The following is a 54,975-nucleotide window of genomic DNA, read 5'->3' on the forward strand; positions in this document are numbered from 1 at the left end:
GACAAGGCGGGCATCCGCCCCGGCGACGTGATCGTCAAGGTCGAGGGCACCGCCACCCCCACCGCCAGCGACCTGTCGCAGATCCTGGCCACGCTCAAACCGGGCGACAGGGTGCGGGTGGAGCTGATGCGTCCGGACGGCACCAGGAGGACGGTCGTCGTGGTGCTCAGCGAGCTGCCGGCCGGAAGATGAGCCCGATCCTGACAAAGTGATGTGAGATACCGCGAAATCGCTTGGAGGCGGCCCACAGGCGGTTGTTACCGTCGCCACGTGATCTCTCCGGAACTCACCCGGTTCATCTCCGGGCTGCCCAAGGCGGAACTGCACGTGCACCACGTCGGCGCGGCGTCGCCGCGCGTCGTCGCCGAACTGGCCGCGCGATACGAAGGGTCGACGCCCGTACCCGCCGACCCCGCGCTGGTCGAGGCGTTCTACGACTTCCGCGACTTCCCCCATTTCCTCCAGGTCTACCTGCAGGTCGTGGACCTCGTCAGGGAGCCCGGCGACCTGTGGACGCTGATCCACGGCATCGGCGGCGACATGGCGGCCCAGCGGGTGCGGTACGCCGAGCTCACCATCACGCCGTACCTGCACTTGGCCCAGGGCATGACCCCGGAGGAGCTGTGCGAGGCGATCGAGGACGCCCGCCACCGGGTCGAGGCGGACTACGGCACGGTGCTGCGCTGGTGCTTCGACATCCCCGGCGACTTCGGGATCCCGGCCGCCGACCGGACGCTGTCCCTGGCGCTCGATCACCGGCCGGAGGGACTGATCAGCCTGGGGCTCGGCGGCGGCGAGGCCGGGGTGCCCCGGTCGATGTTCGCCCCGCACTTCGCCCGAGCCCGCGCCGCCGGCCTGCACTCCGTGCCGCACGCCGGTGAGGTGACGGGCGCCGAGTGCGTCTGGGACGCCGTACGCGCACTCGGCGCCGAGCGGATCGCCCACGGAATCCACAGCGTGCAGGACCCCGCGCTGCTGGAGCACCTGGCCGAGCACGAGATCACGCTGGAGGTCTGCCCCACCTCCAACGTGTGCACCCGGGCCGTGCCCAGCCTGGCCGAGCATCCGCTGCCCGCACTGGTCGCGGCCGGAGTGCCGGTCACAGTGAACACCGACGACCCGCCCATGTTCGGCACCGACCTCAACCAGGAGTACGCCGTGGCGGCCGAGCTGCTCTCCCTCGACGAGAAGGGCGTCGCCGACCTGGCCCGCGCCGCGGTGGAGGCGTCCTTCCTCGACGCCGGGGGCAAGTCGGCCCTGCTCGCGGAGATCGACGCCTACGCCGCTCAGAACTCGTCGGCGCCGCTCACCTAGGCCGTCGCGTCCGGAGGCCTCGATACGGCCACGACCTCCACGATGCCGTCGAGACCGGCGAAGTCCTTCGGATTGGCGGTGTAGAGAGGAAGCCCGTTGCCGGCCGCGATCGCGGCGATCATCAGATCTGCCACCCTGCCGCGTGGCTGGCGGCCAGAGATACGAACCGCAGCGCATATCTGGCCGTACATCCGGGCAGCCTCGGCGTCGTAGGGCAGCGCGTCAAAGGTCGCCTCGACATGCTGCAGGACCGCTATCCTCCGGGCCCGCTTGATCGGGTCGGTGGTGGCATGCGGGGCGTCCGACAACTCCCCGAGCGTCACAGCGGTGATCAGGGATGCTTCCGGGAGTTCGGCGGCGTCGAACAGGGGCAGGACGGCCACGACGTTGGTGTCGAGCACACCCTCCGCATGCCTCACAGACCGGTCCCCTCAAGCGGATCGGCGGGCAGCTCCTGATCGATCACGGCGTCCAGATCCGCACGGAGTTCGTTGGCGTCGAGAACAGGCGCGGTGGCGAAAACGGCAAGCACCTCCGCGGTCGGCACGGCCCGGCGACGCTTGATCGGGATGACCTCGGCAAGCGGCTCACCATTGATCGTCAACACATACTGCTGCCCTTGCCGTAGCCCCCGGGTGATGCTGCCGGAGTCACTGACGAACTGCCGCACACTGACATCGACAGGTCTGGGTCTGGCGCTCATCGTTCCATCGTAGCGACCCGTACTACGCCGTACCACAGCTTCTTCGCGAGGCGCCTACGCCGCTCAGAACTCGTCGGCGCCGCTCACCTGAACGATGTCGAAGACGTGGCGAGAGGCCGCGCAGACCGTCTCCAGCACGTGGATCGGCAGGTCGTCGGCCGAGTAGGCGGCCCGCACGATCTGCACCACCCACTCTCCGGGGTCGAGGTGCAGCGTGGCCGCCTCGTCGTCCCGGGGCGGCCGGGCCACCAGCTGCTCCTCCGCCCGTCCGAACCGGTGGCCCAGCTCCTCGATCCGCGACTGCAGGCTCGGCGACAGGAAGCCCGGCTCACACAACGGGGTGTCCGCGAAGAGATCGAGCCGCAGGAAGCTCGTGGCGACCCGCACCGGCACGTCGCCGGCGAGCAGCAGCTTGCGCCGGGCGAGCACCGGCGTGCCCGGCTCGATCCGGAGCCCGGCGGCCACGTGCTCCGACGCGGGCTCCGGGCCGACGTACAGCATCCTGCGCCCGGCCCGCACCCCCTGCCGCTCCGCCTCCGTCAGGAACAGCGAGGCCGATCCCCGTACGGCCGGCTCCGACGGCAGCGACCGCCGCACCACCACGTCCCGTTCCCCCACCACAGGCCCCCTCCCACGTACGCCCCGACTCTAGGTACTCGTCATACCTGAGAGCCACTCCGCGGGTGGGTCCCAGGGCGCCATGGGCAAGAGTATTGCAACGTTCGGTTCAAAACTATGTTAGGCTGCCCGCATGGCCCGGCCGAGGACGTTCGACGAGGAGTGGGCCCTGGACGCGGCGATGCGCACGTTCTGGAAGAAGGGCTACGAGGCCGCTTCCACACAGGACCTGTGCGAGGCCACCGGACTGGGCCGCAGCAGCATCTACAACACCTTCAAGAGCAAGCAGGATCTGTTCGAGCGCGCGCTGGATCGCTACCTCGACAGCATGACCACCGCCCACCTGTCCATCCTGGAGGACTCGACGAGGAGCGGCGCCGATCGCATCCGCTCCCTGCTCGCCCTGGTCGTCGAGGATGAGACCGCGAACCGGACCGGCGGTCGCGGCCCGGGTTGCCTGGGCGTGAACACCACGGTGGAAGCGGCCGCCCACGAGACCCGGGCGGCCGAAATACTGCAGCGTGACTCGACCCGGCGACTGTCGGCCCTCCGCACAACCATCGAGGAGGGCCGCCGCGACGGAAGCGTCGCCTCGGCGCGCCAGCCGGTGGCGCTGGCCCGATTCGTCAACGCGGCCATCGCCGGCATGCGCGTCTCCAGCCAGGGAGGCGCGGACCGCGCGGCCCTGGAGTCCATCGCCGAGATCACCCTGGACGCCCTGACCCGCTGAGCCGCCGGCCCCGGCACCACCGCGCCCGAACGGCGTCCTTACATGCCCTAATTTTGAACCGATCTATCCAAAACTCTGTGAGAGGAGGCCTTCGTGCCTCATGCCGTGTATGTGCTGGCGCTCGGCATCTTCGCCATGGTGACCAGCGAGTTCGCGGTCGCCGGGCTGATGCCGCAGATGGCCGCGGGGCTGGACGCCACCGTTCCCCAGATCGGCTACCTCATCACCGCGTTCGCGGTGGCCATGGCGGCCGGGGGACCATTCCTGACCGTGGCGGTAAGGAAGCTGCCGCCGCGCACGGCGCTGACGGCGCTGCTCGCGGTGTTCCTGGCGGGCAACGCATTGGCCGCCACGGCCACCGGCTACGCCACCATGATGGGTGCCCGGATCATCACCGGCATCGCCTCTCAAGCCTTCTTCGGCGTCGGCATCTCGCTGTGTGCCCGTCTCACCCGGCCCGAGGCCCGCGGCCGGGCGATCGCGGTGGCCATGAACGGCCTGATGCTGGGCACCCTCCTGGGGCTGCCGCTGTCAACGGTGATCGGCGAGCGGTTCGGCTGGCGGGCGGCGTTCTGGGCCATCTCTCTGCTCGCCCTGATCGCCGCGGTGGCCACCCTGATCGGTGTGCCGCGCCTGGACCACACCGAAAGCGGCGGTCTCCGCGAGGAGGCCGGCGTCTTCGTCAGGCCCAGGCTGTGGCTGGCGCTGTCGACCAGCACGCTCATCATCGGCGCCACCTTCTCGGCCTTTAGCTACTTCAACCCCATCCTCACCGAGGTCACCGGGTTCTCCCCCGCAACGGTCCCCCTGCTGCTGGTCGCCTACGGAGCCGCCACGGTCGTCGGGAACACGATTATCGGCCGCCTCGCCGACCGCCACACTGTTCCCGTCCTCGCGATCGGCCTCGTCCTGAACATGGTCTTCCTCACCGGCTTCGCCGCCTTCGCCGACCTGCCGGGCCCGACGGTCGCCTGCATGATGGGCGTCGGCCTGGTCGGCGTGACCATGAACCCGGCGATGGCCACCCGCGTTCAGCGAGCCGGAAACGCCGGCCCGCTGGTCAACACCGTCCACTCCTCGTTCATCACCCTCGGCATCATCCTCGGCTCCTCCATCGGGGCCGTCGTCATCGACGCCTGGGGGCTGCGGGCCCCGCTGTGGCTCGGCGCCGCGCTGGCGCTGGCCGGTCTGGCCACCCTCCTGCCCGACCTCGTCCACCGCGCCTCCGCCCCGCTCACCCCTGACGGGCAGCCGCAACGGGTCTAAGACGCGAAAAGGGCGGGGAAGAAGCGTCGGCTTCCTCCCCGCCCTTCCGCGGAGATGTGGAGGTGGCGGGAATCGAACCCGCGTCCTTCAACACCAAGACAGGGCTTCTCCGGGTGCAGCCTGTTGCGATTTTCTCGGCCCCGGCAATCTCACAGGCGAGTCGCCGACGGGCCCAGTCACTGTTTGATTTCCCGTACGGCCCCGTGACCGGGCCGGACGGTTGAGCCTTCTAGCGATGTCAGTTCCGGGCCGAAGGCACTCCCGGGCTGACAGAGGTTTCTCGCTGCTTAGGCGGCGAGAGCCAGGGAAGCCTGGCTGACCTCAGTGCTCTTGTTATTGGCACTTATTGGTTCGCGGTCACAGTGTTGACGGGGTTATGTCCGCAGTCCCCGACCCGCTTCCCCTGACTTGCAATGTCGAAGTCGAAACCGGTCACCCCCTGTGCAGTTGTCAACCCGGCCCCGGAGGGCCGGCGTCACAAGCTTACTCATGACAACACCGGTGGCGCGACTCCAATTCCGCCCGGCCGGTGGGACGCCGAAGCCCCCGGGACGCGGCCTCTGGCGCACGCCCCGGGGGCCGACCGGCAGGGTCGAGCCGGTCCGGATGGCAGGGCTCCCCCCGAGATGGAGCCCTGTCCTCATCACGGCGACTGGGCCCGCAACCCCCCAAGCGGGTCCCAGTCACCTAGAAAGACGCCGGTCGCCGTCCCGATGGTTGCTCGCCCTCACGCATTTTTCAGGTTTGGGGCTGAGCCGTGCGGAAGAAGCTCCCGGCGATCGCCGGGGCCGACGACAGGTCGCCGCTCTTCGCCAGCACGGCGACCGCGACGTCCCCCTGCCAGCCCACGAACCACGAGAGCTTCGTGCGCTCCTTCTTCTCCGTCTGGGTGACCTCGGCGGCCACGCCGTACACGGGATCACCGGGGGCGGAGGCGGCGGAGGCCGCGCCGGACGACACACCGGCCCGCATGAGCGTGCGCAGCTTCGCGGTGACCGCGGGGTCGAGCGTCACGGGCTGCGCGGCGGCCGCGGTGGTGCCGCCCTCGGCGCTCGGATCGGGCGCGACGGGCGAGACCACCAGCGTCGGCGGCCGCCACGTGCCGGACCTGACGGCCGCGGCGACGAGTGCCATCGCCAGCGGGCTGACCCGCGCGCCCTGCCCGGCGATGATCTTCGCGATGGCCGCGTCGCCGTCGGGCTCGGCGATCGACCCGCTGAAGGTCTTCAGCGGCAGCTTCCAGTCGCTGCCGATGCCGAACTGGCTCGCGCTGGCGGCGAGCCGCTGGCCGCTGATCCGCCGGGCCAGCGACGCCAGAGCGGTCACGCAGCCCTGCGCGAAGTCGGTCTGGAAGGTGGGCGTCGTCACACCGTCTACGCCGGGCTGCTGGAAGCGCGCCCCGCCCACGGTCCGGTCGGCGCTGCACGGCACCTTCTGCTTCGGGTCGAGGCCCGACTGGAGCAGCCCCTCCGCGGCGATGATCGAGAAGGCGCTGCCCGCCACGTATTTGCCGGCCAGCGCGTCGTCCTCCTGGTGCAGCTGGTTGGTGGAGACGGCGAGCACCTCGCCGGTGGAGGCCTGCACCGCGACGAGCGCGGCCGGGCGGGACCCCGCGACCGCGGCGTCCCCGGCGCTCTGCAGCCGGCTGTCGATCGTGGTCTGGACCGAGGAGTTCTCCCGCCCCGGCCACGCCTTGAGCTCCTTGACCTGTTGCCCGGTGGCGTTGTCCAGGATGACGACCCGGGTCTCGGTCGAGCCGGTGAGCTGGTCCTGGTAGGCCTCCTGCAGGCCGTCCCGGCCGAGCGTGTCGCCGGCCCGCTGCGGCCCGCCGAGCCGCTGCTCCGCCTCCGGGGTGATGGCCGAGACCACACCGACGATCTGGGTGGGCGACTTGGGCGCGACCGGCGGGTTGTCGGTCTGGAACTCCAGCCCTCTGATGGCCTCCAGCTTGGACCTGATCTGGGCGAACTTCGTCCGTCCGAACGTCGCGAGGGGGACGAAGTCCTGCGGGGGCGACGACAGGATGCGGCTCAGCAGGCGGTCCTGCGCGAAGCCGGTGATCTTCGACAACTGGTCGCAGAGCCGACCGGGGTCCTTGACCTTGGCGGGGGTGACCCCGGCGACGTGCAGCACGGTCTCGTCCTGCAGCGCGTTGCCGTTGCGGTCGAGGATGGGCTTGCGGCCCTTGGGGACGGTGGCGACCGCGAGCCGCTGCCCGGGGTGCAGGTCGGGGTGGATGACGCTCGGCGACCACCGCACCTTCCACTGGCCGCCGACAAGGTGCAGGGGCAGGTCGCCGTCGTACTGCCAGAGGGGGTTGTTCTCCCCGAGGTCCACCTCGGCGTGGTAGCCGGCCTGCGCGGCGTCGCCGTCCTGGTTGATCGCCCGCAGGGAGAAGCGGACCGAGGCGGCGTCCAGCTGCAGGCGGGCGTCCTCCAGCGCCTTACGCACCGCCGCCTGGTCGCCGTCGGCCCGCCGCGCGGCGGCCGCGTAGTCCCCCGTCTGCCAGCCGACGAGGAAGTCGCGCACCGCCTCGTGCGGCGACGGCTCCTCGAAGCAGGCGGTCAGCAGGGGCGCGGTCAGGCCCAGCGCGAGCGCGGCCCGTACGGCTCTCGCCCGGACGACCCCGAATCTTCGGAAGGACACGGACTAACGGCCCCCCCGGCGGCGGACCGCGTTCGACATGGCCCGCGCCATCTCCCGGTTCGCCTGCTTCTCCATCAGCGTCTGCCGCTTGTCGTAGTCCTTCTTACCTCTGGCGATGCCGATCTCGATCTTCGCCCGGCCGTCCTTGAAGTACATCGACAGCGGGATCAGCGTGAGGCCCTTCTCCTTCAGCGACGCTTCGAGCTTGCCGATCTCCTTGCGGTGCAGCAGCAGCTTGCGCGTGCGCCGCGCGGCGTGGTTGGTCCAGGTGCCCTGGCTGTACTCCGGGATGTACACGTTGATCAGCCAGAGCTCGCCGCCCTCGACCGAGGCGTAGCCGTCGGTCAGGTTGGCCTTTCCCGCCCGCAGGGACTTGACCTCGGTGCCGGTCAGGACGAGCCCGGCCTCGTAGGTGTCCTCGATGAAGAAGTCGTGCCTGGCACGCTTGTTCTGGGCGATCAGCTTGCGCCCGGTCTCACGTGGCATAAGGGGAGCCTACCGTTGCCGCGAGGGGCGGAAACGAGCTGCGCGACCGGTGCGGGATCACACCCGAAGGTAGCGGCGCAGGGTGACGAACGAGGCGAGCACACAGATCAGCACGCCGATGGCCATGGTGCCCGTGATCACACCGGCGACCGTGTCCCAGCCGAGGGGCGCGGCCATGTACGTCTGGATCGACTCGAAGATGAAGACCTTGACGATGATCAGGATCACACCGGACAGCACGCCGCCGATGAGGCCGGCGATCAGGCCCTCCATGACGAACGGCAGCTGGATGTAGATGTTGGACGCGCCGACCAGCCGCATGATGCCGGTCTCCCTGCGGCGGTTGTACGCCGACAGCCGGACCGTGTTGCCGATCAGCAGGATGGCCGCGAACAACATGAGGGCGGCGATGCCCAGCGCCATGTAACGCAGCTTGTCCATGAAGCCGAAGACCGATTCGAGCAGGTCGCGTTCGTTGATCACATTCGCGACTCCCGGCTGGCCCTTGAGACTCGCCGCGACGGCCGCCGCCTTGTCCGGGTCCTTCAGCTTCACTCGGAACGACTCCGGCATGCTGTCGACCTTGGTCACCGCGAGCAGGGTCTGGTTGTTCTCCTGCTGCTGCCACTTCTTGTACGCCTCTGCCTGGTTCTCGAACTCCACCCGCTCGACCTCGGGCAGCCCCTTGATCGTCTGCTCCAGGTTGGCCTTCTCCTCCGGTGTGACACCGCCCTTGTTCTTGCAGGTGGGGAAGGAGGAGTTCTTGACGCACAGGAAGACCGACACCTCGACCTTGTCGGTCCAGAAGCCGGTGAGCTTCGAGACCTGGGAGTTGATCATCATTCCGACGCCGAGCAGCGCCATGCCGACCGCCACGGTCACGATCACCGCGATGGTCATCGTGAGGTTGCGCCGAAGGCCGATCCAGACCTCGGAGAAGATGAAGTTGGCCCGCATGGTCCCTGTTACTCCTAATACGCCTGGCCGTACACGCCGCGCGACTGGTCGCGGACGATCTTGCCGTCCTCGAGCTCGACCACGCGCTTGCGCATGGAGTCGACGATCGCGGCGTCGTGCGTCGCCATGAGGACGGTCGTGCCGGTCCTGTTGATTCGGTCGAGCACCTTCATGATGCCGATGCTCGTGGCGGGGTCGATGTTTCCGGTGGGCTCGTCCGCCAGCAGGATCATCGGCCGGTTGACGAACGCGCGGGCCATGGCGACCCGCTGCTGCTCGCCGCCGGACAGCTCCTCCGGCATGCGGTGCGCCTTGCCCTCCAGGCCGACGAGCTCGATGACCTCGGGCACGACCTTGCGGATGAACCGGCGCGGCTTGCCGATGACCTCCAGGGCGAACGCCACGTTCTCGTACACGTTCTTGTTCGGCAGCAGCCGGAAGTCCTGGAACACGCAGCCGATGCGGCGGCGCAGGTGCGGCACCTTGAAGTTGGACAGCTTCGACAGGTCCTTGCCGGCCACGTGGATGGAGCCGCTGTTGGGCCGCTCCTCCTTCAGCACCAGCCGGAGGAAGGTTGACTTCCCCGACCCTGAAGGACCGACCAGGAAGACGAACTCGCCCTTGTCGACGTCCACGCTCACGTGGTCGAGGGCAGGCCGGTTTTGGTTCGCGTAGACCTTGGTGACATTATCGAAATGGATCACGGGCGCATCACGGCTAGCCAGTCTAGGGGGTGGGACGGCCGGTCCGGGGGTCGCCGGTCACTTTGCTCTGGATCGACGTTCCGTTTGGCCGTAGGCCAGTCTAGGGGTAACACTGGCATGGAACGTCCATAACGGAAACAAAACGATTAGCCCTTGGGCGATGGGGCGGTAAAGCTGCTATGAGCTGCGAACATCTGATCTGCGCCGCGTGCGCGGGCCCCGTGGTGGAGGGGCGCTGCCCCGTCTGCCGGGAGGGCCGCGCCAAGGTTCACCACCACGGGTTCATGGGGCTGTCGCCCCTGGTCATCGCGCTGATCGTGCTGCTCGTCGTGGTGCTGGTGGCGCTCGGCCACATCAGCGGTTACTGATACCTCTACTGGGCGGCGTCGCCGGACTCCTGGCGGCGCATCCAGCGGATCTCGCCCTCGATGAACTCGTCGAGGTCGCCGTCCAGCACGGCGGTGGGGTTGCCCGCCTCCACGCCCGTGCGCAGGTCCTTCACGATCTGGTACGGGTGCAGCACGTAGTTGCGGATCTGCGTGCCCCACGACGTGGTCGCCTCGCCGCGCAGCTCGTTCATCGCCGCGGCCTCCTCCTGCCGCTTGCGCTCCAGCAGCTTGGCCTGGAGGACGGCCATCGCCGTCGCGCGGTTCTGCAGCTGGGACCGCTCGTTCTGGCAGGAGACCACGATCCCGGTCGGCAGGTGGGTGATCCGCACGGCCGAGTCGGTCGTGTTCACGCCCTGGCCGCCCGGGCCTGACGACCGGTAGACGTCGATGCGCAGGTCGTCCTCGTTGATGTCGATGTGGTCGGTCTGCTCGACCACGGGCACCACGTCCACGCCCGCGAACGAGGTCTGCCGGCGGCCCTGGTTGTCGAACGGGCTGATCCGCACCAGCCGGTGGGTGCCGTGCTCGCCTCTGAGCGTGCCGTACGCGTAGGGGGCCTTGACCGCGAAGGTGGCCGACTTGATGCCCGCCTCCTCGGCGTAGGAGGTCTCGTAGACCTCGGCCGGGTAGCCCTTGCGCTCGGCCCACCGCAGGTACATGCGCAGCAGCATCTGTGCCCAGTCGGCCGCGTCGACGCCGCCCGCCTGCGCGTTGATGGTCACCAGGGCCTCGCGGGCGTCGTACTCGCCCGACAGAAGCGTGCGGACCTCCAGCGCGCCGACCTCGGACCTGAGCGCGGCGAGTTCTTTTTCGGCCTCGGCCAGCGCGTCCTCGTCGCCCTCCTCGGCGGCCAGCTCGAACAGGACCGGCAGGTCCTCCAGGCGGCGGCCCAGGCCGTCCACCCGGTTGACCTCGGCCTGCAGGTGCGAGAGCCGGCTGGTGACCCGCTGCGCCTGCTCGGGGTCGTTCCACAGGTCGGGCGCGGCAGCCTGCTCCTCCAACTCGGCGATCTGCTTGCGCAGGGCGTCGAGGTCGAGCACGTCCTGAATGCTCTTCAGCGTGCCGCCAAGCTCGTTGATCTCTTCGGCTGGATCGATGACTGCCACGTCTGTAAAGGGTACGCGAATCGGAGACCCTGTCAGGCAGCGCACCTCGGTAGCATGTGGATCGATTGCATGGGGAGGCTGGCGTGAACGGGGTCGTTCGGAGCGCGCTGGCCCTTGCCCTCCTCAGCTGTACGGCTGTCGCCTGCTCGGGCGCCGAGCCCGCCCGGTCGCCGGCCAGCCCGGCGGCGGCCACCTCCGCCCTGCCGAGTCCCGCCGACACCCCGTCGCCGTCCCCCAGCCCCCCGGCGGTGACGCTGGAGGAGGCCTCCCGGGCGCTCGACGCGTTCCTGGACACCGACGACGTGCTCAGGCAGGCCGGGGCCGGCCGGTGGGCGCTCCTGCTCACCCAGGACGGCCAGCGGCCCATCACGATCGCCGAGATCCACTCCCGCGAGGGCAAGCCCGCCCGCTACACCTGGGACGAGCGAGAGGTGCTCGTGCCCCGGCAGAGCGGCCGCCCGGCCGTCTGGTTCGCGGCCACAGCGGAGCGGCGCGACGCGTCCGGCGACGTCCGCACGGCCGTGTTCACGTTCGTACGGCAGAGCAAGGACGGGCCGTGGCGCAACAGCTTCGCGTCCCTGCTCTACCCCGGCGAGAAGCCGCCCTCGGTCGCCCTCGACGCGGAGGGGTACGCCACGGCGCTGGAGTCGCGCGACGCCACGGTGGCCATCAGTCCCAACCTGATGGGCCCGCTGCACGCCACGGTCGCCGAGGAGGGCCCCAAGGGCTATGCCTCCGGGCTGATCGCCCCGGGCCCGCAGACCACCGGCTTCTTCGACGAGATCAGCGAGACCAAGCAGTCGGCGAAGGCCGACGACTGCATGAACTACGAGTCGATCTTCGCCTCGGCGCCCAACTATCCGATCTTCGCGCTGCGTACGCGCGACGGCGGCGCGATGATGCTGTACACCCTGATCCGCACGTCCTCCTGGACGCCCGTCCCGCAGGGGCTCAAGTGCGGCGAGGGGCGTCCGGTGACGGTCCCCGCCGCGGCCCGCTGGCTGCTGAGCCCCACCAAGGACCTGTTCATCCGGCAGAAGCGGCAGATCGTCGAGACCCAGCAGTACGTGAGCGCGGTGCCGCCCAAGGCGTCCACCGCGCCCGCGCACGTCGTCGGCTACGAGGGCATCGTCACCGGCGGCTCCAACCGCTGACGACCTAGTGCCGCAGCATCCGACGTTTGCCCCATGGCGCAGGCGTCGGCCCCACTGCTTGGATCATGCTGCTCACGATATGAGTTGCTCAGTACGATCCTTGGATCTCAGGAGCTTTCCACGAAGCGCGCGCCCGGCCCGGGCGTGCGGCAGACGTCTTCCGGGGCGAGGTGGCTGTGCCCCGCAGCGCACTGTAGGACGACCTTGACCGGCTCGTCGCAGGAGCTCGCATCGTCGACGGGCCGGTGCCGGACGATGACCGACGGGCCCTGCGGGTCGGCGAGGTACGTGTCGCCCCATTCCAGGAGCGCCACGAGCGTGGGCCGCAACGCCCGGCCCTGCTCGGTGAGCTCGTAGGCGAAGCGCTGCCGATCCCCGGGCTCCTGATAGGGCACGCGGCGCATCACTCCCGCGGTCACCAAGGTCTCGAGCCGAGTCGCCAGGAGATTTCTGGCGATCCCGAGGCGGGAGTGGAACTCTCCGAACCGGCGCGCGCCGTCCAGCGCTTCACGAACGATCAGCAGCGACCAGCGCTCCCCCACCACCGAGAGGGCGCGCGCCACCGAGCAGTTCACTGGGTCGATTCGCCGCGTCTCCATGGGACTAGTGTACGCATCTGGGTTTACAAGTTGTACTTAGCCTTCGTAGACTCCGGCCTGAGTTGAAGAACTAAACTCATCAAGGAGATCGACCATGCCCATGCTCGACGTGTACATTCCCGACGGCGCGCTCCAGCCGGACGCCGAGGCGGCCCTGTTGAACCGCATCACCGAGATCCTCGTCCGCAACGAGGGATTCGACCCTGCCGACCCGGTGAGCCGTTCCGTCTCCTGGCTCTGGCTGCACCGACCGGCCGGCATCTACGTCGGCGGAGAACCCGCGGACGCACCTCGCTACAAGGTCGTCCCGTCCGTCCCCGAGGGCCAGCTCGACGAGCAGAAGCGTGCGAGCGTCATCGCCGAGGTCACCGAGGCAATCCTCGACGCGGAGAAGGGCGCCTGGCCGCGTGACGCCAGCCGGATCTGGGTATTCCCCACCGAGATCCCCGAGGGTCACTGGGGCGGCTGGGGCCAGATCAGGCCGCTCGCAACGATCCTCGCCCGACTCACCGGCGACGACACCAAGCGGGCCCGTACGCTCGCGCGTGAGCGGATCGCTGCCACCCGAGCCGAACACGCCCGCCTGCCCTGATGAGAGGCGAACGAAGTGGGGATCGACGCGGCCGGTGACACAGCCGTTTAGGATCAGCCCGATTCAGGCGACAGAGTTCGACGTTGTTCGCCGCGGCCCAGTCGCCGACGCGGCTGTCCTTTCTGCCACCCGGGCAGCCTGGCGAGACCGCGCCGCACGGACCAGCATCCGAACGGCGCGTCACGTCACTGCGGGGCAGCGGTTCTCTGATGCGGCACTAGCACGGTCACGCCTCCGCGTGCGGGAGGTTGCTGGTGGAGACCAGCGTCCGCACCGCGCGCAGCGCGACCGACAGCGTCGCCAGGTCGAAGGTGTCGCTCTCCCAGATCTCCGACAGCGTCTGTCGCGACCGCGTCACCGCGGCCTGGTTGGCCTCCGTCCAGCTCGCCAGCCGCTCCTCCGGCGACAGGCCCGGCCGGCTGTGGATCAGCACGTCCCTGGTCAGCGTCGCGTGGGCGGCGTACAGGTCGTCGCGCAGCGCGGACCTGGCCATGGAGTTCCACCGGCTGTCGCGCGGCAGCGCGATCACCCGTTCGCGCAGCCGGGCGAGCTGGAGCCGGTCGGCCAGGTCGAAATAGACCTCGGCCACCTCGCTCACCGGCCTGCCGGTGTACGCCGCGATCTCCACGAGATCGAACGTGGAGTAGGCGGGCACCATCGCCGCGACCCGCTCGGCCAGCTCCCCGGGCACGCCCCTGGCCGCGAAGGAGTCCCTGCGCTCCTCGTACGCCACCAGGTCGGGGCCGGTCAGCAGCTTGGGCAGGTGCGGCAGCAGGCCGCCCGCGCCCTCGACGAAGTAGCGGACGGTGGAGGACAGGTCGAGCGGCGGGCGGCGGTTGCCGAGCAGCCAGCGGGTGCCGCGCTCGGACAGCTTGCGGCCCTCCAGCAGCATGGCCAGCTGGGTCGCGGTGTCGACCTCGTTGTCCAGCTCCTCGATCTGCCGCACGAACGACGGGAGGTCGAAGACCTCCCGGGTCACCAGGTAGGCCCGCACGATGTCGGGCGCCGACGCGCCGGTCTCCTCGCCGAAGCGGTAGACGAGGCTGGTCCCGCCGAAGTTGACCACGTCGTTCACGATCCGGGTCGTGATGATCTCCCGGCGCAGCGGGTGGGAGTCCATGTACCCGCGGAAGCGGTCGCGCAGGGCCGAGGGGAAGTACGACACCAGCCACGACGCCAGCGACGGGTCGTCGGGGATGTCCGACTGCAGCAGCTCCGCGTCCACCACGAGCTTGGTGTAGGCGAGCAGCACCGCGAACTCGGGGTTCGCCAGCCCCAGCCCGGCCTGGCGGCGCTCGGCGAGCACCTTGTCCGACGGCAGGAACTCCAGCTCCCGGTTGACCAGTCCCTCGCGTTCCAGCTTCCGCAGATAGCGGGAGTGGATGTGCAGCATCTCCGGCGCCTGGGCGCGGGCCGCCGCGAGCACGACGTTCTGGGCGTAGTTGTCCTCCAGCACGAGCCTGCCCACCTCGTCGGTCATGTCGAGGAAGAGCTGGTTGCGCTGCTTGTCGGTCATGTCGCCGTCGCGGACGACCTGGTCGAGCAGGATCTTGATGTTCACCTCGTGGTCGGAGGTGTCCACACCGGCCGAGTTGTCGATGAAGTCGGTGTTGATCAGGCCGCCGTTCAGCGCGAACTCGATTCGCGCCCGCTGGGTGAAGCCGAGGTTGCCGCCCTCGCCGACGACCTTGCAGCGCAGGTCGGCCGCGTTGATCCGCAGCGCGTCGTTGGCCTTGTCCCCCGCGTCGGCGTGGGTCTCCGACGACGCCTTGACGTACGTGCCGATGCCCCCGTTCCACAGCAGGTCGACGGGGGCCCGCAGGATCGCGCTGATCAGGTCGTTCGGCGCGAGCGCGGTGACGCCGTGCGGCAGGCCGAGGGCGGCGCGCGTCTGCGGCGAGACGGGGATCGACTTCGCCGTGCGCGGCCACACGCCGCCGCCCGCCGAGATGAGCGACCTGTCGTAGTCGCCCCACGAACTCCTGGGCAGCTCGAACAGCCGCCGCCGCTCCGCGAAGCTCCGCGCGGCGTCCGGGTCGGGGTCGACGAACACGTGCCGGTGGTCGAAGGCCGCCACGAGACGGATGTGCTCCGACAGGAGCATGCCGTTGCCGAACACGTCGCCGGACATGTCGCCGATGCCGACCACGGTGAAGTCGGTGGTCTGCACGTTCACGCCGAGCGTGCGGAAGTGGTACTTCACCGACTCCCAGGCGCCCCTGGCGGTGATGCCCATGGCCTTGTGGTCGTAGCCCACCGAACCGCCGGAGGCGAAGGCGTCGCCGAGCCAGTAGCCGTACTCCTTGGCCACCGCGTTGGCGATGTCGGAGAACGTCGCGGTGCCCTTGTCGGCGGCGACCACGAGGTAGGTGTCGTCGCCGTCGTGCCGCACGACGTCGGCCGGCGGCACGACCTGCCCGGCGACCAGGTTGTCGGTCAGGTCGAGCAGGCCGGAGATGAACTGGCGGTAGCAGGCCACGCCCTCGGCCATGAACTCGTCGCGCCCGCCGCCGCCGTCCTTGAGCACAGGGGGCTGCTTGACGACGAAGCCGCCCTTCGATCCGGTCGGCACGATGACCGTGTTCTTCACCATCTGCGCCTTGACCAGGCCGAGGATCTCCGTGCGGAAGTCCTCCATGCGGTCCGACCAGCGCAGGCCGCCGCGGGCGACCTTGCCGAAGCGCAGGTGCACGCCCTCGACGCGCGGCGAGTACACGAAGATCTCGTACTTCGGCCGGGGCAGCGGCAGCACGCTGATCGCCTGCGGGTCGACCTTCAGCGAGATGTACGCCTTGCGCCTGCCGGTGACGAACTGGCTGCCGGCGGCTCCCGCCTCGCGGCCGTCCTCACGCGCGGCCTGGAAGACGTTGGTGCGCAGCGTCGCCTGGATCATCTCCAGGTAGGCGCGCAGGATGCGGTCCTCGTCGAGCGACGCCACCTCGTCCAGCGAGGCGAGGATCTCCTCGGTCAGCGCGTCGCAGACCTCCGCCCTGGCGTCGTCCGGCCGGCGCGGGTCGAGCCTGGCCTCGAACAGCCGCACCAGCAGCCGGGCCAGCCGCACGTTGCCCTGCAGCACCCTTTCTATGTACGACTGGCTGAACGTGGTCCCGGCCTGCCGCAGATACTTGGCGTACGCCCGGAGGATCTCGGCCTGCTCCCAGGTGAGCCCGCCGGCCAGCACGAGCGCGTTGAAGCCGTCGTTCTCCACCTCGCCGCGCCACAGCACGGCGAACGCGTCCTGGAACAACCGCTTGAACTCGTCGCGGTGCACCTCCTCGGAGGGGGTGTACCGCAGGCCGAAGTCGTAGATCCACGCGTCCTTGGTCTGCGGGTCGTGGTCGCGGTCGATCTCGTACGGCCGCTCGTCCACCACCTCGACGCCCATCCGCGTGAGCAGCGGAAGCACCCGCGACAGCGAGATCGGCGCGCCCAGCCGGTAGAGCTTGAAGCGCCGCTCCCCCTCCGCCGCGCCGTACGGCTCGTAGAGGTTCATGCCGATGGCGTTCGGGTCCTCGCCGAGCGCCTCCAGCCGCTTGAGGTCGGCCACGGCCGTACGGGCCGGGAAGTCGGCCTTGTACCCCTCAGGGAAGGCGGAGGCGTAGCGGCGCAGCAGCCGCGGCGCCTCCTCCTCCGGGCACAGCTCGCCGATCGCGGCGGCGAGGTCGTCCTCCCACGTGCGGGTGGTGGCGGCCAGCCGCGCCTCCAGCTCCTCGACGTCGACCGGCGTCTCGCCGAGCGGCTTGCCGCGCTCGCCGCGGATCACGATGTGCAGCCGGGCCAGCGCCGACTCGCCGATCATCGTGCTGTAGTCGAGCGTGGTGCCGCCGAGCGCCTTCATCAGGATCCGCTGCATGTGCAGGCGGACCTTCGTGGTGTAGCGGTCGCGCGGCAGGAAGATCATGCAGGAGATGTAGCGGCCGTAGTCGTCGCGGCGCAGGAACAGCTTGACCTGCTTGCGCTCGCGTAGCCGCAGCACGCCGAGCGCGATGGGCAGCAGCTCGTCCACGGAGATCTGGAAGAGCTCGGTGCGCGGGTAGGTCTCCAGGATCTCCATCAGATCCTTGCCGTCGTGGCTGTCGGGCGACAGCCCCGCGCGCTCCAGCACCTCGGCGAGCTTGCGCCGCAGGACCGGGATCCGGGAGATCGACTCGTTGTACGCCACGTGGGTGAACAGCCCGAGGAACCGCCGCTCGCCGATCACCTCGCCCTCGGGCGAGAAGACCTTGATCCCGACGTAGTCGAGGTAGTGGGGCTTGTAGACGGTGGCCCGGCTGTTGGCCTTGGTGACGATCAGCAACTGCTTCTCCCGGGCCTTCGCCCGCACCTTCGGCGGCAGGGCCGCGAAGCTGGCCGATCCCGCCTTGTCGGCCCGCAGGATGCCGAGCCCGGTGCCGGGCAGGCCGCGCAGCGCGGCGCCGCCGTCGGTGTCCTCCAGCCGGTATTCCCGGTAGCCGAGGAAGGTGAAGTGGCCGTCGGCCAGCCACCGCAGCAGCTCCATGCCGTCCTCGACCTGCGCGGGGTCGAGCGGCGGCGGGTTGACCGCCAGGTCCTCGGCGGTCTGCACGGCGAGCGCCCGCATCTTGGCGAAGTCCTCGACCGCGCAGCGCACGTCGAGCAGCACCCGCTGCAGGTCGTTCTCCAGCTCCTTGAGCACGCCGTGATCGCCCTGCCGGTCGATCTCGATGTGCATCCACGACTCGCGGACGACCTGCCCGGTCACGTCCTCCTGGCCCGCGACGAGCAGTTCGCCGGTCATGTCCCGGCGCACCCGCATCTGCGGGTGGACGATCAGGTGGGTGCCGATCTCGTGCCGGTCCAGCTCGGTCGTCACCGAGTCGACCAGGAACGGCATGTCGTCGGTGACGATCTGGACCACGGTGCGGCCCGGGTCCCAGCCGCACTCCTCGAGGGTCGGGGTGTAGACGCGGACCAGCGCGCGTCCCTGCGGCCGGTGCTGGGCCAGGTGGCGGTGGGCCATCGCCGGGCCGTACACGTCCACCGGGTCGCGGTCGATCAGGTCCTCGACGGGGACGTTGCGGTAGTACCGTCTCAGGAAGGCCAGGGGGTCCTCGCCCTCCACCTGCAGCGCTCCCGGCGCGTGCGCGCACCTCTCGGCGGCGAGACGGAGAAGCTCATCCAATGCTTCATCCGATTCCTGCCGATCTAGCGCCATTTCGAGCGGCATGTCGCTACTCACTCCCTTGTGAGGATTTCAAAGCCAGGCCCGGAGTTCCCACAACAGGGGAAAGAAGTGCAAACGCGTCCGTCCCCTCAAGTACGGTGCCCCGGACGAGCCTCCCGTACCGGATTTCGTGCCGATCTGGCGCTCCACCATCTGCACGTGCCTCATCCGCCAGAGGGCGGTGGTCTCGTCGTGCGTGAGGAGATCTTCGGCCAGGTCCCACAGGTCGTCGTACGATCCCCGGTCACGGGCCACGGCCAGCAGGGAGTCCATGATCTCTTCGTCGGAGACCGGCAGGCCCCGCTGGGAGAGGGCGATGAGGTAGGCGTCCCACAGGGTCGGTTCGGCGAGCCGCCGCCGCAACCTGGCGATCTCCGCGTCGTCGGCGTCCCGGAGCCGGCCCAGGTACGACGGGTCCTTGGCGCCGGAGAGGAACTCCAGCTCACGGAACTGGACCGACTGGAAACCGCTCGCGGGGGCGAGGACCGACCGGAACTCCAGGAAGTCCTGCGGCGTCATCGTCTCCAGCACCTGGACCTGGTCGACCATGACCTTCTCCACCGCGTGGACGCGGCGGAACAGGTGCCTGGCGCGCCACAGCGCGCCCTCGATCATCGCGTCCCTGATCCGCTCCAGCTCGTGCAGCAGGAGCTTGAACCACAGCTCGTAGACCTGGTGGACGGTGATGAACAGCAGCTCGTCGCTGGCCCCGGACCGCTGCTCCTGCTGGGCGAGCAGCTCGGGCAGGCGCAGGTAGCCGCCGTAGGACAGGCGCCCGCCCTCCTCGCCGAAGCTGCGGGGCGGGGGCAGCACGTCCCCCGATCCAGCTCGGCCGTACGGCGTCGCAGGCATGCGCCACTCCTCCACGATGGGCGCGTCCCTTCCGATCCCCATTGATCGAAAGCCCGGCACCACCGCACCCGATACCACCCCATAACAGCACAAACGTCAACTTCGTCCATGCGTTCACAGCAGGGGCCGGTGCTGCGCCCATTTAACCAGTCCCACCCCCGCCGGGAGCCTCAACCGAACGCATCCTCGGGTCCTCCGCACGGGCCATCGGGAAAGCCGGAACCCTCGGATCACGAAATGGTTCGAACTTCTCGAAGCTGCTTTCGACTCGCGTACGATCATGATCCGTGGAAGATCATCACCCGGCGCGTACGGCCGTCTTCGTGGACCAGAGCGGACGCCGGGCCAAGATCTTGACGGCCGCCGCGGTGGGCGGGGCGATCGTCGTCCTCGCGCTGACGCTCACCCTGGTGAGCGGAGCGCTGACAGGCCCTGAGCTTCCCCCGATGGGCTGGGTCGGCACGCAGGGGCGGCAGGCGGTGGAACGCTCCTCCCTGAGCTCCCCCACCCCGTCTCCCGGGCCGGAGCACAGGTCGGAGCACAGGTCCGAGAACAGGCGTGTCCCCCGGGCGGGCGGCACACCGCACGCGACGACGGCCCCGGCGCGGCGGGCGACCTCCGGCCGCGGCCTGCCCAGCAGGGTCCCCTCCGCCTCGCCTTCCCCGCGGAGCCCGAAACCGAGCACGACACCTCCGGCGGGCCGTGAGCCGGACGTGAAGATCTCCTCGTCGGGGCGGTCGGCGCCGCCGTCGCCCGCACCGGAGGCCCCGCGGACCACGGCGCCGTCCGGAGAGGTCACGCGGACCCCGGCGCCGGAGCCCAGCGTGGTCCAGACACCTCCCGGACAGCCCGGGCAGACGCCCGGCACGGCCCAGTGAGACGTCAGCGCGGAACGGCCCAGCGCGGAACGGGCCAGCGAAGACCGGCTCAGCGCAGGCCGGCCCAGCGAAGACCGGCTCAGCGCAGGCCTCCCGAGCCGCGCGGTCACTGGTTCCTCATCGCGATCGCCGCGCTGCTCATGGCCGGAGGGCTGCTGCTCAACGCGTACGCGCACAACGTCGTCGGGGAGACCGGGCCGCCCGCGGCCGACTACGGCGACTCCGCCGAGCTCGAACGGATCCGCTCCGGCGGCCCGCTGGTCAACGTCTCGGGATCGCGGCCGCTCAGCGCGCGGCCCAAGCCGCGCACGGTGGCGCTCACCTTCGACGACGGTCCCGATCCGCGCTGGACTCCCCGGCTGCTCGACCTGCTCCGCGAGCACCACGCGAAGGCGACCTTCTTCGTGCTGGGGGCGCACGTCGCCGAGCACCCCGCGCTCGCCCGCCGGCTGGTCGCCGAGGGGCACGAGATCGGCAACCACACCTACACCCACGCCGACCTCGGCGCCGTGCCGGCCTGGCGGGCCCGCGTCGAGATGTCCCTGACGCAGAAGACGCTGGCCGCGGCGGCCGGGATCCACACCCGCCTCGCCCGCATGCCGTACTCCTCGGGCCCCGGCGCGGCCGGGTACGGGCAGCTCTCGGCGATGCGGCTGCTCGGCGACGAGGGATATCTGGTGACGTTCACCGACGTGGACACGGGCGACTGGAGCCGCCCGCCCGTGGACGAGATGGTCCTCGCGTCCCTCGCGCGCACGGCCGAGGGCGAGGGCGCGGTGATCATGTTCCACGACTCGGGCGGCGACCGCACCCGGACGCTGGCCGCCGTCGACCGGCTGCTCACCCGGCTGGAGAAGAAGGGATACACCGCGACCACGCTCACGGACGCCGTCGGGCTCCCCACGGCGCACACCGCCGCCTCCCCCGGCGAGCGCGTCCTGGGCACGGTCCTGACATTCGCCCAGCGCGCATCCTTCGCCCTCGTCGAGGCGCTCGGCTGGTTCCTCGCCGCGGCCGGCGCGCTCACCCTGCTGAGGTCGGCCCTGTTCGCCGCGCTGGCGTGGGCGCACGCCCGCAGGACGCGCGGCCGGCCCGCGACCACCGGCGTCCCCCGATGGGCGGCCGCGCCGCCGGTCTCGGTGATCGTCCCCGCGTACAACGAGGCGGCGGGGATCGAGGCGACGGTGCGGTCCCTGGTCAGGACCGACTATCCCGGCCAGGTCGAGGTCGTCGTCGTGGACGACGGCTCCACCGACGAAACGGGAGCGATCGCCGCCTCACTCGGACTGCCCGGGGTCCGGGTGATCCGGCAGCCGAACGCCGGGAAGCCCGCGGCGCTCACCACCGGGATCTCCCACGCCGCCCACGACGTCCTGGTCATGGTCGACGGCGACACCGTCTTCGAGCCTGCGACCATCGGGCACCTCGTACGGCCGCTCGCGGACCGGACGGTGGGCGCGGTCAGCGGCAACACGAAGGTCGGCAACCGGCGCGGGCTGATCGGGCGCTGGCAGCACATCGAGTACGTCGTCGGGTTCAACCTGGACCGCCGCGCGTTCGACCTGCTCGGCTGCATGGCGACGGTGCCGGGGGCGATCGGCGCGTTCCGCCGCGAGGCGGTGGCCTCGGCCGGGGGCGTCAGCGTGGACACGCTCGCCGAGGACACCGATCTGACCATGGCGATCTGCCGCGAAGGCTGGCGGGTGGTCTACGAGGAGCGGGCCCGCGCGTGGACCGAGGCGCCCACCTCGCTCGGCCAGCTGTGGCGGCAGCGGTACCGGTGGTGCTACGGCACGCTGCAGGCGATCTGGAAGCATCGCGGGGCGATCCTGGAGCGCCGGCCCTTCGGCCGCCGATGCCTCGGATATCTCGCGCTGTTCCAGCTGATCCTGCCGCTGCTGGCCCCCGTCGTCGACGTCATGGCGCTGTACGGCCTGCTCGTCGGCGACCCTCTTCCGGTGGTCGCGGTGTGGGCCGGCTTCGTCGCGCTGCAGGCCCTCACCGGCTGGTACGCGTTGCGCCTGGACGGTGAGCGCGCCTCGGTGCTGTGGGCGCTGCCGCTGCAGCAGTTCGTCTACCGGCAGCTGATGTATCTGGTCGTCATCCAGTCCGTGGCCACCGCGGTCCTGGGCGCGCGGCTGCGCTGGCACACGGTCCGCAGGGAGGGCACGTTCGCCCTGGCGGGCGCGGGCCCGGCCGTCACGGAACCGGCCGCCGCGAAACCATCCGTCACGGAACCGGCCGCCCAGAGACCCGCGGCCCGCCGGCGCCGGACGGTCAGGGGTGCGAGCGCTCCGAGGAGACGGAGCCGTCCTTGACGGCGTCGAGCATGCCGGGCAGCTCCTGCGTCTCCAGCAGTTCCGCCCGGCATGGCGCGCATTCGTCGAGGTGCCGTTCGAACGCCTCGGCCTCGTCGTCGTCCAGCACTCCCAGGGCGTACGCTGCCACGTCGAAGTGCGGCGACGACGCGGACATCAGCTGGCCACCCCCCTCTCCTTCAGGGCCGTGCGAAGAGCGCGCAGGGCGTAAAAGAGCCTGGATTTCACGGTACCCGGTGGGATGCCCAGAACTTCGGCCGCTTGGCTTACCGTCCGGTCGCGTAAGTATGTCTCTTCGATAACTTCCCGGTGCTGGCTCGACAGGTGCCGCAGCGCGTCCGCGACCACGATGGCCGCCAGCGTGCGGTCCGAGCCGTCCGGCACGGCGATGCTGTCCTCTTCGGGAGCCTCCACCTCCCTCGGCCGTACGCCGCGCCTGCGGCGCCCGTCGATCACGATGCGGCGGGCGACGGTGAGGAGCCAGGCCCACAGCAAGGGCGGCTCCCACGTCAGCTTCGCCGCGTTACGCCAGGCACGCACCAGCGTCTCCTGGACGACGTCCTCAGCCCATTGCAGGTCGTTGCCGGTCGTCTTGCGCACGTGCCGCAGCAGCGGACCGCCGAACTCGCGGTACAGCTCCCGGATCAGGCGTTCGTCCCGATCGGGGTCGTCGTTGTCTGCGTCGTAGTCGGGGGTGGGGTCCAGACGCGCGAACCGGCTGTCGAGTTGTCGACGCACGGCCACATATTTGCACCAGGGTTACTGGTTCGTACACCACATCCGTAACTCCAGTCATTTCTGACTATTTCCTGAACCGACCCCGCAGGGACCGCGTACCTCCGACCGAAGGTCACGAAAGGAGGCACGATGCGGTTGCGGTTCGGGGAACTCCTGGTGCTCGGCGTCTTCCTCTTCGCGGCGGCCGTCACGGTGATCGTGGTCGTCCCCCGGAGCGCGTCGTCCCAGTCGGACGGGACGGGCCCGGGCTGGACGCAGACCCCCTACGGCCCGCTCGGCCCGGCCGACCGCGACCTGCTGGTCAGGGTGCGCTGGGCCGGGCTCTGGGAGATCCCCGCCGGCCGCTGGGCCCAGGACCGGGCCGGCGGCGACGCGGTCAAGGACGTCGGCAGGCACCTGGTGGAGGACCACACCAAGCTCGACGCGGCGGTCAGGGAACTGGCCGCCAAGCTCGCCGTCCCGCTGCCGGACCAGCCGAATCCCGACCAGCGCGGCTGGCTGGACGAGATGGCCGCCGCGCGCGGCGCCGGCTTCGACCGCGTCTTCACCGCCCGCCTGCGCGACGCCCACGGCAAGGTGTTCACCTTCGTCTCCGCCGTACGCGCCGGCACCCGCAACAGCCTGATCCGCGACTTCGCCGGGCAGGCGGTCGGCGTCGTGATGAAGCACATGACCCTGCTCGAAGGCACGGGCCTCGTCGACTACGCCACGCTGCCCACCCCCAACGTCTGAAGGAGCATCCATGCGAAAACGGCTCGTGCTCGCGATCGCCGGCGTACTGATCGCGGGCTCGCTGACCGGGGTGGGCCGGCCCGCGCTCGCCGACCACTGCGACCCCTCCGTGCAGGGCGCGGAGTGCGAGGACGTCGGCCCGGCCCTGGAGGACTTCGTCGACATCCGGCAGGTCCCGCCGGGCGGCATCGGCGTACGCGCCGGGCGCGGCTCGTTCACCTCACGCTGCGGACGCAACGAGAACGGCCACCGCAACTCCGACAACCACATCGTCACGCCCGGGGTGTCGAACGGCGCGCACCACGTGCACGACTACGTCGGCAACCTCACCACCAACGGCTTCTCGACCGACGAGAGCCTCGCCGCGGGCGGCACGACCTGCCGCTTCGGCGACAGGTCGGCGTACTTCTGGCCCGTGCTGCGGGGCCGGACCGGCGTCGCCGCCCGGACCGCCGCCTCCCCCTCGTCCTCCGCGAGCGTGGCACAGGGCGTACGCGGCGGCCGGGGCACGGGCGCGGGGGCGGGCGCGGGGGCGGACGCGGGGGCGGACGAGCCGGGCGGCGCGTCCGAGGGCAACGTCGGCAGGATCCTCCTGGCCCGGTCGGTCACGCTGCAGTTCCGCGGCAACCCGGTCAGCAGGGTCGTGGCGATGCCCCGGTTCCTCCGGCTGATCACCGGCGACGCGAAGGCCGCCACCAACGGCGGCGCCAACGCCCGGGCGCAGTGGACCTGCACCGGCTTCACCAACCGCCTGACCGGTAAGTATCCGCTCTGCCCGAGGGGCAGCCTGGTGCTGCGGATCCTCAACTTCCCGAGTTGCTGGGACGGGCGGAACACCGACAGCGCCGACCACAGGACGCACGTCGTGTTCCCCGGCGCGGACGGCGCCTGCCCCGCGGGCACCCGGGCCATCCCGCAGTTGCGCATGACCCTGGCCTACGCGGTGCCCGGCGGGCCGTCGTTCGCGGTGGACAGCTTCCCCGAGCAGGCGCACGACCCGATCACCGATCACGCCGACTTCGAGAACGTCATGCCCGACCGGCTGATGAGCACGGTCGTCTCCTGCGTCAACCGCGGCCTGCGCTGCTGAGATCGCCGATCGTGCCGTTCCCCGTCCGGTCCTTCGCAGACCACCCCCCGCCCGAGGACGGGGAACGGCACCCCGCTTCGAGCCAGACGGAGGAATCAGTGCCCAACAGACGGGCTCCCCGGCACACCCGGCCGGACTCCGGCCTCGACCTGGAAAGACGCGGCGTACGGATCGGCCTCGGCGCCGTGGTCACCCTGGTCGTCACCGGAGGGCTCGCCGCCACGCGGACCAGCGGCGGCGCTGTGTTCCTGGCCGAGGCCCAGTCGTTCCTCACGTTCTACGCCGGGGTCTTCTCGCTCGTCGGCCTCACGACGACGGTCGCCCTCGGCCTGGCCGCGACCGACCGCGTCGTCCTGCCGATCTCCCAGCGGGTGCGGGTCCAGCTCGTGCACCGCGCCATGGCGCTGCTCGGCGTCGGCTTCCTGATCGTGCACATCGGCATGAAGATCGCCGCCGGGCTGGTGCCGCCGTACGGGTCGGTGATCCCTTCCACCGACGTCTACGTGTCGCTGGGAGCCGTGGCCTCGGACCTGTTCGTCGTCATCGTCGCGACCGGCGTGATGCGCGGCAGGTTCGCCCAGGCGGAGCGGCCCTGGCTGTGGCGGGGCCTGCACGACCTCGCCTACCTCGCCTGGCCCGTGGCGATCCTGCACGGGCTGACCGCCGGCCGGGCCGCCGCCCCCTGGGTGACCCTCAGCTACGTCGCCTGCCTGGCGGCGGTCGGCGCCGCCCTGCTGATCCGCCTCGCCGCCGCCACCCGGCCCGCCCGGCAGTCCGCGACCGACGAGTGGGCCACCGAGCGGACCACCGGGTGGACCGCAGAGCGGAGCGCCGGCCGTACGGCGCGCGAGGACCTCGGCGCGCCGCGATCGGTGCGACGGCAGCGGCGGGCGCCGCGTGAGGCCGCCGTCCTCGGCCGCACCGGCACCGATCCCCTCGACGTCCTCGACACTCCTGCCACCCCCCAGGAACCCCGCCTCCGGAGGATCGTGTGATTCCCTACCGCGTCTCCCACATCCGGCGGATCGGCCCGGCCCGGCTCACCGCCGGGCTGGACGACCACCGCAGGCTCGACCTGAACGCGCACTACAGATTCCACGACCGGCTCCCGGCCCAGACCGTGGACACGCTCGTCTCCATGGCCGAGGAGGCGGACCTGCGGGGCCGGGGCGGGGCCGCGTTCCCGTTCGCGCGCAAGCTGCGCGCCGTCGCCTCCCGCGCCCGCGACGGCGAGACCGTCGTGCTGGTGAACGCCGCCGAGGGCGAGCCCGCCAGCCTGAAGGACAAGACCCTGCTCACCCGGGCGCCCCACCTGGTGCTGGAGGGCGCCCTGCTCGCGGCCAGCGCGCTCGGCGCACGGGAGGTGGTGATCGCGGTCGGCGCCGGTGAGCTGGCCGAGGCCTCGGTCACCGCCGCCGTCGCCGAGCGCGGCCTGACCGGGCTGGTCCGGGTCGCGGGCATCCAGGAGCGGTTCGTCTCCGGGGAGGGCGGCGCGCTGGTCCGCGCGGTCAACGGCGAGGCGGGCCTGCCCCCGGGACGCAGGGTCCGCTCCAGCGACAGCGGGGTGCGCGGGCTGCCCACGCTGCTGTCGAACACCGAGACCTTCGCCCAGCTCGCCGTGCTCGCCGAGCTGGGACCGGAGGAGTACGCCGCGGTCGGCACCGTGCAGGAGCCGGGGACGATCCTGCTGACGGTCGGCGGCGCGGTGACCACCCCCGCGGTCGTGGAGGTCGCGCCGGGCGTGCCGCTGGCCGACGTGCTGACCCTCTGCGGAGCCAAGCTCGGCGACGGGCTGCTGCTCGGCGGCTACCACGGCACGTGGATGGCCGCCGAGGACGCGTACGGCGCGATCCTGTCCCGGCGCGGCGCGAAGGAGGCGGGCGGCGAGCTGGGCGCGGGCATCGTCGTGGTCCTGGGCGAGGACACCTGCCCGCTCGGTGAGACGGCGCGGGTGGCGGGCTACCTCGCCGCGCAGTCGGCCGGGCAGTGCGGGCCGTGCCGCCTCGGCCTGCCGGAGCTCGCGCGGGCCTGCCGTCAGCTGCAGGACGGCGACCCCGACGGCCCCGGCCTCGTCCGCCGGGCCGCCGCCGCCGTGAAGGGCCGCGGCGCCTGCTTCCACCCGGACGGCTCGGCCAGGTTCGTGCTGTCGGCCCTGGACGCGTTCGCCGAGGACGTGGAGGAGCACCGCTTCCACGGCGGCTGCGGGCGCGCCACGAAGGGCCTGCTGCCCCTGCCGGTCGAGGACGCGCGGGACGCCAGGCTCGTCGTCGACTGGACCCGCTGCCAGGGCCACGGCCTGTGCGCGCACCTCGTGCCCGAGCTGGTCAAGCTCGACCGCCACGGCTTCCCGGTGTTCATGGACACCGGCGTCCCCTCCTGGCTGCTCGGCGAGGCGCAGAAGGCCGTGGAGATGTGCCCCGCGCTCGCCCTGCGGATAGGAGCGTAGTCCGGCATGGCGGGCATTCGCCGAGATGCACGATCACGGTTCATCGCGAAGTGTGACGCGCCGGCGCCGGTACACGTCGGTGCCGAGGTATTTCAGCCCCGAGTCCACGAGCAGGGTGACGACTCTGGCGCGTGGCCCGAGGCGCCGCCCGACCTGGATCGCGGCGAGGACGTTCGCGCCGGACGAGGTTCCGGCGAACAACCCCTCCTCCCTGGCCAGGCGCCTGGCCATCTCCTCGGCGTCGTCGGTGGAGATCGAGATGACTTCGTCCACCAGGTCGGGATTCCACATGGGCGGCGGGTAGCCGATGCCGATGCCCTCGATGCGGTGGGCGCCGGGCCGGGAACCGGACAGCACGGCCGACTCGGCCGGTTCAACCGCTATGACCCGAAGCTCTGGGTTGCGGCGCTTGAGCGGGGCACTCGCTCCGCGCAGCGAGGCCGCCGTGCCGACCGACTGGACGAACGCGTCGAGCCGCCCACCCGACTGCGCCCAGATCTCCTCGCCCATCGCGTGGTAGCCGGCGATGCTGTCGGTGTTGGTGAGCTGGTCGGTCCAGTAGGTGCCCGGCCGGCGGCTGAGCTCCCCGGCGGTCTCGATCATGCTGAGGATCAGCGACTTCGTGATCAGTCCTCCCTCACTGGGGATGAGGGTGAGCTCCGCGCCGAACGCCGCCATCTGGATGAGCTTGTCCTCGCTGAAGGCGTCCGAGCTGACGATACGCAGGCGATATCCCTTCACCGCGCAGACCAGGGCGAGGGAGGCGCCGGTGCTGCCACCCGTGTATTCGACGACGGTGTCGCCGGGGCTCAGCCGCCCGTCGTCCTCGGCCCTGGCGATCATCGCCTGCGCCATGCGGTCCTTCATGCTGCCCGTGGGGTTCCGGCCTTCGATCTTGACGAAGATCTCCGCGCACCCGGGCGGCACGACGCCGCGCAGCCTCACGAGCGGAGTGTCTCCGATCGTTTCCAGTACGCCCCCGCCGATACTCATCGCCGCCGGTCCTTTCGTCGATGCCCGCACTCACGGCTCCGATCGTTGAACCTGTGCGCCGCCCCCGACAGTTCAATTTCTGAACCCCCAGGCTCCGGCATCCGTGCCTACCATGCACCCGTGAACGGATACGGCCAGTTCTGCGCGGTCGCGCGCGCTCTGGAACTTCTGGGCGAACGCTGGACGCTGCTGATCGTGCGGGAGCTACTGCTCGGCGCGTCGAGCTTCACCGACATCCGCCGGGGCCTGCCCCGCATCCCGCGGGCGACGCTGGCCGCACGGCTGCGCGCCCTGCGCGCCGCGGGCATCCTCGACGATTACCGGCTCACCGAGGCGGGCGCCGCCCTGGCTCCGGTGGTACGGGAACTCGCGCGATGGGCGGTCGCCACCGACAGCGTCGCCCTCACCGAGGACGATCTCGACACCGCCGCGTTGACCTGGGACATGCGACGCCGCGTGAACCCCGCCGCGTTGCCGGAGCGCACCGTCGTGCTCGCGATCGAGTTCACCGACCGTCCGCCGGCCGACCGCAGATACTGGCTGCACCTGTCCAGGACGAGCGTTGATCTGTGCCGGCAGGACATCGGAGCTCCCGTCGACGTCTGGCTCTGCGCGCCGACCGCGGCGGCGACCCGGTGGTGGCTCGGCGACCTCTCCTGGGCGCAACTGCTGCGGCAGCCGGGCGTACGGGTCGACGGCGACCGGACGCTGCAGCGCCAGATGCACCGCTGGTTCGATCGCTATGTGTTCACTCCGGAGACCCTCGGCCTGCGGCAGGCGTCCCCTTCCGGTTGAACGACGGTCGGCTGCCGAGGATGGGGACGTGGTGATAGCAATGTGACCAACCAGACCGGATCCGCAGGCGTCTCAACGAGGTAGATCACCACCTCGGGAGTACGACCATGATCGACAGACGGAGTTTCCTTCGATTCTCGGCGCTGGCCGGGGCCGGCGCGTTCGCGGGCACGGCTTTCGCGCCCGCGGGTCCCCGTCCCGCCGACTGGTCCGCGCTCGGCCGGGGGCTGGACGGCAGACTGATCCGCCCCGGCGACGCGTCGTACGACAACGCGCGCCGCGTGTTCAACTCGGCCTTCGACTCCGTACGGCCGTCCGGGGTGGCCTACTGCAAAACGGCGGCGGACGTCTCGGAGTGCCTGGCGTTCGCCCGGCGCTACGGCGTGCCGGTGACCTCGCGGTCGGGCGGCCACAGCTACGCGGGCTGGTCCACGGGCAGCGGCCTCGTGATCGACGTGTCGCCGATGAGCGGCGTGTCGTATTCGGGCGGCCACGCCACGGTCGGTGCCGGGGCGCGGCTGGTCGACGTGTACGCCAAGCTGGCCGCGCACGGCGTCAGCATCCCGGCGGGCTCCTGCCCGACGGTCGGGGTGGCCGGGCTCACGCTGGGCGGCGGCATCGGCGTGGTGTCGCGGCAGTACGGCCTGACCTGCGACGTGCTGGAGTCGCTGAAGGTCGTCACGGCGGACGGGAAGGTGCTCACCTGCTCGCCGGGCTCGCACCCGGATCTCTACTGGGCCTCGCGCGGCGGCGGTGGCGGCAACTTCGGCGTGGCGACGTCGTTCACGTTCCGGACGCATCCGACGCGTTCGGTGACCCTGTTCTTCCTGCACTGGCCCTGGTCGAAGGCCGCGGCCGTGCTGAAGGCGTGGCAGGCGTGGGCGCCCGCCGCGCCCGACGCGATGTGGTCCAACTGCCACCTCGGCCACGACCCGTCGCCCGACGTGATGGTCGGCGGGCTGTATCTCGGCGGCAAGGCGGCGTGCGAGAACCTTCTGCAGAAGCTCGTCGACCGCGTCGGCTCCGGCCCCTCGAACCGGTACGTCGCGGTCTCGGCGTACGACCACGCGATGATGGTGGAGGCGGGCTGCGCGTCGATGTCCGTGGCCCAGTGCCACCGCCCCGGCACCCTGCCGAGCCAGAACCCGAGCGGCAGGCTCGTCCGCGACTCGTTCTCGGCCAAGTCGCACTTCGCCTACACCCCGCTGTCGTCCGCCGGGATCAAGGCGCTGCTGGCCCAGGTCGCCGCGCCGGGACGGCACACCGTGATGCTCGACGCGATGGGCGGCGCCATCGGCCGCGTCCGCCCCGACGCCACCGCGTTCCCGCACCGCAAGGCGCTGTTCAGCGTGCAGTACTTCTCGCACTTCGGCGGCGCCGCCGCCTGGGCCCGGGCCGCCCACGCCGCCATGCGGCCCTACTTCGGCGACCACGCGTACGTGAACTACGTCGACCCCGAGCTCAAGAACTGGCGGCAGCAGTACTACGGCGCCAACGCCGCCCGTCTGGCCCAGGTCAAGGCGGCGTACGACCCCGGTCGCCTGTTCCGCCTCCCCCAGGGCGTCTGAGAACGGGTCATGCGGTGCGGAAGGGCTCGATTCCGGCGGTCACGAACGTGGCCAGGGCGCGTACGTCCTCGTCGAGCACGCCGGGCGGGTGGTGGGCGAAGCGCTGCGACGCCTGCCCGGCCGCCATGCCGAGCACGGTGGTGGTGACGATGCGTTCGAGCCGCTCGACGTGGTCGCCGCCGACGCCCGCCTGACGGAGCAGCTCGTGGATGTGCGCGCGCACCTCGCGGGCGGCCGCTGAGGCCGCCGGCCTGCTGAGCAGCAGGGTGAACGCCGCCGGATGCCGGGACGCCACCGCCCGCGCACGGTCGGCTGTCCGGACGAGCGCGTCCAGCCAGGCGTCGCGCCCGGCGGCCGGCTCCGGCGCCGGCACGTCGTCCATGATCTCAGCCATCAGCAGCTCGACGATGCCGTCGAGCAGATCGGCCTTGTTCGCGACATGCCGGTAGAGCGCCATCGGCGTCACCGCCAGTCGTCTGGCGACCGCGTGCATGCTCACGGACGCGACGCCGTCGGCGTCGGCGACGTCGAGCGCGGCAGCCAGGATCGCCGCCCGGTCGATCGTCTTCGGGCGTGGCATCCGGTACCTCCCACCATCATTGAATGTATATGGCATAAACTTACGCTGTGCGACCGCATGTCCGCCGCGTGCCGCGGCACACCGCCTGGATCCTCCCCCTGTCCGTCGTCGCGCTCGTCACGGTGTTCCTGCTGATCATGGCCGGCGGCGACGCCACGTACGCCGTGCGGGTGCTGGTGCGCCAGGACTCGGGCATCACCGACGTCGAGTGGAAGAAGCACAGCTCGGTGCACGCGGCCACCACGCCCCGGCCGTGGCAGGCGACCGGCGACTGCCCGATCCGCGACTCGCTGCCCAGCCGGAACGCGCAGAGCATCGTCGTCGTGCACGACGGCCGGCTTGTGTGCGAGTGGTACGGCAACGGCGGGGCACCCGATCGCCCGGCCGCCGCGTTCTCGGTGTCCAAGACGGTGATCTCGTTGCTCGTGTCCCGGGCCGTCGCGGACGGCACGATCTCCGGACTCGGCATGCCCGTCACCCGGGTCGCGCCCGAACTGCACGCCAGGGATGCCCGGTTCTCCGCCGTCACCCTGGGCGATCTGATCGACATGCGCTCCGGCATCGCCTTCTCCGACGACATCTCGTTTCCCTGGGTCAACCGGGACTATCCGTCGGTCTACTACGCGACCGACCTGGCCGCGACGATCGTCCGGCGGCCGGAGATCGCGAGCCCGCCGGGCTCGTTCACCTACAACGACTACGCGCCCAACCTCGTCGGCCTCGCGTATCGGCGACTGACCGGCACGCCGCTCACAGGGCAGCCGCTGCAACGCCTGTGGGACGACCTGGGCGCGGAGCATCCCGCCGAATGGTGCGTCGACGACCACGGATTCCCCTACCACGAGAGCGGCCTCGTGGTGACCGCCCGCGACCTGGCCAAAATCGGTCAGCTCGTGCTCGACGGGGGCCGGGTCGCCGGCCGCCGGGTGGCGCCCCGGGCGTTCCTCGACCGCAGCCTCGACCCGGCCGGCCGCGAACCGGTGACCACCTTCGCCGGCATCCGCGTCGGATATCGCAACGGCTGGTGGATCCTCCCCCGGGGCGACGGCGGACGCGACCTCGCCGCGATGGGCGCACACGGTCAGATCATGGTGGTGTCCCCGGCCACCGGGACGGTGATCGTCCGCATGGGCGACGACTACCGGACCAACATCCAGATCGCCGCCACCCTCCAGAACCTCGCCGACCGGCTGGCGTCCGCCACTCCCGCATAATCGGCTTCCCGGGTCCGGCGAACGCCGCCCAGCGCGTACGGCACCGGGAGACCCTGTGGCGCGCTCATCCAGCGGCGGCGAGGACACACCTTGCCTTGCCTATCGAATATCGATAGATTTTTATCGTGCTTCGATGGAAGGAGAGGCGATGAAAAGACTGACGGTGCTCGCGTTGCGGGCCGTGCTCGTGGCGCTGCTCGCGGGCTCGGTGTTGGTGCAGACGGTGATGGTGCCGCTGCTGGCCTCCGACCTGGAGGGGCTCGACCCGGAGTACGCGTACCTGCGCTTCCCGTTCCTCGCGATCATCGTGCTGGGCGTCGTGACGGTCGAGGTCGTCCTGGTCTGCGTCTGGCGGCTGGTGACGATGGTGCGGCGCGACACGGTGTTCTCCCACGCCGCCTTCCGCTACGTGGACGTCGTGATCGGCGCGTTCGTGGCGGCCGCCCTCCTGATCTTCGCGCTCGGGTTCCTCCTGGCGCCGGGCGAGGCCGTTCCCCCGGGCGTGGTCCTCCTGGTCGGCGGGGTCGGCGTGGCGGCCCTCGGGGTCGCGCTCGTCGTGCTCGTGCTGCGGATGCTGCTCAACCAGGCCGTCGCCCGCGACGTCGAGGCGGCGCAGATGCAGGCCGAGCTGGACGAAGTGATCTGATGCCGATCATCGTCGACATCGATGTGATGCTGGCCAAGCGGAAGATGTCCGTGGGCGAGCTCGCGGACCGCGTCGGGATCACGCCCGCCAACCTGGCGGTGCTCAAGAACGGCCGCGCCAAGGCGGTGCGCTTCACGACGCTCGCCGCGCTCTGCGAGGCGCTCGACTGCCAGCCGGGAGACCTGCTGCGCTGGGAGTCCGACACCTCCGCGAACGCCTGAGCCGGCCCTTTCGCGGCTCCCTGACGTTCGAGCCTTGACTAGATGTCGTCCGGCAGCAGCCGGACGTACCGGTGCCACAAGGGGCGCTCCCGCGGGTCGGGCGCGTCGACTCACCACCCTCGTCGTCGCCGATTGTGATAGGTAAATTACTGTCGGCAACCAGTCGGGGGGACAACCATGAGCGTTTCTCGATCTCGTACGTACCTGGCCTGTGGTCTCGGCGCCGCGGGAGCGGCCGTGCTGGGCCTGGCCCTGACGGTCGTCCCGTCGGTGGCCGAGGGCGCCTCGGGCGGCGGTGCGCGCACCAGGCCGGTCGCCGACCCATCGCCGAAGCAGCCGGGCGGCCACACCGTGCTGACCTGCGCGGTGAGCACCAGCGCCAGCCAGCCGATCACCAGCGACCCGGCCGTGGGCAAGGATGCCCGCACGGTGACCGCCAGAGGGGTTCTGACGCTCACCGGCTGCGCGTCCCCCGACGGCAGTTTCCCCAACATCCGCTCGGGGACGGCCACCCTCCAGGGCAGCGCGCAGGCGTCCTGCACCGGCGTGCAGAATGTCACCGGCGTGGGCGACATCGCGTGGAAGGACGCCCAGGGGCAGTCGCTGGGCGGCTCCACGATCCGCCCCAACCTCGACGCGATCAACGCGTACAACCCGGGTGACATGATGCTGGTCGGCGAGGTCACCGACGGGAAGATGAAGGGCAAGCGGATCGCCGGGAAGGCGGCTCCCACGTCGGACGTCAGCCAGTGCTCGAGCAAGGGCGTGAGCAGCGTCCAGGGCAGCGGCACGGTCGCCTTCATCGCCGTCGACGCGCCGAAGTAGTCGATGCCGTCGGAGGAGCCCGTGCTGCGGGTGCGGGACGTGCGGAAGGTCTACCGGGGCGGCCCGGTCCTGTGTGGAGTGGATCTCGACCTGCCGCCCGGCCGGGTGATGGGGATCGTCGGGGAGAACGGCGCGGGCAAGACCACGCTGCTGCGCGTCCTCGCCGGCGACCTGCGGCCGGACGGCGGGTCCGTGCGCCACAACGGGCGCGTGGGTCACTGCCCGCAGGAGACGGTGCTGCACGACGCGTTCACGGTCGAGCAGCACCTGCGGTTCTTCCAGGTCGCCTACGGCCTGGAAGACCTGCGCGGGGCCGAGGGGCTGATGGAGGCGCTGCGGTTCTCCGGCTCCCGCCGGGCCCGCCCCGCCACCCTGAGCGGCGGCACGCGGCAGAAGCTGAACCTCGTCCTGGCCCTGATGCACGACCCGGACGTGCTCCTGCTCGACGAGCCCTACCAGGGCTTCGACTGGGAGACGTACGTGCGGTTCTGGGACCTGGCCGAGGACCTGCGCGCGCGTGGCCGCTCGGTGCTGGTGGTCTCCCACCTCGCGTACGACGCGGCGCGGCTCGACAGCCTGCATCGGCTGGAGGGCGGCGTGCTGCGGGTCGCGGACAGGGTGACGGACAGGGCCACGGACAGGGGCACGGACAGGATCGCGGACAGGACCGGTGCCTTATGAGGGGTTACTGGACCTGTTACGCCACCGCCGTGCGCATGACGTTCGTGGAGCACCTGCGCAACCGGCTGGCACTGGTGATCGTCGTGGTCTTCATCCCGGTGTGGGCGATCCTCATCTACGCCCTGTCCCTGGAGATCGCGCTCCCCTTCCACCTCCGGGCCGCCGGCCGGACCGTCACCCTTCCGGCCAACGTCCTCAACCAGCTCGCCGGGGCGCTGCAGATCTCGGCGCTGATCACCGGGTTCATGATGTTCGTGACCACCCTGGACTCGGCGTCCTTCGACCGCCGGCTGGTGCGGGCCGGTTTCCCTCGGCTGTGCCTGATCGCGGCGAAGCTCACCGCCCTGGTGGTGGTCGCGCTCTGCGTCGCGCTGTACGCGACCGGCCTGATCTGCCTGACCCACCCCACCGCGCAGCCCCTGCTGCTGACCGCCGCCCTCGCCGGTGGAGCGCTGATCTACGGAGGGATCGGCATCGCGCTCGCCGCGGTGCTGACCACCGATCTGGCCGGTCTGGTCCTCGTCACCGTGATCTGCTCGATCGACCTGGCCCTGCAGAGCCCGCTCGCCACTCCGGCCGCGGCCAGCGTCGTCGTGCGCTACCTGCCCGACTACGGGCCGATGCAGTGGGCCGTCTCGTCCGTGGCCCTGGACACGGTGCCCTGGAGCGCCGCGGGCCCGGCCGCGTGCTGGGCACTGGTCACGGCGGCCCTCGGCGTCTCCGCGTTCGCTGCCCGTACGCGTGTCCACCGGCCGCTCGGTGAGCCGGCGTCCGTGAGTCCCGTCAGGAGCCACCCATGACAACGCAGTCCTTCCCCGCAGTGGAGTCCGACCTGGGACGGGTGCGGGAGATCCTCGGTTTGACCGGGGTGGCGGGCCGGCCCGAGCTGGCCACGCTGACCAGGCAGCCGCCGGGCGGCCACGGCCGCCTGATCCGGCCCACCCTGGCGCTGCTGTCGTACTACCTGCTCGCCGGTGCGGACCGGGCCGCCGGCGTCCGGGCCGTACGGGCCGCGGCGGCCGTCGAGTTGCTGCACATGGCGTCCCTCTACCACGACGACGTCATCGACGACGCGCGGCAGCGCAGGGGCAGGCCGAGCGTCAACAGCGTGTGGGGCGCGCGCATGGCGGTCCTCGCCGGTGACCTCCTGGTGGTCAACGGCAGCCGGATCCTCGCCGAGCTGGGTGAACGCGAGGCACTGCTGGCCGCGGAGGCAGGCGAACGCGCCTGCTCGGGCGTGATCGCCGAGACCGCCGACCGCTTCCTGCTCTCCCGCACCGAGGAGGCCTACCTGGAGGTGACCGGCGCCAAGACCGCCGAGCTGCTGTCCCTGGCCTGCCGTCTGGGCGCCATGCAGGCCGGGCGGGGTCCGGAGGAGGAGGACGCGCTCGGACGGTTCGGCTGGCACCTCGGCATGGCCTATCAGGTGCGCGACGACATCCTCGACCTGACCGCGACGGCCGGGAGTCTCGGGAAACCGGCCAACTCCGACATCGTGGAGGGCGTCTACACGCTCCCCGTGATCAGGGCCCTGGCCCGCGAGCCCGCGCTCGCCCGGCTGCTGCGCCGCGATCTGACGGCGGCCGAGGCCGAGACCGCCCGCCGCCTGGTCCTGTCCTGCGGGGCGGTGGACGAGGCCCGGCAGGTCGTCGACGTTCACATGGAGGCGGCTCTCGGCCGGCTCGAGGGCCTCGGCGATCCGCGCTCACGGGACGCGCTGGCCGGTTACGCGCTGTCGATCATGAACACGGGCGGGCCGGCCGGGCCTGCTCTCGTCACCGTGCCCGCGCCGTCCCCCGCGCCGTCCCCCGCCCCGGCAGGCGTCGCCGGGCAGCTGCGCGAGCGGGTGCAGGAGCGGCTGGACGCCTGGGTACTGGAGACCGGGCTCGCCGCCACACCGGAGGAGGCCCGCCATCCGCGGTGGAGCGGCATGGCGTCGGCCGCCGCGCGGTTGTGGCCGGACGCCGACGCCGGGCAGGTCGAGACGCTGGGCCGGTGGATGCTGGTGTGCTACGTGCTCGACGACCTCTTGGAGGACCCCGAGCTCACCGACTCCGGGGAGGTCGTCCGGCTGCGGCACCGGCTCACCGTTCTCATCCGCGAACTCCGCGAACTCCGCGAACTCGACGAACTCGACGAACTCGACGAACTCCGCGAACTCGACGAGCTCGGTCGGCGTGGCGACGCCCCGGGGGCGGGTGGGGCGGTCGCCACCGCTCTCGCCCAGGCGTGGGCGGGGATCCGCGTCACGCAGCCACCCTCGTGGCGGGCGCGCGCACTCGACCACCTCGCCGAATGGCTGGAGGCGTGCGAGCGCGAGGCGTGCCATCGGCTCAGCGGGTTCGTCCCCAGCCTGCGCGACCAGCTCCCGCTGCGCCTGCGCAGCGCCGGGCCCGACCTCGCCCTGGACCTCTTCGAGGTGACGTACGGCAGGCGGATCGACCCGGCCGTACGCGACCATCCGCTCTTCCGCCGGGCGCTCGACCTGGGGCTGGCCACCGCGCTCACCGAGAACGACCTGCGGACCCTGGAGCAGGACGAGGCCATCGGCGCCCCCTACAACCTGGTCAGGGTGCTCCGCCACGAGACCGGCTGCACCCGGCAGGAGGCGATCGAGGAGGTGACCCGGCAGGTCGAGGACGGCCACGCCCAGCTCGACGCCATGCTCGCCGCCGCCCCCGCGTTCCTGCGGGCCGCCGCGGGCGGCACGGCCTCCGGGCCGGACTTCGGTCTCCTGCACCTCGTCCAGGAGCGGCTGCCCGGTTGGCGCGGTCTGCACGGCACCGACCGCTACAGCCGTACGGCGACCGGAAGCGGACCCGACCTGGCCCGGCTGCGCCGGGAACTCCTGCTCGATCGCGTCGAGGCCGGTGCGGCACGCTGACGCCGCCTTAGCGAGCGCTTCCGCCGAGATCTCAGCCGGATCGGTCCGTGGCGAGGCGGTCGAGCCACTCGCCGAGCACGTGGCGTTCACCGTCGGTTAGAGCCGTGGCGTCGGGCAGCGCGGCGCGCAGTGCCATCGCCGCGGCGGCGGGTCCGGGGGTCTCGACCACGGGGACGTCGGTGGTGATGGCGGCGATCGCCGCGTCGCGGGCCACCTCGGACAGGCGCGGGTCGCGCCGTTCCTCCGGCATGGCGAGCAGCGCGAAGACCGTGCCGCAGCCGGCGGCGTGCACGAGGTCCGCCGCCAGGCGCTCGCCGACCCTCAACCGGCCGGCGGCGGCGATGGCGCGGATGCGCTCCCCCAGCACGCGGAAGGCGGCGACGGCGGCGGGCGACTGCCGTCCCGGCGTGGGATCGCCGTACATGAGCGAGAACAAGGCGGGGTTCGCCAGCCCGAACCCGACGTGCAGGTCCCATCCGGCGCGCAGCCCTTCGACCGGGTCGTCGGCGGGCGGGCGCGCCTTCTTGTCCCGCAGGTAGGAGTCGAAGCCATACTCGGCGACCGCGTCGAGCAGGCCCTCCTTGTCGCCGAACAGGCGGTAGATCGTGGGTGCCTGCGTCCCCGCCGCGGCGGCCACCGCCCTGGTCGAGAGGGCGTCGCGCCCGCCGCTCGCGAGCAGCCGCGCCGCGACCGACACGATGTGCGCCCGCGTCCTGTCGCGGCCGCTCGCCGTCTCACTCTCAGGGTCGCTCATGCTTCCAACGATAGCAGCATGTTGCTATCGCTGAATTTCCAGTGTTAGCGTGCACTCGATATCAGCGATAGCAATGGAGTGAATCGTGATCATCATTACCGGAGCGACCGGTCAGCTCGGGCGCGGCGTCGTCGAGCGGTTGCTAGCACGCGTTCCCGCCGACCGGATCGGCGTCAGCGTCCGCGACGCTTCGCGAGCCGAGGACCTCGCCCAGCGCGGCATCCGCGTACGGCAGGGCGACTTCGACGACCCCGCGGGCCTGGCGCACGCGTTCGAGGGCGCGTCGCAGGTGCTCGTCGTCTCCGGCCCGGCCGACGCCCGCCCGCACCGTACGGCGATCGAGGCGGCCAAGGCGGCGGGAGCCGGGCGGATCCTCTACACCAGCCACATGGGCGCGAGCCCGGCCTCCCCCTTCGGCCCGATGCCGTCCCACGCCGAGACGGAGCAGGACCTGCGCGCATGCGGGGTGGCGTTCACCGCGCTGCGCAACGGCTTCTACGCGACCACCGCGCTCCACTTCGTGCGGCAAGCGTTGGAGACCGGCACGCTCGTCGCGCCCGAGGACGGCCCGGTCTCCTGGACCGCCCACGCCGACCTCGCCGAGGCGGCCGCCGTCGCCCTGACCGAGGAGGGCCGGCTCGACGGGGTCACGCCGCCGCTGACCGGCCCCGAGTCGCTCGACCTCGCGGACGTCGCCGCGATCGCCTCCGACCTGACGGGCCGCGAGATCACCCGCGTCACCGTCCCCGACGACGAGTGGGTCGCGGGCATGGTGGCGCGCGGCGTGCCCGAGCAGCAGGCCCGGTTCCTGCTGGGCATGTTCGAGGCCAGTCGTCAGGGGGAGTTCGCCGAGGTCGGCCCGGCGCTCGGCGACCTGCTCGGCCGTAAGCCGGCCACGCTCCGCGAGGTGCTCGCGAACCGATAAAAGGGTTGCCGTGCGGACCGGACCGCGCGACCCTTCGGCCTATGGGCGAGGAGCGGCGGAGATTGACCGACGCCGAGGGCGTCTCGGTGATGAGCTACCGGGAAGGCGTCCGTGACGGCCTTCCCTGGGCCTACGCGATCGAGGACATCGGCCCGGACGCCGCCGCCGTGATCATGTCACGGCTCGGGGGCTGGGCCGTCTCCGCGCCGGTCGAGCTCGGCCGGCAACTGGTGGAGCGGGGTGCCCGGCTGCAGCGGCACGCCACCGGGATGCGGTGTGACCTGCCGATCTCCCGGCCGGTGGAGAGCGCCGCGCTCGACGGCTTCCGGCTGGTGCCCTGCGACCGGGCGCCCGCCGACATCTTCCCCGCGTGGTTCGCGGCCTACCCGCCCGGCCATCCCGACCACCGTCCCCGGAATCCTGAGAAGGCCCTTGAGGAGGAGCTCGTTCCGCTGCTCACCGGCGAGGAGATCGGCCCGCTGCTTCCGTGCAGCGTGCTCGCCGTACGGGACGGCTCTCCCGGCGAGGTGGTGGGCGGCGTCCTCGTCAACGACTCCGAGCGAGGGCCGTGGATCGCGGACGTGTTCCGGCACCCGGAGCGGTCGCCGCGGGGTCTCGGCGCGCTCATGCTGACGGCCACCCTGGTCCGCGCCGGTGCGGATGGTCTGCCCGGCCTCGGCCTGGTGGTCACCGAGGGCAACCCCGCCCGCCATCTGTACGAGCGGCTCGGCTTCCGGGTGGTCGACGAGGGCATGACGGTCCTGATCTGAACCGGGCGGCCTCGTTCCACCGATCGATTTCCAGACATCCGGCGACCTCGTCAAGGCCAGATATACAGTGTCATTGGATCTTGTAAGGAGGCCGGGAATGCTCGAATGGCTGGCAGCGGCGGTCGCGGCGGGCGGAACCGCGGTGGTGCAGGCCGCGGGCACGGACGCCTGGGTGATCGTGCGGCAGCGGGTGGCGAAGGTGCTCAGCCGCGACGATCCCCAACGTGAGCAGGCGGAACTGATGCGGCTGGATCAGACCGCGACGGACCTCGCCACGCTCGCCCCGGAGGAAGCGGCGCTGGTACGGGCGCGGCAGGAGGCGGCCTGGGCGGCCCGGTTCGAGATGCTGCTGGAGAGTCTCGGCGAGGCCGAACGCGAACGGGTCGCCCGCGAACTGAACGACATCGCCGACCAGGCTCGTCAGGCGTCGGTGGGGGGAGTGTCGGGGAACGACTTCCACGGACCGACCGCGTTCCAGGTCGGAAACGGCAACCGGCAGGACAACCACTTCGGGCCGGGGGCATGACCCGCGACGCCGAGCCGGGAAGAGACGAGCCGGGAAGAGACGGAGTATCGGGAAACGTCTTCCACGGCCCGGCCCCCTTCCAGCTCGGCGATCGCAACGTCCAGATCAATCACATCCACCACCCGGTGCCGCGGCGTCGGCCGCTGGTCCTCGCGGGTGCGGCGGTCACGACCCGGGAGGAACTGGCCGCCGCCATCCGCGGCGACTGGGCGGCCGCGAGGCGTCAGTTCTTCGAGGGCGCGGGCACAACCGGCACGCCCTCGGACGGGTGGCTCGGCCTTCTCGCCTGGCTGCGCGAGCTCGACGGTCTCACCGCCGACGACCTGGCCGCCCAGATCGAACTCATCGATCATCGGCTGAGGGACGACGGACTCCCGGCCGACCTCAAACTGCTTCACCTGCTGGGCTGGCTGGATCCGCAGGGCGAAGCCGTCTGGCGAGGAACGGTCGTGACCCCGGAGTCGCTTTCCGAGGCATGCAGGATCGGCCGTCTGCGAGAAAGCGGTCCAGAGTGGGAGCTCTACCGCGACCTCTGCGAGGGCGGCTTGCTGGACGCCCTCGCCGGCTTCGCCGGCCTGAGCGCGTTGCGGGGAACGCAGCGGGCATGGGACGAGACCTGGCGTTCCTGGCGGCGGTTGGCGGCTCAGGTTCCCGGACTGCCGCCGGAGGCCCGGGAGTGGGCCGAGAGCGGGGCACGCGGGCTGCTGCTGGCGGCTCTTCTGCCCTACCCGGAGCGCACGACGTGGTTGCGCGCCGGCTGCGAGCGCGTGACGCCTCCCCCCACGGGTGAGGTCGGTTGGTACGACTGGTTGCGCGCACGGGACGGCGGCTCCGACACCCCTGTCGGGTGGCTCGTGCGCGCCGACTTCACCGCTTTCGCCGCGGCGCAGGCGGAACAGCAGCGTCACCAGGCGGCCGCCGACCTGCAGCGCCAGCGGATGTCGACCGCGCTGGACGCCGCCTCAGCCCTGCGCGACCGGCAGTGGGCCGACTACGAGCGCCGCCGACTCTCGCCCGCCGCCCGATCGGAAGCGGCCGTCCGCGCGGCGCTGTGGCTCGGGGCCTGGGGCGCGGCCACGATCCCGCTGCCCTGGATCATGTGGGGCGTGGCTCGTCCGGACATCGCCGGGGCGGTGTCCTGGTATGTCGTCGCGCTGACCCTGGCGGCGTACGCGGGCTGCCTCCCGCGGGTCGTACGGCTCGGCGCGGCGTACCAGCCTCCGCTGCGGCGTGTGCGGGCGTGGATCGAGGAGGCCCGGGCCGATCCCGCGAGCGTCCGGAGGGGCCTGATCAGGGCCGGCAGCGTCGCCGGAGCCGTCCTGATCCTCGGGGTGCTCGTGCACGACATCGGCTCCATCGTGACGACGGTTCTCTTCATGCCCCTGCTGGCCGCGGTGTTCTACTTCGCCCGCATCGGGGCGCTGCGCGACTGGGCGGACGAGCATCGGGAACGCCTGCGGGACTACCAGTCCAGGCGGGCCGGATCCGGCGGCATCCCGCACGACATCGCCCAGGGCGTGCGATCGCCGTCGGCCAGAGTCCGGGCCGACGCCTACCAGGCGTACCTGCGGCAGTTCACCGGCCTCGGCCACAACGGGCAGGACGAGGACCCGGAGAACGGCCCCCGCGACCGCTCATCGGACCGCTGATTGGGGCGTGACGCGGAACGCGCGCCGTGCAGCAGCTCGCCGGCCGCGCCTCGGATGGAGGCGTCGGCCGCGTCCGGGCCCCTTGCCGGGCGAGGGCGCCGAAACTTTCATCGGCCGCGATCGCCCACCAGCGTGTCCACGCCGCCCGCACCGCCGAGGATGGCCGCCGGGAGACGGCGAACCTACGATGACGTCGCGCCCCGAGATCATGCCTGCACGCGGGGACCAGAGCACATCCTGCACGGTCGATGCACAAGGCACTGACAGGAGACGCGAATGGCTCAGCGCGGTGAACCGTACGGCGGGAACCGGCGCGGACGGCTCGCGGGCCGATCGATGATCCTGGGAGCGCTCGTCGCGGCGGCGATCGGCCTCAGTCCGGCGGCGGCCCACGCCGACACCTGGCGGACGGCGACCTCCACGGCGTGGGGCCAGACCCAGTCCACGGCGTCGGCGGCGGCCCAGGCGAACGCCCGTAGCGCTCTCAGCAGCCTGGCCGCTCAGCTGGGGGAGGTCTGCACGAACGTGACCTCGTCGGCCAGTCTCCAGTACACCGTGCCCAGCGGAGGCGGCTACGTGTACGGCGGGACGGCGACCGGTCTGTGCGCGCCGGCGTCTCCGTCTCCCTACACCGTGCCGCGCTCGGCGACGGGTCGCGGTCAGGGCAGCACGAGCTCGACGGCCACACAGAACGGCGCGGCAGCGGCCCGCGCCGCCATCCTCGCGGCGGGCGGCGACTGCACCGGCTATCAGACGACCGGCGTGACCACCGTGTACGCGACTCCGGACAGCAGCTGGTACATCTACGACGTCACGGTGTCCGCGCTCTGCGTGCAGTAGCGCGATCACGCTCGTCTCAGCCCCTGGCGGTGCGCTGTCTCCGGGAGCCGTCGGCCGCGATCGGGAAACCGCGCAGCGACAAAGCACTCGGCGGAGGCAGCGCCCCGTGAGCCGCCTCGGCGCGGAACGACTGGAGCAGGTACGCCACCAGGCGCCGGGACGCGGCAGCGTCATGCGGCAGCGCGGTGACCAGACCGCAGTGGGACAACACGGCCACGGCGAGGTCGGACGGGTGGAAATCGGCCCGTAGCGCACCCGCCGCCTGGGCTCTGCGGACCAGGGTCATGAGGTCCCGCTCAGCCCGTTCCCGGGCCTGGGTGTGTTCCGCCGTGCTGTCCGGGAAGGCCGCGACGAACGCCGCCGGGAAGCCCTGCTCCTGCCGCTGGAGCTCGCAGATCGTCTCGAACAGCCGCTGGAAGCCCCGCCAGGGGTCGGGGTCGGCCAGCGCCTCGGTGAGCGCTCGGACGCAGGTCTCCATCTGCTGCGCGAACGCGGCCCGCACCAGGGCGTCGCGGGTCGGGAAACGCCGGTAGAGCGTCGCCACGCCGACCCCGGCCCGCCGGGCCACGGTCGCCATGGGCGCGTCGATCCCGTGCTCGGCGAAGACCGCACGGGCGGCGACGAGGATGCGGTCCAGGTTGCGCCGGGCGTCGGCCCGCAGCCCCGGGTCGGCGATCCGAGAGGATTCCTCCACCACTGTTTCTCACTTCCGGTCTAAACGGACGGTGGCGTCCACTTATGAGCCTACGCTCGGGCCGAATCCCCCATACGTCCACTGGCGGCGAAGGTGAGAACGATGGACGACCGCATGATGAGAGCCGTGCTTTTCGATCGCTACGGCGGCCCCGAGGTGCTGTACGTGGGCCGCGTGCCACGCCCCGAACCGGCGCCCGGCGAGGTGCTCGTACGGGTGCGCGCGTTCAGCGTCAACGGCGGCGAAACGGCGGCCCGTTCCGGCAGCCTCCGTCTCCTCACCGGGCGGAGGTTCCCGCAACGCGTCGGGCTGGACTTCACCGGCGAGGTCGCCGCGCTCGGCGCCGGCACGACGGACGTCGCGGTCGGCGACCGGGTGTGGGGCATCGTGGGCCGCACCGGATTCGGCACCGCCGCCGAGTATGTGACCGTCCGGGCCGGGCGGCTCGGCCGCGTCCCGGACGGGCTGGATCTCGTGGAAGCCGCCGCACTGCCGGTGGCGACCACGGCCATCACGGCGCTGCGCGACAAGGCCGGACTGCGCCCCGGCGAACGACTGCTCGTACGCGGCGCGGCGGGCGGCGTCGGCAACGCCGCCGTCCAGCTCGGACGGGCCTATGGCGCCGAGGTCACGGCCCTGGCCCGCGCCGCCAACCTCGACTTCGTCCGTACGCTCGGCGCCCACCACGCCGTCGACCACCGGACCGTCTCGCCGGAGGAACTGGGCCGGTTCGACGTGGTCCTCGACACCGCGGGCACCGATCTGCGGGCCTTCCGGCGCCTGCTGGCACCCGGCGGCCGCATGGTCGCCATCGCCTTCGACCTGACGCGGCTGGCCTCCTCGCTCGGCTACATCGCCGCCAGCGCCGTACACGGACGCGGCCGGGTGCGCTTCTTCAGCGGCAACCCCAAACGGGCGCTCTTCGACGACCTCGCCCGCGAGGTGGCGGAGGGGAGGATGCGCCCCGCGGTGGACACGTGCTTCCCGCTGGAGGAGACGGCGGCGGCACACCGGGCGCTGGAGGCGGGCGGGGTGCGGGGCAAGTACGTTGTCAGGGTCGACTGATGGCGGTCTCCGTGACGGCCGGCGCAGGAAGGCCGGCGCCGCTGCGCTGACTCACTTCTCTGCGGAGCCGGAGCCGCGGAGGCGAGCGCGGACGGTACGCCGTACGAGTAGATCGGCAACTTGAGAGGATTCTGTCTGATGGCGACTTACGTGTTGATCCACGCCGCGGCGGTCGATTCCTGGTACTGGGGACCGCTCTCGGCCGCCCTGCGAGACCGGGGCCACGATGTGGTGGCGCCGGACCTGCCGTGTGATCAGGAGTCGGCCGGGCTCGCGGAGTACGCGGACACGGTGGTCGAGGCGATCGGCGGGCGCACCGGTCTGGTCGTCGTCGCCCACTCGTTCGGTGGGTTCACCGGCCCGCTGGTGTGTGACCGGGTGCCTGCCGACCTGCTCGTGATGCTCCAGGCTCAGATCCCGGCTCCTGCCGAATCGCCCGGCGAATGGTGGGGCAACACCGGCTACTGGGCGGCACGGGAGGAAGCCGACCGGCGCCGAGGCGCCCCGGGCGGCACGGAGGAGGACACGTTTTCCCTCGTGCTGCACGACACCCCGGCAGACCTGGCCGCCGAGTTCGTAGCCCGACACCAGCGGCACCAGGCGCCTACCCCATTCGGCAAGCCGTGGCCGCTGGCCTCCTGGCCGGACGTGCCGACCAGGTTCCTGCTGGCCGCCGGCGACCGCTTCTTCCCGGCCGAGTTCATGCGCGGGATCGTCACCGAGCGTCTCGGTTTTCAACCGGACGAAATGCCTGGTGATCACTGTCCGATGCTCGGTCACCCGAAGGAACTGGCCGACCGCCTTGAGGCGTACCGCACCGGGCTCTGACCAGGGACAGGCACCACTCAAGCGGTGCCGGCTCGTCAAGCGCCGTTGGCCTTGCGGAGGCGGGCGCGGACCGTACGGCGAACCAGCGGGCCCATGTCCTCCAGGACGGCGACCAGGCCGGCGAGCTGCTCCAGGCTGTCGAACGCCTGCTCGGCGCCGTCCTTGTCGACGCCGTCGTACAGTTCGAGGCCGACGAAGGCGGCCGCGGTGGCGCGGGCGAGCCCGGCGACGTCCACGAACTCCGCGAGCGGGCTGCCGGCCAGCACCCGTCGCAGCACGTCCTCGACCTCGGCGACCCACAGGGTGAGCCCTCCGGCGGTGGCGGGGGCGAGCCGCTCATCCGCCTGGCTCCCCGCGAGCATCTGGGCGAGCACGGCCAGATTCCCCGCGGCGCGCTCCTCGGTGTGCAGGGAGCGGCCGAGGTCGAGCAGCTCCTTCAAGGAGGTCACGGACGCGAACCGCTCCCGATAGACGGCCACCCGCTGCTCCGACCCGTACCGCAGGGCCGCCGCGAGCAGCTCGTCGACGCTGCCGAAGTGGTAGAAGACGAGCGCCTGGTTGACCCCGGCGGTGGAGGCGATGGCCCGCGCCGAGGCCTTGGCGATGCCCTGGGTGCGCAAGGTCTCCAGCGCGCCTTCGAGCAGCCTCGTCCGGGTGTCGCCCATCGTCCCCTCCCTCAGCGGCGTACCTCTTCGCGCCGCGGCATCACCGTAGCGGGCACGCCGTGCTGTGCGACATCGACGTAGCTGACCTGGAAGGCGCCCGAGTAGCCGAAGAACTGGCCCAACCTGGAGTGGGAGACCGTCACCTCGATGCGGAACTCCCCCGCCTCGTCGTCGTACGACTCCCTGACGAGGGCCGATCCCGTGAGGGCCTTCGGGAGGCGGCACGAGAGCCACCCCTCGTGCAGCCGGAAGCCGCCGGTGCGGAAGACCAGCCCGCCGCGCTCGTCCACCCGCAGATTCAGGTCAACGGACAGGTGCTGGTGCGAGCCGACGTACTCGAGGATGCCGTTCCTCGTGGGGTCGTACACCATCGTGGCGTCGAACCGCCGTCGCCGGCCCGACAGGTCGAAGCTGCGCACGAAGGTGAAGGCCTCCCGGCCGTGGGAGTCGACGTACGGGTAGTTCTCGATCGTGAACGGCACCTGCCGGCCCTGCTCGGGGACCAGGATGTTGCGCAGCGCGCCGAGAACGAGGAACGGCCGGGTGAAGCCCGCGTGCCAGACGTGCGTCATCACCCCCGTGCCGACGCAGGCCCGGCCGTTCGCGACGCTCAGGTCATAGCGGCGCCGCAGTTGCGGGTGCATGCGGGCGAAATCCGCTCCCAGGGCACGTTCGAAGATCGAGCTCGGCGTGGGATTCATACGCGTGCCTCTTCGCGCCGCGGCTTGATGACAGCGGGCACGCCGTGCTCGGTGACGTCGACATAGCGGGCCCGGAACGCGCCCCAGTAGCCGAACATCGGCCCCAGCCTGGAGTGGGAGACCGTCACTCCGACGCGGAACTCCCCCGCCTCGTCGTCGTACGACTCCCGGACCACGGCGGTGCCGGTCAGGACCGCAGGGAGGCGGCAGGAGAACCAGCCCTCGTGGAAGCGGAACCCGCCTGACCGGATGACCATGCCCCCGCGTTCGTCCACCTGGAGATCCAGGTCCACGGCGAGGTGCTGGTGCGAGCCCAGGTAGTCGACGATGCCTCTGGCAGGGTCGTACACCATCTGTGCGTCGAACCTTCGCGGGCGGCCGGGCAGGTCGAAGGTGCGGACGAAGCTGACCGTCTCCCGCCCGTACGAGTCGACGTACGGATAGTTCTCGATCGTGAACGGCACTCGCCGGCCCTGCTCGGGGATCAAGATGTTGCGGGTGCCGCCGAGGGCCAGGAACGGCCGGGTGAACCCGGCGTGCCAGATCTGCTCCATCACTCCCGTGCCGACACAGGCCTGCCCGCCGGCGACGCTGACGCCGAAGCGTCGTTGCAGTTGTGGGTGCAGGCGGGCGAAGTGCGCGCCGAGGGCACGTTGGAAGATCGAGGTCATCGGGTCTCCATAAGGGTGTGCGGGGGTTGTGCCGTCTGCCGGTCGGGCGGGCGGCGCAGGCATCGGCGGGCCGCCGGGGTCGACGGCAGTGGCGGCAGCAGGACCGCCGCCACTCCGATCAGGCAGGCGGCGGTGGTCGGGGTGGTCGTGATGGCGATGGCGGTCGTGAGGGTGCGCAGGCAGAGTTCGGCGAGGGCCTGCCACAGGGAGCGCTCGGGCGTCTGGCCTGTCTCCAGCCAGAGGCGGAGCCGGTCGAAGGACCAGGCCGTCGCCCACCCGATGAGCGGCCGGAACACGAGGTCGACGGCCCTGCCCCAGCCGGGGCGGTAGCCGTACCGGGTGATGAAGCGGACGCCTTCGGGGGTCTGGACGTACCGCCAGTAGCCGGAGCCGGATCGGATCAGCGAGAGCGGATGGTCGGAGGAGAAGCGCAGCGCCGACGTCCTCTGTTCGGGATCGTGGCGGTCCCCGGAAGTGACGCCGGCACCGGTGATGACCAGCCCGGGCAGGAGCCGGAAGGCATACCGGAACCGCTGCGGCTCGCCGTCCGCGCGCGGCAGATAGTCGATCTCGGTGAACCGCAGATCCCACCGTTGATGCAGCTCAGGCCGCTGTGTCCGCTCCCACAAGGCCTCCATGTCGGCCCGGACCAAGCACTCCACATACACGAACCGCGCCACGCGCCCTCCAGCGTCTTAAGCGATCGCTCAAAACCGAGAGTAAGCCGATTTAAGCGATCGCTCAAGTCGTTGAGAGCACAGACTCAGCTAACGCGGCGGCCTTGCCCGCCAATCGCCGCACGCAGCCATGGACCTTGACGGCAGGATCGAGGGCTGGACCGGCCTCTTTAGGACCAGCTCCGGGCGTGGCGAGCCAGGCGGCTTCTCCGGGCTTCCTAGGGACGACAAGTTCCTCAGGTAGGGGAAGACCTCTCCCACCACCTGCCAATTGCCCTACCCAGCCAGTCCAGCAGCAGCACAAACGGGATGACGACAGCACAGAGGGCGAGGGTCCACACCCTCGCCCTCAAACACGCTAGAACGCCGCCCCCGCTGTGGTTATCAAACTGATCGGCCGACTACCTGGAGACTGTGCTCCGCCTCACCCAGCGATGGCAGCCCTACGGAACAGGTCCGCAGGCATCTCCTCGTCAAGTCTCCAGGTAATAGCCATCGGCCGCTCACCTCGATGTTCGAGGTACCGAGCGGTGCCATGGAAGACAAAAGGTTCGGGATGGCCGCTCTCGTTCTCCTTGCGCTCCCTAGTGAACAGGAGCACATGGCTACCCTCGGCCTCATGGTTCTGGTAGCGCAGACCGGTGGTTGAGTGAGGACTGGTCCGATTCTGTGACTCCCAGTGGAAAAGGCTAGGAGTGAGGGCGTAATCCCGATACATAGTCTGCGGGGAAAATTCCTTCTCGTTCTTATGCAGGGTGACAAATAGCGCATCGCACTTGGTAGCAGGACTCCACGCAACACCTTCGCGCATGGTGGAAGGCACTAGCCCTCCAAGGGAGGCCCAGCCGATCGCGGCGAGCACCTCCTCCGTGGAGTAACGGGCATTGACCGCCAGTGGCACCGCCTCAAGGTTCGGACCGAGCGGTCGGGCCACGTGCCGTGGACGGTCGACCCCGTAGATAAGAACCTGCCGAATCTCCTCGAACAGCGCACGCTCACCACGTAGCCGGTTTAGCGCCTCATCGTAGGACGAGAGATCCCCGCCGTCGCGCCAGAAGGAAAAGCACAGCATCCGCGCAAAGGCCTGGTCGGCAGGCGAGCAGTCTGCGTAGCGCGGGCCATCAGTGCTGAGCAATCTGACGTAGGTTTCAGCACGGCGCCGGTCGTCCACGTGCAGAAGCGCCCGAATCCGCCGACCGAGGGCCTCCTCTATCGGCGAGCCGGACTCGGGAAGCAGACCGGCTCGACGGAGGAGCGATGTCCAGTACCTCCGGTTGCGGTACAGATCGTAGATATCGCGCCCGCTCTTCTCGAGATACCTGGTAAGCGTCTCTTCCCCAAGTGAGCGGATCTCCTGCGTCAGCGTATTAACTGTCGCGCCAAGATGAATCTTGAGCTCGGCCAGCAGCCGATCCTTAGTCACGCGATCCAGCACAATCTGACTACCCGATGGCAGCAACGGGAAATCGTCCTTTACCTGCTTGTCGAGCCTCCCTCGGGCAAATCCGGTTAGGGCCTGGAATCGGTTGGCGAAGCGATACTCCTTACGGTGCTGGCCGACGAAATCCAGCACCGTCAGCACCTCTTTGTCCGGGGTACGGCGAAGCCCTCGACCAAGTTGCTGGAGGAAAACAGTGGCACTCTCGGTAGGCCGCAGAAGCAGCAAAGTGTCCACGTCGGGAACGTCGAGGCCCTCGTTGAACAGGTCGACCGCGAATAAGAAGCGGACCTCCCCATCGCGCAATGCCCGCAGCGCTGCCTTTCTAGAGGTGTCGTCGGTCGAGCCATCTACCGCGAGAGAGGGCAATCCTGCCTTGGTGAAGAAGTCGGCCATGAAGTGTGCATGCCGTACTGAGACACAGAAGCCGAGACCACGGACAGTCGCCAGGTCGCTCACCTTTTCGCTCAAGGCATTGAATACCAGTCGAGCGCGCGCGTCGTCTCCGGTGAACAAATCATCGAGCGTGGCATTGTCGTAGGACCCGCGTGACCACTTGACACTGGTGAGGTCGGTTTCATCATTGATACCGAAGTAGTGAAACGGGCAAAGCAAGTCCGCGTCCAGTGCATCCCATAGGCGCAACTCAGAGGCGATGCGGCCATCGAAAAATTCATCCTGGACCCAGGTGCCGTCGGCACGCTCCGGGGTGGCAGTAAGTCCTAGCAGTTCCTTGGGCTTCAGGTGATCAATGATCCGTCGGTAGGTACGAGCAGCAGCGTGATGAAACTCATCAATGACCACCACGTCAAAGTGCTCAGAATCAAATGACTCGATTCCCATCGCATTGAGCGACTGCACGCTGGCGAACACATGCCGCCACTCTCGCGAACGATCCTCTCCCACATGCAGCTCACCGAAATCCGGCACGGCCAGCACCTGCCGATACGTGCGCAATGCCTGAGCTAGGATCTCGCGCCGGTGCGCCACGAACAGCAGCGACGGCTTGCGGCCCAGCCGCTGCTCCAGGTTGCGGTAGTCGAAAGCGGCTACGACTGTCTTACCGGTACCGGTAGCAGCCACGAGGAGGTTGCGGTGCCGGCCGTGCACGGTGCGCTCGACGTCGAGGTCCTCCAACATCTCGCGCTGATGCGGGAAAGGATGCGGCACCAATGCGGGAATGTCGAAAAGCTGCTTGCCCACCTTCGACCGGGACAACGCCTCGTCCAACCGGTCGCCGTCAAGCGCTGGGTCGTAAGGCTCAAACTCGGGCCGATTCCAATAGGAGTCGAAGGTGGCCTCGAACTTATCCAGCAGGCGAGCGGTGGTCACGGATGAGAGCCGTACATTCCACTCCAGCCCATCCAGCAGCGCCGCCCGAGAGAGGTTGGAACTGCCGACGTAGGCGGTGTCGAAGCCGGTGTCGCGACGCAACAACCACGCCTTGGCGTGCAGTCGCGTGGAGTTCTGCTCATAACTGATTCGCACTTCGGCGCCAAAGTCCCGCACCAACCGGTCCAGTGCACGCCGCTCGGTCGCACCCATGTAGGTGGTTGTGATCACTCTCAGTGGAACATTCCGACGTTGCAGTTCGGTGAGGGAACGTTCCAGAATTCGCAGCCCAGACCACTTGACGAAAGCACAAAGAAGGTCCACTCGGTCCGCGCTGGCTAACTCGGCGGCCAACTCGTGTGCCAGGTTGGGATCCTCACGGGCGTTAGTCAGCAAGGCCGCCTCCGACAGCGAGGTCGACGGGCGCGTCGGGAAGACCGCCCCCGGACGGTCCTTGACAATCGACAGCAGCTTGCTTGGCCCGTCCGCCACGGTCTCTGGCTCTGCCAAGTGGCTCAGCAGCCGATTGGCCAACTCAACCTGCTCATGGGGCTCTTTCAGCCCGGCGAAGACCTTGGCCGCCGTCTCACCCACGAAGCGGCCCAGCAGGTGAGCAATCTCTTCTTTGTCGACCTCCGACACCTCCACGAGGTGTCCCGTCTGCCGCCACGCGTCGACGCTCTTGGCGAGCTTCTCGGTGACCAGCGCATCGTATAGACCAGTGATGGGGGAGTCGTCCACTGCATGTCCTTGTGACTAGGTCTGCGCTGCAAGTGCACCGCAGGCGCTCATCGTATTTGGAACGCCCGCCCAGGTTTCACAACAACATGATCACAAAGTCACCACTCGTCCAGATCCGCCGAATACGCACGCCACGAGTGATGTCATCCCACGCTTGTCCCCGACCAGATGTCTCGGCCGGCTGACCACAACTCGTCCACGTGATAGGCGAAACGGTCGTAGAGGCCGTCGTCTTGGTGGCGCTTAAGGTGCAGGAGCGGCGAGTCATGGCCGACCAGCTTGGCTAAGTGCGGGGTGACGAGCATCTCGTCGTCGAATTGGAACACCGACATGGCGATGTGCTCGTCACCGAACCGCGCCTCGATGCCCGGCACGTCCTTGAGTTGGTCGAGCTCGGCCAGGGTGATACGGATCCGAGTGGAGACCGTGAGCGGGACGCCTTCGGTTTCCTCACGTCGGCGGGTTACCTCACTATCGGGGTCACCGATAAGGAAGCGGATGCGGCATCCCTGCTCTGCTTTGCGCTTGAGCACCTTCGCCAGGTTGGGGTGCTCAAGCCAGAGGAAGTAGTTGGTGTATCCGGCCAGGGTGATGTTCGATGTGGCCTCAGTGATAAGCGCCCGCCACACACTCTTGGGACAGGCAGATCGGTACGGGTAAACCGAGAGGACTTCCCGGTCGGGGCCGGTCTTGACCGTGTTCCGTATCGCTTCGGGCCATAACACGGACTCATCCACTCCCAACGCTTCGGCAGCGGCCCACCGATGCCGTGGGTGCGGCACGCGTGCCTCGTCAGCCAGCCAGCGGGCCACCGTCTTGACGTCCACCTCGCATCGGAACGCGAGGTCCCTTTCGGTAAGTCTCGCACTGGACATGGCTTGACGTAGAGAGTGATTGCTCATCGGCGACCCCGAATCGGGAGGACGTTGAGGACGTATCCAGACGGTAACGCGAAACGTCCCGCACGTCCCGAGAACGCGGTGTAAACGGCACAGCACTGTAAGTCACGCTTTCGCCATGCCCACGACGACAACCTTTGAGGATCTGCAGGCCGCCTTTCCCTGCTGGACGATCTGGCGAAGCTCGGCGGATCGTCTTTGGGCCACACGCAATCAGCGGCTCAGTGACACGCAGCTGGATCACGGGCTGAGCCACACGATCGACGCTGACGACGCCGACCAACTCGTTTTGCAGCTTCGCCACCAGGAGGAACTCGCCGCAGGGTTGCTGCCCCAGTGAGCGACGGCGTATCCGCCCTCCGAGCGTCCGCTGTCCAGGCCCTCCAAGCTGCGACCCAGGCCGAGTCCGCATGTCCCGGGTTGCATGTTGCTCCGGAGCAGCCGGGGCGTGTCGCGATTCGGTGGATGCGCGAGACCAGGCGCACTGCACGGGCCCGGGTCGTGGCGCACACCTGTGACCACTGCTCACCTCTGGCGTACGAACTCTGCGCGTCCGGCGGGCTGCTGTTCGTCCGCCGTACGGACCGGACCGACAGCACCCAGGAGGTCCGGGAGACCGAACGCCTGCCGGACGCGCGGGCGCGCCGGTTGTGGCTGGACCTGCTGCTCGGCCGCGCCCGATGAAGCCCAATCCGATGAAGGCAGGCCCGATGAAGACGCCCGCCTGGCGAACCCGCCGAGGCGGGACCACCAACCAGGAAGGAACGCGATGGACCTGTACGACCACGACCTCGCCGGAGTGCGCTTTCGGCGGCTGTGCGGCGGCAACCAGCAGGAGGAGGACATGGAGTCCTGCGTCGAGCTGGCCCCGATTCCGGGTGAGGCCGACGCCTTCGCCCTGCGTGACAGCAAGAACCTGGATGCCGGGACTCTCCGGTTCACCGGTGCCGAGCTTCGCGCGGTCGGCCTGACCACACTGTAGGAGCACGGTGGCCCCTGCCCGGTGATAGCAGGCGGGGGCCACCTCCACTGTACGGAGCGTCATGCACCTGCACTGCTACGTGTGGAGTGGGATCGGGGCAGACCTGCGCGACGAGGCCGAGCGACGGCCGCCGCTGCCGCCCGCCGACCCCGGCCCGTTCACCGCTTCCCCGCTGCCGCCGATGCGGACGTGCGACTGGCTGCTGAAGCCGGCCCGCCGGATCGACGCCTCTCCGGCCACGCTCGACGACGTGCTCGCCTGGCTGGCCGAGCACTACCGGACAACCCAGAGCGCCTTCCTCCGTCCGGCCGACGAGGCCCGGCTCGGGCTCGACTTCCGGCTGGAGACCGCCCGCGAAGCGCTCCACAACGGCGTGGACGTGCAGTGGGGCATCTGGCTGACCGGCGGCCGATTCCTCACCTGTGGCGTGGTCTGCTGCTCCCCCAACCGCCACGCCGCCTACCGCTGCCCCGTGTCCTGATTCATAAGGGAACCCTTGCTCGGCATCGTCGAAATGATCAGACTGAGCGGCATGCCGCGAATGACATCGAAAATCACCGACATCCAGCGGTGGGACGCACGTCTGTTCCGGAACCCGTCCACGGACGGCGCCAATGGCAAGTGCAGTGCGCATGGCAAGAGCTCCTGTCACCGCCCGGCCGTCGCCTATGTCGCCCTCTCCGACGCGGGCACGGACCGCAAGGAGTGGGGCGCCTGCGACCAGTGGCTCGCCACGAACGAAGACGCGGTCGAGTACCTGAGGGCGCATCCCCTCGACTGAGAGCGTCCGGCAGGCCCACCATCGCGGTCACGGTTCGGTGAGCCCTCATAGGGTCGGAGCGTCATGAGCGACTCTGCGTCATTCCTGGCCTACGTCGCCTCCGTACCGCGCCTCCGCGTCGGGGCAGGCG

At 70.3% G+C, this 54,975-nt stretch carries 58 protein-coding genes and 1 other RNA gene (2 of these 59 running past the window's edge); 34 read left to right on the forward strand and 25 right to left on the reverse strand.

The features are described 5' to 3' along the window. On the forward strand, positions 1 to 192 hold the end of the coding sequence (locus ACWEQG_RS08420; RefSeq protein WP_452282978.1) for a S1C family serine protease. It extends 891 nt beyond the left edge of the window; only the last 192 of its 1,083 coding nucleotides appear in the window; its start codon lies beyond the left edge, outside the window; the stop codon is at positions 190 to 192. Positions 193 to 270: 78 nt separating this feature from the next. Next, positions 271 to 1,314: an adenosine deaminase gene (locus tag ACWEQG_RS08425; protein WP_452282980.1), complete on the forward strand. Its 1,044-nt coding sequence runs from the start codon at positions 271 to 273 to the stop codon at positions 1,312 to 1,314. Here ACWEQG_RS08425 and ACWEQG_RS08430 read toward each other — a convergent pair. The 3 genes from ACWEQG_RS08430 to ACWEQG_RS08440 all read right to left on the reverse strand — a co-directional run bounded on the left by ACWEQG_RS08430 (position 1,311) and on the right by ACWEQG_RS08440 (position 2,638). Beyond that, positions 1,311 to 1,715, reverse strand: a complete 405-nt coding sequence (locus tag ACWEQG_RS08430) for a PIN domain-containing protein (RefSeq protein WP_452282982.1) — start codon at positions 1,713 to 1,715, stop codon at positions 1,311 to 1,313. The two genes, ACWEQG_RS08425 and ACWEQG_RS08430, sit on opposite strands and share 4 nt — an antisense overlap. A 14-nt stretch (positions 1,716 to 1,729) precedes the next feature. Then, positions 1,730 to 2,017, reverse strand: coding sequence for a hypothetical protein (locus tag ACWEQG_RS08435; RefSeq protein WP_452282984.1), 288 nt, complete (start codon positions 2,015 to 2,017; stop codon positions 1,730 to 1,732). 63 nt (positions 2,018 to 2,080) lie between these two features. After that, positions 2,081 to 2,638 carry a UTRA domain-containing protein gene (locus tag ACWEQG_RS08440; protein ID WP_452282986.1) on the reverse strand — a complete coding sequence of 186 codons (558 nt, stop codon included), beginning with the start codon at positions 2,636 to 2,638 and terminating at the stop codon, positions 2,081 to 2,083. A 130-nt stretch (positions 2,639 to 2,768) separates the two neighbouring features. Here ACWEQG_RS08440 and ACWEQG_RS08445 point away from each other — a divergent pair, with 130 nt between their 5' ends. Further along, complete coding sequence (locus ACWEQG_RS08445) at positions 2,769 to 3,365, forward strand: TetR/AcrR family transcriptional regulator (RefSeq protein WP_452282988.1); 597 nt, start codon at positions 2,769 to 2,771, stop codon at positions 3,363 to 3,365. Between the two features lie 93 nt (positions 3,366 to 3,458). Beyond that, on the forward strand, positions 3,459 to 4,631 hold the full coding sequence (locus ACWEQG_RS08450) for an MFS transporter (protein ID WP_452282990.1): 1,173 nt from the start codon (positions 3,459 to 3,461) through the stop codon (positions 4,629 to 4,631). Positions 4,632 to 4,685: 54 nt separating this feature from the next. On the opposite strand, the gene ssrA is transcribed toward ACWEQG_RS08450, so the two are convergent. From ssrA to ftsE, 5 genes are all read right to left on the reverse strand, one after another. Further along, positions 4,686 to 5,071, reverse strand: a transfer-messenger RNA (tmRNA) gene (ssrA, locus tag ACWEQG_RS08455). Between the two features lie 298 nt (positions 5,072 to 5,369). Further along, positions 5,370 to 7,277 carry a penicillin-binding transpeptidase domain-containing protein gene (locus ACWEQG_RS08460; protein ID WP_452282992.1) on the reverse strand — a complete coding sequence of 636 codons (1,908 nt, stop codon included), beginning with the start codon at positions 7,275 to 7,277 and terminating at the stop codon, positions 5,370 to 5,372. Positions 7,278 to 7,280: 3 nt separating this feature from the next. Beyond that, entirely contained in the window at positions 7,281 to 7,763 is a 483-nt protein-coding gene (gene smpB, locus ACWEQG_RS08465; protein ID WP_182906179.1) for an SsrA-binding protein SmpB, read from the reverse strand. Between the two features lie 57 nt (positions 7,764 to 7,820). Next, the gene (gene ftsX, locus ACWEQG_RS08470; RefSeq protein WP_452282994.1) at positions 7,821 to 8,720 is read right to left on the reverse strand and encodes a permease-like cell division protein FtsX; all 900 of its coding nucleotides are present in this window, start codon (positions 8,718 to 8,720) and stop codon (positions 7,821 to 7,823) included. 14 nt (positions 8,721 to 8,734) lie between these two features. Continuing rightward, positions 8,735 to 9,424, reverse strand: coding sequence for a cell division ATP-binding protein FtsE (gene ftsE, locus ACWEQG_RS08475; RefSeq protein ID WP_079315626.1), 690 nt, complete (start codon positions 9,422 to 9,424; stop codon positions 8,735 to 8,737). Positions 9,425 to 9,603: 179 nt separating this feature from the next. Here ftsE and ACWEQG_RS08480 point away from each other — a divergent pair, with 179 nt between their 5' ends. Beyond that, complete coding sequence (locus ACWEQG_RS08480) at positions 9,604 to 9,792, forward strand: hypothetical protein (RefSeq protein ID WP_346228271.1); 189 nt, start codon at positions 9,604 to 9,606, stop codon at positions 9,790 to 9,792. 5 nt (positions 9,793 to 9,797) lie between these two features. Here ACWEQG_RS08480 and prfB read toward each other — a convergent pair whose 3' ends face one another. Continuing rightward, positions 9,798 to 10,919, reverse strand: a complete 1,122-nt coding sequence (gene prfB, locus ACWEQG_RS08485) for a peptide chain release factor 2 (RefSeq protein WP_346228272.1) — start codon at positions 10,917 to 10,919, stop codon at positions 9,798 to 9,800. Positions 10,920 to 11,002: 83 nt separating this feature from the next. On the opposite strand from prfB, the gene ACWEQG_RS08490 reads away from it, so the two are divergent. Continuing rightward, positions 11,003 to 12,073: a hypothetical protein gene (locus ACWEQG_RS08490; protein WP_452282996.1), complete on the forward strand. Its 1,071-nt coding sequence runs from the start codon at positions 11,003 to 11,005 to the stop codon at positions 12,071 to 12,073. Between the two features lie 107 nt (positions 12,074 to 12,180). Here the strand turns inward: ACWEQG_RS08490 and ACWEQG_RS08495 are convergent, their stop codons facing one another. Beyond that, positions 12,181 to 12,672, reverse strand: coding sequence for a winged helix-turn-helix transcriptional regulator (locus tag ACWEQG_RS08495; protein WP_452282998.1), 492 nt, complete (start codon positions 12,670 to 12,672; stop codon positions 12,181 to 12,183). Between the two features lie 94 nt (positions 12,673 to 12,766). Between ACWEQG_RS08495 and ACWEQG_RS08500 the strand changes: the two genes are divergently transcribed. Then, positions 12,767 to 13,264 carry a hypothetical protein gene (locus ACWEQG_RS08500; protein WP_452283000.1) on the forward strand — a complete coding sequence of 166 codons (498 nt, stop codon included), beginning with the start codon at positions 12,767 to 12,769 and terminating at the stop codon, positions 13,262 to 13,264. 226 nt (positions 13,265 to 13,490) lie between these two features. Here ACWEQG_RS08500 and ACWEQG_RS08505 read toward each other — a convergent pair whose 3' ends face one another. The 3 genes from ACWEQG_RS08505 to ACWEQG_RS08515 form a co-directional block, all read right to left on the reverse strand. Further along, the gene (locus ACWEQG_RS08505) at positions 13,491 to 18,449 is read right to left on the reverse strand and encodes an NAD-glutamate dehydrogenase (RefSeq protein WP_452283002.1); all 4,959 of its coding nucleotides are present in this window, start codon (positions 18,447 to 18,449) and stop codon (positions 13,491 to 13,493) included. 27 nt (positions 18,450 to 18,476) lie between these two features. Further along, on the reverse strand, positions 18,477 to 19,298 hold the full coding sequence (locus tag ACWEQG_RS08510) for a tryptophan 2,3-dioxygenase (protein WP_452283004.1): 822 nt from the start codon (positions 19,296 to 19,298) through the stop codon (positions 18,477 to 18,479). A gap of 298 nt (positions 19,299 to 19,596) precedes the next feature. After that, the gene (locus tag ACWEQG_RS08515) at positions 19,597 to 20,097 is read right to left on the reverse strand and encodes a hypothetical protein (RefSeq protein ID WP_452283005.1); all 501 of its coding nucleotides are present in this window, start codon (positions 20,095 to 20,097) and stop codon (positions 19,597 to 19,599) included. Between the two features lie 75 nt (positions 20,098 to 20,172). Between ACWEQG_RS08515 and ACWEQG_RS08520 the strand changes: the two genes are divergently transcribed. Further along, positions 20,173 to 22,494 (forward strand): bifunctional polysaccharide deacetylase/glycosyltransferase family 2 protein, encoded by a 2,322-nt coding sequence (locus ACWEQG_RS08520; protein ID WP_452283007.1) that lies wholly within the window; start codon positions 20,173 to 20,175, stop codon positions 22,492 to 22,494. On the opposite strand, the gene ACWEQG_RS08525 is transcribed toward ACWEQG_RS08520, so the two are convergent. Then, positions 22,454 to 22,651, reverse strand: coding sequence for a zf-HC2 domain-containing protein (locus tag ACWEQG_RS08525; protein WP_363463953.1), 198 nt, complete (start codon positions 22,649 to 22,651; stop codon positions 22,454 to 22,456). The two genes, ACWEQG_RS08520 and ACWEQG_RS08525, sit on opposite strands and share 41 nt — an antisense overlap. Beyond that, the gene (locus ACWEQG_RS08530; RefSeq protein WP_363463952.1) at positions 22,651 to 23,238 is read right to left on the reverse strand and encodes a sigma-70 family RNA polymerase sigma factor; all 588 of its coding nucleotides are present in this window, start codon (positions 23,236 to 23,238) and stop codon (positions 22,651 to 22,653) included. Before ACWEQG_RS08530 ends, ACWEQG_RS08525 begins: the two co-directional genes overlap by 1 nt. Before the next feature lie 123 nt (positions 23,239 to 23,361). Between ACWEQG_RS08530 and ACWEQG_RS08535 the strand changes: the two genes are divergently transcribed. From ACWEQG_RS08535 to ACWEQG_RS08550, 4 genes are all read left to right on the forward strand, one after another. Then, a complete protein-coding gene (locus ACWEQG_RS08535; protein ID WP_363463950.1) occupies positions 23,362 to 23,964 on the forward strand; it encodes a DUF4142 domain-containing protein in 603 nt (200 codons plus the stop codon). Between the two features lie 10 nt (positions 23,965 to 23,974). Further along, positions 23,975 to 25,054 carry a DUF1996 domain-containing protein gene (locus tag ACWEQG_RS08540; RefSeq protein ID WP_452283009.1) on the forward strand — a complete coding sequence of 360 codons (1,080 nt, stop codon included), beginning with the start codon at positions 23,975 to 23,977 and terminating at the stop codon, positions 25,052 to 25,054. 98 nt (positions 25,055 to 25,152) lie between these two features. Further along, positions 25,153 to 26,049: a hypothetical protein gene (locus tag ACWEQG_RS08545; protein ID WP_452283011.1), complete on the forward strand. Its 897-nt coding sequence runs from the start codon at positions 25,153 to 25,155 to the stop codon at positions 26,047 to 26,049. Continuing rightward, positions 26,046 to 27,500, forward strand: coding sequence for an NADH-ubiquinone oxidoreductase-F iron-sulfur binding region domain-containing protein (locus ACWEQG_RS08550; protein WP_452283014.1), 1,455 nt, complete (start codon positions 26,046 to 26,048; stop codon positions 27,498 to 27,500). Before ACWEQG_RS08545 ends, ACWEQG_RS08550 begins: the two co-directional genes overlap by 4 nt. Before the next feature lie 33 nt (positions 27,501 to 27,533). On the opposite strand, the gene ACWEQG_RS08555 is transcribed toward ACWEQG_RS08550, so the two are convergent. Further along, entirely contained in the window at positions 27,534 to 28,493 is a 960-nt protein-coding gene (locus tag ACWEQG_RS08555) for a PLP-dependent cysteine synthase family protein (RefSeq protein WP_452283016.1), read from the reverse strand. 120 nt (positions 28,494 to 28,613) lie between these two features. Here ACWEQG_RS08555 and ACWEQG_RS08560 point away from each other — a divergent pair, with 120 nt between their 5' ends. Together ACWEQG_RS08560 and ACWEQG_RS08565 are read left to right on the forward strand one after the other, a co-directional pair. Continuing rightward, positions 28,614 to 29,288, forward strand: a complete 675-nt coding sequence (locus ACWEQG_RS08560) for a winged helix-turn-helix transcriptional regulator (protein WP_452283018.1) — start codon at positions 28,614 to 28,616, stop codon at positions 29,286 to 29,288. A 107-nt stretch (positions 29,289 to 29,395) separates the two neighbouring features. Then, the gene (locus ACWEQG_RS08565; RefSeq protein WP_452283020.1) at positions 29,396 to 30,856 is read left to right on the forward strand and encodes an FAD-binding oxidoreductase; all 1,461 of its coding nucleotides are present in this window, start codon (positions 29,396 to 29,398) and stop codon (positions 30,854 to 30,856) included. A 7-nt stretch (positions 30,857 to 30,863) separates the two neighbouring features. On the opposite strand, the gene ACWEQG_RS08570 is transcribed toward ACWEQG_RS08565, so the two are convergent. Continuing rightward, positions 30,864 to 31,436: a TetR/AcrR family transcriptional regulator gene (locus tag ACWEQG_RS08570; protein WP_452283022.1), complete on the reverse strand. Its 573-nt coding sequence runs from the start codon at positions 31,434 to 31,436 to the stop codon at positions 30,864 to 30,866. Positions 31,437 to 31,483: 47 nt separating this feature from the next. On the opposite strand from ACWEQG_RS08570, the gene ACWEQG_RS08575 reads away from it, so the two are divergent. The 7 genes from ACWEQG_RS08575 (at position 31,484) to ACWEQG_RS08605 (ending at position 37,907) form a co-directional block, all read left to right on the forward strand. Continuing rightward, the gene (locus tag ACWEQG_RS08575) at positions 31,484 to 32,650 is read left to right on the forward strand and encodes a serine hydrolase domain-containing protein (RefSeq protein WP_452283024.1); all 1,167 of its coding nucleotides are present in this window, start codon (positions 31,484 to 31,486) and stop codon (positions 32,648 to 32,650) included. A gap of 148 nt (positions 32,651 to 32,798) precedes the next feature. After that, positions 32,799 to 33,296, forward strand: a complete 498-nt coding sequence (locus tag ACWEQG_RS08580) for a DUF2975 domain-containing protein (RefSeq protein ID WP_452283026.1) — start codon at positions 32,799 to 32,801, stop codon at positions 33,294 to 33,296. After that, on the forward strand, positions 33,296 to 33,517 hold the full coding sequence (locus ACWEQG_RS08585; protein WP_452283028.1) for a helix-turn-helix domain-containing protein: 222 nt from the start codon (positions 33,296 to 33,298) through the stop codon (positions 33,515 to 33,517). The genes ACWEQG_RS08580 and ACWEQG_RS08585 overlap by 1 nt, the downstream gene beginning before the upstream one ends. A 177-nt stretch (positions 33,518 to 33,694) precedes the next feature. Beyond that, positions 33,695 to 34,342, forward strand: coding sequence for a hypothetical protein (locus tag ACWEQG_RS08590; RefSeq protein WP_452283030.1), 648 nt, complete (start codon positions 33,695 to 33,697; stop codon positions 34,340 to 34,342). 3 nt (positions 34,343 to 34,345) lie between these two features. Further along, entirely contained in the window at positions 34,346 to 35,023 is a 678-nt protein-coding gene (locus tag ACWEQG_RS08595; RefSeq protein WP_452283031.1) for an ABC transporter ATP-binding protein, read from the forward strand. Beyond that, a complete protein-coding gene (locus ACWEQG_RS08600) occupies positions 35,020 to 35,823 on the forward strand; it encodes an ABC transporter permease (RefSeq protein ID WP_452283033.1) in 804 nt (267 codons plus the stop codon). Before ACWEQG_RS08595 ends, ACWEQG_RS08600 begins: the two co-directional genes overlap by 4 nt. Next, positions 35,820 to 37,907: a polyprenyl synthetase family protein gene (locus tag ACWEQG_RS08605; RefSeq protein ID WP_452283035.1), complete on the forward strand. Its 2,088-nt coding sequence runs from the start codon at positions 35,820 to 35,822 to the stop codon at positions 37,905 to 37,907. Before ACWEQG_RS08600 ends, ACWEQG_RS08605 begins: the two co-directional genes overlap by 4 nt. Positions 37,908 to 37,938: 31 nt before the next feature. On the opposite strand, the gene ACWEQG_RS08610 is transcribed toward ACWEQG_RS08605, so the two are convergent. Next, positions 37,939 to 38,661, reverse strand: a complete 723-nt coding sequence (locus tag ACWEQG_RS08610; protein ID WP_452283037.1) for a TetR/AcrR family transcriptional regulator — start codon at positions 38,659 to 38,661, stop codon at positions 37,939 to 37,941. Between the two features lie 85 nt (positions 38,662 to 38,746). Here ACWEQG_RS08610 and ACWEQG_RS08615 point away from each other — a divergent pair, with 85 nt between their 5' ends. From ACWEQG_RS08615 to ACWEQG_RS08635, 5 genes are all read left to right on the forward strand, one after another. Then, the gene (locus ACWEQG_RS08615) at positions 38,747 to 39,586 is read left to right on the forward strand and encodes an NAD(P)H-binding protein (protein ID WP_452283038.1); all 840 of its coding nucleotides are present in this window, start codon (positions 38,747 to 38,749) and stop codon (positions 39,584 to 39,586) included. A 62-nt stretch (positions 39,587 to 39,648) separates the two neighbouring features. Further along, complete coding sequence (locus ACWEQG_RS08620) at positions 39,649 to 40,356, forward strand: GNAT family N-acetyltransferase (protein ID WP_452283040.1); 708 nt, start codon at positions 39,649 to 39,651, stop codon at positions 40,354 to 40,356. A gap of 97 nt (positions 40,357 to 40,453) precedes the next feature. Next, a complete protein-coding gene (locus tag ACWEQG_RS08625) occupies positions 40,454 to 40,882 on the forward strand; it encodes a hypothetical protein (RefSeq protein ID WP_452283042.1) in 429 nt (142 codons plus the stop codon). 125 nt (positions 40,883 to 41,007) lie between these two features. Continuing rightward, positions 41,008 to 42,531 carry a hypothetical protein gene (locus ACWEQG_RS08630; protein WP_452283044.1) on the forward strand — a complete coding sequence of 508 codons (1,524 nt, stop codon included), beginning with the start codon at positions 41,008 to 41,010 and terminating at the stop codon, positions 42,529 to 42,531. A 276-nt stretch (positions 42,532 to 42,807) separates the two neighbouring features. Continuing rightward, a complete protein-coding gene (locus ACWEQG_RS08635) occupies positions 42,808 to 43,371 on the forward strand; it encodes a hypothetical protein (protein WP_452283046.1) in 564 nt (187 codons plus the stop codon). A 16-nt stretch (positions 43,372 to 43,387) separates the two neighbouring features. On the opposite strand, the gene ACWEQG_RS08640 is transcribed toward ACWEQG_RS08635, so the two are convergent. Further along, entirely contained in the window at positions 43,388 to 44,065 is a 678-nt protein-coding gene (locus tag ACWEQG_RS08640; RefSeq protein ID WP_452283048.1) for a TetR/AcrR family transcriptional regulator, read from the reverse strand. Positions 44,066 to 44,167: 102 nt separating this feature from the next. On the opposite strand from ACWEQG_RS08640, the gene ACWEQG_RS08645 reads away from it, so the two are divergent. Both ACWEQG_RS08645 and ACWEQG_RS08650 read left to right on the forward strand, forming a co-directional pair. After that, positions 44,168 to 45,130 carry an NAD(P)-dependent alcohol dehydrogenase gene (locus ACWEQG_RS08645; protein WP_452283050.1) on the forward strand — a complete coding sequence of 321 codons (963 nt, stop codon included), beginning with the start codon at positions 44,168 to 44,170 and terminating at the stop codon, positions 45,128 to 45,130. A gap of 138 nt (positions 45,131 to 45,268) precedes the next feature. After that, on the forward strand, positions 45,269 to 45,958 hold the full coding sequence (locus tag ACWEQG_RS08650) for an alpha/beta fold hydrolase (RefSeq protein WP_452283052.1): 690 nt from the start codon (positions 45,269 to 45,271) through the stop codon (positions 45,956 to 45,958). Between the two features lie 35 nt (positions 45,959 to 45,993). Here ACWEQG_RS08650 and ACWEQG_RS08655 read toward each other — a convergent pair whose 3' ends face one another. The 6 genes from ACWEQG_RS08655 to ACWEQG_RS08680 form a co-directional block, all read right to left on the reverse strand. Then, complete coding sequence (locus ACWEQG_RS08655) at positions 45,994 to 46,623, reverse strand: TetR/AcrR family transcriptional regulator (RefSeq protein ID WP_452283054.1); 630 nt, start codon at positions 46,621 to 46,623, stop codon at positions 45,994 to 45,996. An 11-nt stretch (positions 46,624 to 46,634) separates the two neighbouring features. After that, positions 46,635 to 47,324: a DUF4166 domain-containing protein gene (locus tag ACWEQG_RS08660; protein ID WP_452283056.1), complete on the reverse strand. Its 690-nt coding sequence runs from the start codon at positions 47,322 to 47,324 to the stop codon at positions 46,635 to 46,637. Beyond that, the gene (locus tag ACWEQG_RS08665) at positions 47,321 to 47,995 is read right to left on the reverse strand and encodes a DUF4166 domain-containing protein (protein WP_452283058.1); all 675 of its coding nucleotides are present in this window, start codon (positions 47,993 to 47,995) and stop codon (positions 47,321 to 47,323) included. Before ACWEQG_RS08665 ends, ACWEQG_RS08660 begins: the two co-directional genes overlap by 4 nt. Beyond that, the gene (locus tag ACWEQG_RS08670; RefSeq protein WP_452283060.1) at positions 47,992 to 48,675 is read right to left on the reverse strand and encodes a hypothetical protein; all 684 of its coding nucleotides are present in this window, start codon (positions 48,673 to 48,675) and stop codon (positions 47,992 to 47,994) included. The genes ACWEQG_RS08665 and ACWEQG_RS08670 overlap by 4 nt, the downstream gene beginning before the upstream one ends. A 421-nt stretch (positions 48,676 to 49,096) precedes the next feature. Further along, positions 49,097 to 52,183, reverse strand: coding sequence for a DUF3427 domain-containing protein (locus tag ACWEQG_RS08675; RefSeq protein WP_452283062.1), 3,087 nt, complete (start codon positions 52,181 to 52,183; stop codon positions 49,097 to 49,099). Positions 52,184 to 52,326: 143 nt separating this feature from the next. After that, positions 52,327 to 53,010, reverse strand: coding sequence for a DUF5919 domain-containing protein (locus ACWEQG_RS08680; RefSeq protein ID WP_452283064.1), 684 nt, complete (start codon positions 53,008 to 53,010; stop codon positions 52,327 to 52,329). A gap of 190 nt (positions 53,011 to 53,200) precedes the next feature. Here ACWEQG_RS08680 and ACWEQG_RS08685 point away from each other — a divergent pair, with 190 nt between their 5' ends. The 6 genes from ACWEQG_RS08685 to ACWEQG_RS08710 all read left to right on the forward strand — a co-directional run. After that, positions 53,201 to 53,422, forward strand: coding sequence for a hypothetical protein (locus tag ACWEQG_RS08685; protein WP_452283066.1), 222 nt, complete (start codon positions 53,201 to 53,203; stop codon positions 53,420 to 53,422). Between the two features lie 125 nt (positions 53,423 to 53,547). After that, complete coding sequence (locus tag ACWEQG_RS08690; protein ID WP_452283068.1) at positions 53,548 to 53,766, forward strand: hypothetical protein; 219 nt, start codon at positions 53,548 to 53,550, stop codon at positions 53,764 to 53,766. A gap of 85 nt (positions 53,767 to 53,851) precedes the next feature. Then, positions 53,852 to 54,064, forward strand: coding sequence for a DUF397 domain-containing protein (locus tag ACWEQG_RS08695; RefSeq protein WP_452283070.1), 213 nt, complete (start codon positions 53,852 to 53,854; stop codon positions 54,062 to 54,064). A 61-nt stretch (positions 54,065 to 54,125) separates the two neighbouring features. Then, a complete protein-coding gene (locus ACWEQG_RS08700) occupies positions 54,126 to 54,545 on the forward strand; it encodes a hypothetical protein (RefSeq protein WP_452283072.1) in 420 nt (139 codons plus the stop codon). A gap of 15 nt (positions 54,546 to 54,560) precedes the next feature. After that, complete coding sequence (locus ACWEQG_RS08705) at positions 54,561 to 54,845, forward strand: hypothetical protein (protein ID WP_452283074.1); 285 nt, start codon at positions 54,561 to 54,563, stop codon at positions 54,843 to 54,845. Positions 54,846 to 54,908: 63 nt separating this feature from the next. Then, positions 54,909 to 54,975: the start of an NUDIX domain-containing protein gene (locus tag ACWEQG_RS08710; protein WP_452283076.1), read on the forward strand. Its footprint extends 428 nt past the window's final position; the window shows 67 of its 495 coding nt (coding positions 1-67); its start codon is at positions 54,909 to 54,911; its stop codon lies beyond the right edge, outside the window.

The sequence above is a fragment of the Microbispora sp. NPDC004025 genome (assembly GCF_053604425.1).

What these genes read in the sequence shown, in the direction of transcription:
- ACWEQG_RS08435 (WP_452282984.1), bottom strand. Translation starts at nt 2,017, where the DNA reads ATGAGCGCCAGACCCAGACCTGTCGATGTCAGTGTGCGGCAGTTCGTC.
- ACWEQG_RS08445 (WP_452282988.1), top strand. Translation starts at nt 2,769, where the DNA reads ATGGCCCGGCCGAGGACGTTCGACGAGGAGTGGGCCCTGGACGCGGCG.
- smpB (WP_182906179.1), bottom strand. Translation starts at nt 7,763, where the DNA reads ATGCCACGTGAGACCGGGCGCAAGCTGATCGCCCAGAACAAGCGTGCC.
- ftsX (WP_452282994.1), bottom strand. Translation starts at nt 8,720, where the DNA reads ATGCGGGCCAACTTCATCTTCTCCGAGGTCTGGATCGGCCTTCGGCGC.
- ACWEQG_RS08480 (WP_346228271.1), top strand. Translation starts at nt 9,604, where the DNA reads ATGAGCTGCGAACATCTGATCTGCGCCGCGTGCGCGGGCCCCGTGGTG.
- ACWEQG_RS08495 (WP_452282998.1), bottom strand. Translation starts at nt 12,672, where the DNA reads ATGGAGACGCGGCGAATCGACCCAGTGAACTGCTCGGTGGCGCGCGCC.
- ACWEQG_RS08500 (WP_452283000.1), top strand. Translation starts at nt 12,767, where the DNA reads ATGCCCATGCTCGACGTGTACATTCCCGACGGCGCGCTCCAGCCGGAC.
- ACWEQG_RS08505 (WP_452283002.1), bottom strand. Translation starts at nt 18,449, where the DNA reads ATGCCGCTCGAAATGGCGCTAGATCGGCAGGAATCGGATGAAGCATTG.
- ACWEQG_RS08510 (WP_452283004.1), bottom strand. Translation starts at nt 19,298, where the DNA reads ATGCCTGCGACGCCGTACGGCCGAGCTGGATCGGGGGACGTGCTGCCC.
- ACWEQG_RS08525 (WP_363463953.1), bottom strand. Translation starts at nt 22,651, where the DNA reads ATGTCCGCGTCGTCGCCGCACTTCGACGTGGCAGCGTACGCCCTGGGA.
- ACWEQG_RS08535 (WP_363463950.1), top strand. Translation starts at nt 23,362, where the DNA reads ATGCGGTTGCGGTTCGGGGAACTCCTGGTGCTCGGCGTCTTCCTCTTC.
- ACWEQG_RS08540 (WP_452283009.1), top strand. Translation starts at nt 23,975, where the DNA reads ATGCGAAAACGGCTCGTGCTCGCGATCGCCGGCGTACTGATCGCGGGC.
- ACWEQG_RS08555 (WP_452283016.1), bottom strand. Translation starts at nt 28,493, where the DNA reads ATGAGTATCGGCGGGGGCGTACTGGAAACGATCGGAGACACTCCGCTC.
- ACWEQG_RS08565 (WP_452283020.1), top strand. Translation starts at nt 29,396, where the DNA reads ATGATCGACAGACGGAGTTTCCTTCGATTCTCGGCGCTGGCCGGGGCC.
- ACWEQG_RS08570 (WP_452283022.1), bottom strand. Translation starts at nt 31,436, where the DNA reads ATGCCACGCCCGAAGACGATCGACCGGGCGGCGATCCTGGCTGCCGCG.
- ACWEQG_RS08580 (WP_452283026.1), top strand. Translation starts at nt 32,799, where the DNA reads ATGAAAAGACTGACGGTGCTCGCGTTGCGGGCCGTGCTCGTGGCGCTG.
- ACWEQG_RS08585 (WP_452283028.1), top strand. Translation starts at nt 33,296, where the DNA reads ATGCCGATCATCGTCGACATCGATGTGATGCTGGCCAAGCGGAAGATG.
- ACWEQG_RS08590 (WP_452283030.1), top strand. Translation starts at nt 33,695, where the DNA reads ATGAGCGTTTCTCGATCTCGTACGTACCTGGCCTGTGGTCTCGGCGCC.
- ACWEQG_RS08595 (WP_452283031.1), top strand. Translation starts at nt 34,346, where the DNA reads ATGCCGTCGGAGGAGCCCGTGCTGCGGGTGCGGGACGTGCGGAAGGTC.
- ACWEQG_RS08600 (WP_452283033.1), top strand. Translation starts at nt 35,020, where the DNA reads ATGAGGGGTTACTGGACCTGTTACGCCACCGCCGTGCGCATGACGTTC.
- ACWEQG_RS08605 (WP_452283035.1), top strand. Translation starts at nt 35,820, where the DNA reads ATGACAACGCAGTCCTTCCCCGCAGTGGAGTCCGACCTGGGACGGGTG.
- ACWEQG_RS08610 (WP_452283037.1), bottom strand. Translation starts at nt 38,661, where the DNA reads ATGAGCGACCCTGAGAGTGAGACGGCGAGCGGCCGCGACAGGACGCGG.
- ACWEQG_RS08625 (WP_452283042.1), top strand. Translation starts at nt 40,454, where the DNA reads ATGCTCGAATGGCTGGCAGCGGCGGTCGCGGCGGGCGGAACCGCGGTG.
- ACWEQG_RS08635 (WP_452283046.1), top strand. Translation starts at nt 42,808, where the DNA reads ATGGCTCAGCGCGGTGAACCGTACGGCGGGAACCGGCGCGGACGGCTC.
- ACWEQG_RS08645 (WP_452283050.1), top strand. Translation starts at nt 44,168, where the DNA reads ATGGACGACCGCATGATGAGAGCCGTGCTTTTCGATCGCTACGGCGGC.
- ACWEQG_RS08650 (WP_452283052.1), top strand. Translation starts at nt 45,269, where the DNA reads ATGGCGACTTACGTGTTGATCCACGCCGCGGCGGTCGATTCCTGGTAC.
- ACWEQG_RS08655 (WP_452283054.1), bottom strand. Translation starts at nt 46,623, where the DNA reads ATGGGCGACACCCGGACGAGGCTGCTCGAAGGCGCGCTGGAGACCTTG.
- ACWEQG_RS08660 (WP_452283056.1), bottom strand. Translation starts at nt 47,324, where the DNA reads ATGAATCCCACGCCGAGCTCGATCTTCGAACGTGCCCTGGGAGCGGAT.
- ACWEQG_RS08665 (WP_452283058.1), bottom strand. Translation starts at nt 47,995, where the DNA reads ATGACCTCGATCTTCCAACGTGCCCTCGGCGCGCACTTCGCCCGCCTG.
- ACWEQG_RS08685 (WP_452283066.1), top strand. Translation starts at nt 53,201, where the DNA reads ATGCCCACGACGACAACCTTTGAGGATCTGCAGGCCGCCTTTCCCTGC.
- ACWEQG_RS08690 (WP_452283068.1), top strand. Translation starts at nt 53,548, where the DNA reads ATGCGCGAGACCAGGCGCACTGCACGGGCCCGGGTCGTGGCGCACACC.
- ACWEQG_RS08695 (WP_452283070.1), top strand. Translation starts at nt 53,852, where the DNA reads ATGGACCTGTACGACCACGACCTCGCCGGAGTGCGCTTTCGGCGGCTG.
- ACWEQG_RS08700 (WP_452283072.1), top strand. Translation starts at nt 54,126, where the DNA reads ATGCACCTGCACTGCTACGTGTGGAGTGGGATCGGGGCAGACCTGCGC.